The sequence below is a fragment of the Gimesia aquarii genome (assembly GCF_007748195.1).
In the GTDB taxonomy this organism is placed as follows: domain Bacteria; phylum Planctomycetota; class Planctomycetia; order Planctomycetales; family Planctomycetaceae; genus Gimesia; species Gimesia aquarii.
Map to the genome: position 1 here is coordinate 2,256,543 of NZ_CP037920.1, position 57,671 is coordinate 2,314,213.

Annotated in this window: 56 protein-coding genes and 2 tRNA genes (1 of these 58 only partly in view); 30 read left to right on the forward strand and 28 right to left on the reverse strand. The window is 46.9% G+C overall.

Going from position 1 to position 57,671, the window contains the following annotated elements:
- Positions 1–372, reverse strand: the beginning of a protein-coding gene (locus V144x_RS08990) for a dipeptidase (protein ID WP_144984472.1). Its footprint begins 1,002 nt before the window's first position; 372 of the gene's 1,374 nt are visible here — the first part of the coding sequence; the start codon lies at positions 370–372; its stop codon lies off the left edge, out of view.
- A 123-nt stretch (positions 373–495) separates the two neighbouring features.
- Here V144x_RS08990 and lhgO point away from each other — a divergent pair, with 123 nt between their 5' ends.
- A complete protein-coding gene (gene lhgO, locus V144x_RS08995; protein WP_144984475.1) occupies positions 496–1,692 on the forward strand; it encodes an L-2-hydroxyglutarate oxidase in 1,197 nt (398 codons plus the stop codon).
- A 23-nt stretch (positions 1,693–1,715) separates the two neighbouring features.
- On the forward strand, positions 1,716–2,891 hold the full coding sequence (locus tag V144x_RS09000; protein WP_144984478.1) for a glycosyltransferase: 1,176 nt from the start codon (positions 1,716–1,718) through the stop codon (positions 2,889–2,891).
- A gap of 58 nt (positions 2,892–2,949) precedes the next feature.
- On the opposite strand, the gene V144x_RS09005 is transcribed toward V144x_RS09000, so the two are convergent.
- From V144x_RS09005 to V144x_RS09025, 5 genes are all read right to left on the reverse strand, one after another.
- Positions 2,950–3,138 (reverse strand): DUF6435 family protein, encoded by a 189-nt coding sequence (locus V144x_RS09005; protein WP_144984480.1) that lies wholly within the window; start codon positions 3,136–3,138, stop codon positions 2,950–2,952.
- 123 nt (positions 3,139–3,261) lie between these two features.
- Complete coding sequence (locus V144x_RS09010; RefSeq protein ID WP_144984483.1) at positions 3,262–4,434, reverse strand: glycoside hydrolase family protein; 1,173 nt, start codon at positions 4,432–4,434, stop codon at positions 3,262–3,264.
- 259 nt (positions 4,435–4,693) lie between these two features.
- Positions 4,694–5,314: a hypothetical protein gene (locus V144x_RS09015; protein WP_144984486.1), complete on the reverse strand. Its 621-nt coding sequence runs from the start codon at positions 5,312–5,314 to the stop codon at positions 4,694–4,696.
- A gap of 166 nt (positions 5,315–5,480) precedes the next feature.
- Positions 5,481–6,092 (reverse strand): hypothetical protein, encoded by a 612-nt coding sequence (locus V144x_RS09020; protein ID WP_144984489.1) that lies wholly within the window; start codon positions 6,090–6,092, stop codon positions 5,481–5,483.
- A 455-nt stretch (positions 6,093–6,547) separates the two neighbouring features.
- The gene (locus V144x_RS09025) at positions 6,548–7,345 is read right to left on the reverse strand and encodes a 3-keto-disaccharide hydrolase (protein ID WP_144984492.1); all 798 of its coding nucleotides are present in this window, start codon (positions 7,343–7,345) and stop codon (positions 6,548–6,550) included.
- Between the two features lie 164 nt (positions 7,346–7,509).
- Between V144x_RS09025 and V144x_RS09030 the strand changes: the two genes are divergently transcribed.
- A complete protein-coding gene (locus V144x_RS09030; protein ID WP_144984495.1) occupies positions 7,510–8,037 on the forward strand; it encodes a Clp protease N-terminal domain-containing protein in 528 nt (175 codons plus the stop codon).
- A 40-nt stretch (positions 8,038–8,077) separates the two neighbouring features.
- Here V144x_RS09030 and V144x_RS09035 read toward each other — a convergent pair whose 3' ends face one another.
- Positions 8,078–8,401, reverse strand: coding sequence for a hypothetical protein (locus V144x_RS09035; protein ID WP_144984498.1), 324 nt, complete (start codon positions 8,399–8,401; stop codon positions 8,078–8,080).
- 209 nt (positions 8,402–8,610) lie between these two features.
- Between V144x_RS09035 and V144x_RS09040 the strand changes: the two genes are divergently transcribed.
- Complete coding sequence (locus V144x_RS09040) at positions 8,611–11,046, forward strand: CehA/McbA family metallohydrolase domain-containing protein (RefSeq protein WP_144984501.1); 2,436 nt, start codon at positions 8,611–8,613, stop codon at positions 11,044–11,046.
- 147 nt (positions 11,047–11,193) lie between these two features.
- Entirely contained in the window at positions 11,194–12,309 is a 1,116-nt protein-coding gene (locus V144x_RS09045; RefSeq protein ID WP_144984504.1) for a hypothetical protein, read from the forward strand.
- 4 nt (positions 12,310–12,313) lie between these two features.
- On the opposite strand, the gene V144x_RS09050 is transcribed toward V144x_RS09045, so the two are convergent.
- The 3 genes from V144x_RS09050 to V144x_RS09060 form a co-directional block, all read right to left on the reverse strand.
- Complete coding sequence (locus tag V144x_RS09050) at positions 12,314–12,838, reverse strand: hypothetical protein (protein ID WP_144984507.1); 525 nt, start codon at positions 12,836–12,838, stop codon at positions 12,314–12,316.
- A gap of 186 nt (positions 12,839–13,024) precedes the next feature.
- A complete protein-coding gene (locus tag V144x_RS09055) occupies positions 13,025–13,567 on the reverse strand; it encodes a mismatch-specific DNA-glycosylase (RefSeq protein ID WP_144984511.1) in 543 nt (180 codons plus the stop codon).
- A gap of 32 nt (positions 13,568–13,599) precedes the next feature.
- The gene (locus V144x_RS09060; RefSeq protein ID WP_144984514.1) at positions 13,600–14,967 is read right to left on the reverse strand and encodes an aspartate aminotransferase family protein; all 1,368 of its coding nucleotides are present in this window, start codon (positions 14,965–14,967) and stop codon (positions 13,600–13,602) included.
- A gap of 604 nt (positions 14,968–15,571) precedes the next feature.
- On the opposite strand from V144x_RS09060, the gene V144x_RS09065 reads away from it, so the two are divergent.
- Positions 15,572–16,720 carry an NPCBM/NEW2 domain-containing protein gene (locus V144x_RS09065; protein ID WP_144984517.1) on the forward strand — a complete coding sequence of 383 codons (1,149 nt, stop codon included), beginning with the start codon at positions 15,572–15,574 and terminating at the stop codon, positions 16,718–16,720.
- 148 nt (positions 16,721–16,868) lie between these two features.
- Here V144x_RS09065 and thrS read toward each other — a convergent pair whose 3' ends face one another.
- Positions 16,869–19,049 (reverse strand): threonine--tRNA ligase, encoded by a 2,181-nt coding sequence (gene thrS, locus V144x_RS09070; RefSeq protein ID WP_197998956.1) that lies wholly within the window; start codon positions 19,047–19,049, stop codon positions 16,869–16,871.
- 273 nt (positions 19,050–19,322) lie between these two features.
- Here thrS and V144x_RS09075 point away from each other — a divergent pair.
- The 6 genes from V144x_RS09075 to V144x_RS09100 all read left to right on the forward strand — a co-directional run bounded on the left by V144x_RS09075 (position 19,323) and on the right by V144x_RS09100 (position 27,789).
- A tRNA-Val gene (locus V144x_RS09075) sits at positions 19,323–19,396 on the forward strand.
- Between the two features lie 323 nt (positions 19,397–19,719).
- Positions 19,720–21,225 carry a TolC family protein gene (locus tag V144x_RS09080; RefSeq protein ID WP_144984523.1) on the forward strand — a complete coding sequence of 502 codons (1,506 nt, stop codon included), beginning with the start codon at positions 19,720–19,722 and terminating at the stop codon, positions 21,223–21,225.
- 80 nt (positions 21,226–21,305) lie between these two features.
- Positions 21,306–21,827 (forward strand): hypothetical protein, encoded by a 522-nt coding sequence (locus V144x_RS09085; protein WP_144984526.1) that lies wholly within the window; start codon positions 21,306–21,308, stop codon positions 21,825–21,827.
- 275 nt (positions 21,828–22,102) lie between these two features.
- Positions 22,103–24,193 (forward strand): efflux RND transporter periplasmic adaptor subunit, encoded by a 2,091-nt coding sequence (locus V144x_RS09090; protein WP_197998832.1) that lies wholly within the window; start codon positions 22,103–22,105, stop codon positions 24,191–24,193.
- 2 nt (positions 24,194–24,195) lie between these two features.
- Positions 24,196–27,669 carry an efflux RND transporter permease subunit gene (locus V144x_RS09095; RefSeq protein WP_144984532.1) on the forward strand — a complete coding sequence of 1,158 codons (3,474 nt, stop codon included), beginning with the start codon at positions 24,196–24,198 and terminating at the stop codon, positions 27,667–27,669.
- A 46-nt stretch (positions 27,670–27,715) separates the two neighbouring features.
- A tRNA-Val gene (locus V144x_RS09100) sits at positions 27,716–27,789 on the forward strand.
- 57 nt (positions 27,790–27,846) lie between these two features.
- On the opposite strand, the gene map is transcribed toward V144x_RS09100, so the two are convergent.
- On the reverse strand, positions 27,847–28,593 hold the full coding sequence (gene map / locus V144x_RS09105; protein WP_144984535.1) for a type I methionyl aminopeptidase: 747 nt from the start codon (positions 28,591–28,593) through the stop codon (positions 27,847–27,849).
- 206 nt (positions 28,594–28,799) lie between these two features.
- A complete protein-coding gene (locus V144x_RS09110; protein ID WP_144984538.1) occupies positions 28,800–29,036 on the reverse strand; it encodes a PF20097 family protein in 237 nt (78 codons plus the stop codon).
- Between the two features lie 185 nt (positions 29,037–29,221).
- On the opposite strand from V144x_RS09110, the gene V144x_RS09115 reads away from it, so the two are divergent.
- The 4 genes from V144x_RS09115 (at position 29,222) to V144x_RS09130 (ending at position 31,984) form a co-directional block, all read left to right on the forward strand.
- Positions 29,222–29,620 (forward strand): hypothetical protein, encoded by a 399-nt coding sequence (locus V144x_RS09115; protein WP_144984541.1) that lies wholly within the window; start codon positions 29,222–29,224, stop codon positions 29,618–29,620.
- 304 nt (positions 29,621–29,924) lie between these two features.
- A complete protein-coding gene (locus V144x_RS28675) occupies positions 29,925–30,221 on the forward strand; it encodes a hypothetical protein (RefSeq protein ID WP_232102770.1) in 297 nt (98 codons plus the stop codon).
- A gap of 71 nt (positions 30,222–30,292) precedes the next feature.
- Complete coding sequence (locus V144x_RS09125) at positions 30,293–31,510, forward strand: DNA polymerase Y family protein (RefSeq protein WP_197998833.1); 1,218 nt, start codon at positions 30,293–30,295, stop codon at positions 31,508–31,510.
- A gap of 3 nt (positions 31,511–31,513) precedes the next feature.
- Positions 31,514–31,984 carry a hypothetical protein gene (locus V144x_RS09130; protein ID WP_144984547.1) on the forward strand — a complete coding sequence of 157 codons (471 nt, stop codon included), beginning with the start codon at positions 31,514–31,516 and terminating at the stop codon, positions 31,982–31,984.
- Positions 31,985–31,999: 15 nt separating this feature from the next.
- Here the strand turns inward: V144x_RS09130 and V144x_RS09135 are convergent, their stop codons facing one another.
- The 7 genes from V144x_RS09135 to V144x_RS09165 form a co-directional block, all read right to left on the reverse strand.
- Positions 32,000–32,476 (reverse strand): hypothetical protein, encoded by a 477-nt coding sequence (locus V144x_RS09135; RefSeq protein ID WP_144984550.1) that lies wholly within the window; start codon positions 32,474–32,476, stop codon positions 32,000–32,002.
- A gap of 6 nt (positions 32,477–32,482) precedes the next feature.
- A complete protein-coding gene (locus tag V144x_RS09140) occupies positions 32,483–33,151 on the reverse strand; it encodes a hypothetical protein (RefSeq protein ID WP_144984553.1) in 669 nt (222 codons plus the stop codon).
- A gap of 236 nt (positions 33,152–33,387) precedes the next feature.
- Positions 33,388–33,810: a dual specificity protein phosphatase family protein gene (locus V144x_RS09145; RefSeq protein WP_144984556.1), complete on the reverse strand. Its 423-nt coding sequence runs from the start codon at positions 33,808–33,810 to the stop codon at positions 33,388–33,390.
- Positions 33,811–33,834: 24 nt separating this feature from the next.
- Complete coding sequence (locus tag V144x_RS09150) at positions 33,835–34,836, reverse strand: S1/P1 nuclease (RefSeq protein WP_197998834.1); 1,002 nt, start codon at positions 34,834–34,836, stop codon at positions 33,835–33,837.
- Between the two features lie 149 nt (positions 34,837–34,985).
- The gene (locus V144x_RS09155) at positions 34,986–35,438 is read right to left on the reverse strand and encodes a hypothetical protein (protein ID WP_144984562.1); all 453 of its coding nucleotides are present in this window, start codon (positions 35,436–35,438) and stop codon (positions 34,986–34,988) included.
- Between the two features lie 61 nt (positions 35,439–35,499).
- Positions 35,500–36,237: a hypothetical protein gene (locus V144x_RS09160; protein WP_144984565.1), complete on the reverse strand. Its 738-nt coding sequence runs from the start codon at positions 36,235–36,237 to the stop codon at positions 35,500–35,502.
- Between the two features lie 205 nt (positions 36,238–36,442).
- Positions 36,443–36,853, reverse strand: a complete 411-nt coding sequence (locus tag V144x_RS09165; RefSeq protein ID WP_144984568.1) for a hypothetical protein — start codon at positions 36,851–36,853, stop codon at positions 36,443–36,445.
- A gap of 558 nt (positions 36,854–37,411) precedes the next feature.
- On the opposite strand from V144x_RS09165, the gene V144x_RS09170 reads away from it, so the two are divergent.
- From V144x_RS09170 to V144x_RS09200, 7 genes are all read left to right on the forward strand, one after another.
- Positions 37,412–38,500: a DUF3500 domain-containing protein gene (locus V144x_RS09170; RefSeq protein ID WP_197998835.1), complete on the forward strand. Its 1,089-nt coding sequence runs from the start codon at positions 37,412–37,414 to the stop codon at positions 38,498–38,500.
- A 192-nt stretch (positions 38,501–38,692) separates the two neighbouring features.
- Positions 38,693–39,259 (forward strand): hypothetical protein, encoded by a 567-nt coding sequence (locus V144x_RS09175; protein WP_144984574.1) that lies wholly within the window; start codon positions 38,693–38,695, stop codon positions 39,257–39,259.
- A 128-nt stretch (positions 39,260–39,387) separates the two neighbouring features.
- Positions 39,388–39,834, forward strand: a complete 447-nt coding sequence (locus tag V144x_RS09180) for a GNAT family N-acetyltransferase (protein WP_144984577.1) — start codon at positions 39,388–39,390, stop codon at positions 39,832–39,834.
- A 54-nt stretch (positions 39,835–39,888) separates the two neighbouring features.
- A complete protein-coding gene (locus tag V144x_RS09185) occupies positions 39,889–40,242 on the forward strand; it encodes a VOC family protein (RefSeq protein WP_144984580.1) in 354 nt (117 codons plus the stop codon).
- Positions 40,243–40,507: 265 nt separating this feature from the next.
- Entirely contained in the window at positions 40,508–40,867 is a 360-nt protein-coding gene (locus V144x_RS09190) for a DUF805 domain-containing protein (protein WP_144984583.1), read from the forward strand.
- Between the two features lie 128 nt (positions 40,868–40,995).
- Positions 40,996–41,373: a bleomycin resistance protein gene (locus V144x_RS09195; RefSeq protein WP_144984586.1), complete on the forward strand. Its 378-nt coding sequence runs from the start codon at positions 40,996–40,998 to the stop codon at positions 41,371–41,373.
- Positions 41,374–41,909: 536 nt separating this feature from the next.
- Positions 41,910–43,424: an amidase gene (locus V144x_RS09200; protein WP_144984589.1), complete on the forward strand. Its 1,515-nt coding sequence runs from the start codon at positions 41,910–41,912 to the stop codon at positions 43,422–43,424.
- 15 nt (positions 43,425–43,439) lie between these two features.
- Here the strand turns inward: V144x_RS09200 and V144x_RS09205 are convergent, their stop codons facing one another.
- The 7 genes from V144x_RS09205 to V144x_RS09235 form a co-directional block, all read right to left on the reverse strand.
- A complete protein-coding gene (locus V144x_RS09205) occupies positions 43,440–44,009 on the reverse strand; it encodes a hypothetical protein (RefSeq protein WP_144984592.1) in 570 nt (189 codons plus the stop codon).
- Positions 44,010–44,011: 2 nt separating this feature from the next.
- Positions 44,012–44,407 carry an SRPBCC domain-containing protein gene (locus tag V144x_RS09210; RefSeq protein WP_144984595.1) on the reverse strand — a complete coding sequence of 132 codons (396 nt, stop codon included), beginning with the start codon at positions 44,405–44,407 and terminating at the stop codon, positions 44,012–44,014.
- A 74-nt stretch (positions 44,408–44,481) separates the two neighbouring features.
- The gene (locus V144x_RS09215) at positions 44,482–44,928 is read right to left on the reverse strand and encodes an SRPBCC family protein (RefSeq protein ID WP_144984598.1); all 447 of its coding nucleotides are present in this window, start codon (positions 44,926–44,928) and stop codon (positions 44,482–44,484) included.
- A gap of 77 nt (positions 44,929–45,005) precedes the next feature.
- Positions 45,006–45,497, reverse strand: coding sequence for a DinB family protein (locus tag V144x_RS09220; protein ID WP_144984601.1), 492 nt, complete (start codon positions 45,495–45,497; stop codon positions 45,006–45,008).
- Between the two features lie 48 nt (positions 45,498–45,545).
- The gene (locus V144x_RS09225) at positions 45,546–46,016 is read right to left on the reverse strand and encodes an SRPBCC family protein (RefSeq protein WP_144984604.1); all 471 of its coding nucleotides are present in this window, start codon (positions 46,014–46,016) and stop codon (positions 45,546–45,548) included.
- Positions 46,017–46,047: 31 nt separating this feature from the next.
- Positions 46,048–46,506 (reverse strand): SRPBCC family protein, encoded by a 459-nt coding sequence (locus tag V144x_RS09230; protein WP_144984607.1) that lies wholly within the window; start codon positions 46,504–46,506, stop codon positions 46,048–46,050.
- Positions 46,503–46,847 (reverse strand): ArsR/SmtB family transcription factor, encoded by a 345-nt coding sequence (locus V144x_RS09235; protein ID WP_144984610.1) that lies wholly within the window; start codon positions 46,845–46,847, stop codon positions 46,503–46,505. Before V144x_RS09235 ends, V144x_RS09230 begins: the two co-directional genes overlap by 4 nt.
- A gap of 163 nt (positions 46,848–47,010) precedes the next feature.
- On the opposite strand from V144x_RS09235, the gene V144x_RS09240 reads away from it, so the two are divergent.
- The 4 genes from V144x_RS09240 to V144x_RS09255 all read left to right on the forward strand — a co-directional run bounded on the left by V144x_RS09240 (position 47,011) and on the right by V144x_RS09255 (position 50,036).
- Positions 47,011–47,592 carry a TetR/AcrR family transcriptional regulator gene (locus V144x_RS09240; RefSeq protein ID WP_144984614.1) on the forward strand — a complete coding sequence of 194 codons (582 nt, stop codon included), beginning with the start codon at positions 47,011–47,013 and terminating at the stop codon, positions 47,590–47,592.
- A gap of 115 nt (positions 47,593–47,707) precedes the next feature.
- The gene (locus V144x_RS09245) at positions 47,708–48,295 is read left to right on the forward strand and encodes a carboxymuconolactone decarboxylase family protein (RefSeq protein ID WP_144984617.1); all 588 of its coding nucleotides are present in this window, start codon (positions 47,708–47,710) and stop codon (positions 48,293–48,295) included.
- A gap of 58 nt (positions 48,296–48,353) precedes the next feature.
- Positions 48,354–49,319, forward strand: coding sequence for an alpha/beta fold hydrolase (locus tag V144x_RS09250; protein WP_144984620.1), 966 nt, complete (start codon positions 48,354–48,356; stop codon positions 49,317–49,319).
- A 96-nt stretch (positions 49,320–49,415) separates the two neighbouring features.
- A complete protein-coding gene (locus V144x_RS09255) occupies positions 49,416–50,036 on the forward strand; it encodes a pyridoxamine 5'-phosphate oxidase family protein (RefSeq protein WP_144984623.1) in 621 nt (206 codons plus the stop codon).
- 36 nt (positions 50,037–50,072) lie between these two features.
- Here the strand turns inward: V144x_RS09255 and V144x_RS09260 are convergent, their stop codons facing one another.
- The gene (locus tag V144x_RS09260; protein ID WP_144984626.1) at positions 50,073–52,496 is read right to left on the reverse strand and encodes a right-handed parallel beta-helix repeat-containing protein; all 2,424 of its coding nucleotides are present in this window, start codon (positions 52,494–52,496) and stop codon (positions 50,073–50,075) included.
- A gap of 214 nt (positions 52,497–52,710) precedes the next feature.
- Between V144x_RS09260 and V144x_RS09265 the strand changes: the two genes are divergently transcribed.
- The 3 genes from V144x_RS09265 to nadE all read left to right on the forward strand — a co-directional run bounded on the left by V144x_RS09265 (position 52,711) and on the right by nadE (position 57,624).
- On the forward strand, positions 52,711–54,012 hold the full coding sequence (locus V144x_RS09265; RefSeq protein WP_197998836.1) for an SUMF1/EgtB/PvdO family nonheme iron enzyme: 1,302 nt from the start codon (positions 52,711–52,713) through the stop codon (positions 54,010–54,012).
- A 107-nt stretch (positions 54,013–54,119) separates the two neighbouring features.
- Complete coding sequence (locus V144x_RS09270; RefSeq protein WP_144984633.1) at positions 54,120–55,595, forward strand: nicotinate phosphoribosyltransferase; 1,476 nt, start codon at positions 54,120–54,122, stop codon at positions 55,593–55,595.
- A 46-nt stretch (positions 55,596–55,641) separates the two neighbouring features.
- Positions 55,642–57,624 carry an NAD(+) synthase gene (gene nadE, locus V144x_RS09275; protein WP_144984636.1) on the forward strand — a complete coding sequence of 661 codons (1,983 nt, stop codon included), beginning with the start codon at positions 55,642–55,644 and terminating at the stop codon, positions 57,622–57,624.
- Positions 57,625–57,671 lie beyond the last annotated feature (47 nt).

Consider the following 57,671-nt stretch of genomic DNA (forward strand, 5'->3'; position numbering starts at 1 on the left):
CATCTGCCCTTTATCATCCGTGGCACCACGGGCGTAAATGTGACCATCTCGGATGTCGGGTTCAAAGGGGGGCGTAATCCATTGATCCAATGGATCGGGTGGCTGCACATCGTAATGCCCGTAAACTAGAACGGTCGGCTTTCCCTCGGCTTTTTTCCAGGCACCGTACACAATTGGATGCCCGGCTGTTTCGATGATTTGGCTTTCAATACCCGCTTTTTCAAGTTGTTTCAGCACAAACTCGGCGCCGCGCCTTGTTTCGGAATTGAGAGTCGAATCGGCACTCACGCTGGGGATTTTTAAAAAATCTGTGAGTTCCTTCACAAAACGATCTTGATGTTGTTCTAAATAACTGCGAACTTGCTCAACCATTGTTTTCCTGCCGCCTTGATCCTGCTAAGTTATGATGTCAATGAAGGTGAGAGAGACCCAGATTGAAGTTGTTGTATTGTGGAGTATAAGAGTCTGCTTTCCATTTGAGTATAGAAGTCATCCATGAAAACAGTAGATGTAGCAATAATTGGCGGCGGCATTATCGGATTAGCCACCGGTTGGAGGATCTCACAACGCTTTCCTGACAAATCCATCCTGGTTCTCGAAAAAGAAACCCAGGTTGCCCAGCATCAGACGGGACACAATTCCGGCGTGCTGCATTCGGGCATCTATTATAAACCCGGGTCATTAAGGGCCACCAACTGTCGTGAAGGCAAAGAAGAGATGGAAGCCTTCTGCGATGCCGAAGAAATCGCCTGGGAAAAATGTGGTAAGGTGATTGTCGCCGTCGATGAAAGTGAACTCTCCTCCCTTAACAACATCTTTGACCGCGGTCAGCAAAACGGCGTGACCTGTGAAATGATCGGTGAGGAACGGCTCAAAGAACTGGAACCCCATGTCGCAGGCATCAGAGGAATCCATGTACCGGAAACCGGCATCGTCGACTATAAACAGGTCGCTGTCCGACTGGCAGAACGGATTCAGGAAAAAGACAATCAGGTAGAGACCACTGCCGAGGTGACAGGCATTCGGCATCACGCCGACTATATCACGATTCAGACCGAACTGGCAGAGTATTCTGCGAAGCACGTCATCAACTGTGGTGGCCTGTTCAGCGATCGCGTGGCCCGCATGGGTGGCGCGCGGCCTGATTCCAAAATTGTTCCTTTTCGCGGTGAGTATTATGTGCTTAAACCACAGGCGCAACACTTGTGTCGTGCTTTGATTTATCCCGTTCCGAATCCTGAATTTCCTTTCCTCGGCGTGCATTTTACAAAGATGATTCACGGCGGCGTCGAATGTGGCCCCAACGCGGTCTGGGCATTTGCCCGTGAAGGTTATTCAAATAGGCATATCAATTTCCGTGACATGTTTGAATCAGCCACCTATCCGGGTTTTCTGAAGATGGCGTTCAAATACTGGAGGACGGGCGTCAAAGAAATGTGGCGTTCGCTCAGCAAATCTGCGTTCGTTAAAGAACTACAACATCTGATCCCCGAAATCAAAGCCGAGGATCTGGAAACCGCTCCCGCAGGTGTTCGCGCACAAGCTTTGGGGCCAGATGGGAATATCATTGACGACTTTCTCATCGATGAATCCGACCGCATGATTAACGTGTTGAACGCTCCCTCACCAGCCGCTACGTCTTCATTAAGAATCGGTTCGCTGGTCACTGATCGGCTCGCAGCTCATTTTTAGCACAAAGAACAAGGCAACGCCTGATGCAAGCATCGTTCATCACATTCTGGGGCTGGGCTACCGTCGTATTCTGGTCCGTGTTACTTGTGCCATCGATTGTGATGATGGTGCGCAAGCGTTTATCTCGCTGCGTCGCTCAGACCGAAGCTCCCGAAACCTGGCCGCTGATTTCCGTGATTGTGCCCGCCAAAGACGAAGCGGAAACCATCGAAGTCACACTCAACTCGCTCTTGGCCACCGATTATCCCCGCCTCGAAATTATCGCCGTCAATGATCGTTCGACAGACGAAACCGGCGCGATTATGGAGCGTGTCGCAGCGAAAGTAGCAGCGCAGGAACAAATTTCCATGCAGGTCCTCCAGATTGAAGAGCTGCCGTCCGATTGGCTGGGAAAATCACACGCCATGCATCAGGGAGCGAAAATCGCGAAGGGGGACTTATTGCTGTTTACCGATGGCGATATCGTCTTCGATCCGCAGGCGATCACGAACGCCACGCAAATCTTTCTGCACAAGCAACTCGATCATCTCTGTTTGATTCCCCAATTAGCACGTGGAGGAATCATTGAATCCGCGTTTGTAACGTATTTTGGTTTTCTGTTAGCAGCAGGCACATATCTCTGGCTGGTCCCCTCACGATGGCAGCACGTTTATATTGGCGTGGGGGCGTTTAATCTCATCCGCACTTCGGTTTACAATCGCATTGGAGGCTTTGAAACCATTCGGCTCGATGTGATCGATGACATCAAGCTTGGAAAGCTGGTCAAACAGCATCAGTTCAAACAGGATTTCTATCTGGGCATCAAAGAGCTCAAAGTCCGCTGGCAACCCTCGGCCTGGGGAGTCATCACAGGGGTCGAAAAGAACGCGTTCGCTTCCCTCAATTATTCATTGAAACGTCTGACAGCAGTCACATCACTCTACGTCTTGTTGTTTTTCATCCCGTTTGTTATGCCCTTCCTGTTTCCGATCGCTCAGACCGCCGGCTTTGTTGTAGCTCTGTTCCTCTTACATCTCAGCTACGCCACATTGGGGAGTCTGTTTCGTTCAGGAATCCGTATCACCCCGTTCCTGCTCTACGCCTCGCTGGCACTTACATTCGCTTTCTGGCGCTCCGCCTGGATCACCCTCAAAAACGGCGGCGTCAAATGGCGCGATACGGTCTACCCGCTCGATGTCCTAAAAAAACACTTATACTAAAAGCTCAAATATTTCGTGTCGTTCGTGTTTTTCGTGGTAGTAAAGAAGCGGTAGCGAATTAATCAGAATTCTTTTCAACCGTTTCTGCAAGACGATCAATTTCCTGCAAGATCGTTTCGGCTTCTGCCATCAAAGACGCATAGCCCTGAATGTTCCCATTCCGCTGTGCATCACGCGCCTGCTCCAGCTTCGCCGCGTATTGTGATTCTAATTTCTTTTTGGGATCGCCGCGAAACCAGCCAAACATCGTTCAGGTCCTCTAAAAAACGTACAGATTATGGTGTCCTGAAGTACTATAGTCGTTCGGCTCCGGTTGGCAATTTTATTTATTGGATTCATGAGGTGAATCGAGTGTTTCTCTGCGCAAAGCTTATCGTCCAATTTTAGTGAAATCTTTCACCAGAGCACGGCCAATCACTCCGCTATTCTTCGATTTGTCTTTGCACGGATCCTTCACCTCACCGGTGCGATAATAGCCATGATAAAACATCCACACTTTGCCGTTCTCTTCTCGTAACGTCGGCGCGAACAAGCCTGTGACATGACATTTTGAACTTACCAGACCGGAGTCGTGCCATTTCACACCGTTGTTCTCAAAAATGAGTGGATGCCATTCTGAAAAGTCGCCTGACTTACTTCCATCCGGTGTGCTGGATTCCGTGATCCAGAGTCCTTGTTTGGAAAGGTCCTGCTGGTTGTAGAGGAACCCGGCAAAGTAGTAGCGTCCGTTCTTGACAAGTACATCGATCGAGAAGGGCCCCGTTTTCACAAATTGATTGGCAAACGGTACTTTATGCGTTAGTCTTTTTTTGTTTCCCCAGGTGATTCCGTCCTGACTCGTAAGATGCACAAGGGAAGCACCACCATCCTTTGGTTTGCTGACGGCCTGATACCACATGTGCCAGACGCCGTCCGCTCCACCTCTTCCTGAGCCTGCTTCGTAGTAAACCGATTGATCGCCGATGAAGCTGGAATTATTCATCCTCTCCCAAGGCTCCGTACCGGTGGCAACGGGCTTACCATGTTTCACCCAGCGTTTCTGTTTGTCGTCCCATTGTGCAAAACTGATCTGATAATGTTTCTGTCCATTTTTCTGCGTCGGCCAGCCAACATAGTACAACCGGCCCACAAACTTTTTGGCTGTGGCATCGTATCCAAAAACATATTTCGTGGTTTCAATCGTGCGATCATCCCACGAACCTTTGGGGCCTGGTGAAATCACCGGATGTGGTTGCACAGTCCATTTAGAGGGGGCGGCACTCAGCGGTTCACCGGGGGGCAGGTTCGCAGCCAGCACATGAATGGGCAGGCCCTTTTCAAAGTCGAGCTGAATCGAATTAAAAAACATCCACCAGCGATTACCAAATTTGACAAGCTCCGGATCAGAAGCCACAACCCATCCTTTGGGGAGATCCTTATTTGAAATCATGAGCGTTTCATCGACGGCCAACTCCTTCTCGAAGACCTCTGCCGAAGCCCGAGAATGATTCCACGTTAGTGTTGCCAGGAGTGCCAGAACGGCGAGATTGCGATGTCGATTCATGACAAACCCTTTCTATCGTGCATGGTCTATGGAAGATCTGGCGATAACGATTGTTCGAAATAGGCTCACTTCCCGGGTGTCATTCGATACGGGATGCTATTTCTTGGCAGAATTTTGCAGATTTGAGCTAAATTATTCGCTTGGGCCGAATTCGCTTGTACAGATTGTTGATTTAGAAACCAGGCCAAAAAGAATTCTTGAGACTCTGAGTGATAGAAATAATTGGAGTTGGTCCATCTACATCCCTATTGATGTCACTCTAATAAACATGAATATTCGCTCCCGGTAAAGATTTTTTCATAGAACTGATCGCGTCTGAAGGAAAGAATTGATTTCGGTCCAATACGAGATATTTTAAATTTGTCATATGAGCAAAGATGGAAATAGATCGATCTGTGATATTTCCCATTTTTATGGAAACGTTTTTTAATGATTTCATTTTTGATAAATGTTGGATTGTTTTATCTCCAACATTCGTATTGACCAGTGTGATTTCTTCAAGATGAGGCAACTGTTCCAGCACTGCTGCATCATGTTCATTGAAAAAAACAATTTCCAGGTATATTTTTTTTATCTGCTTTTGGGAAGCGATCCACTCAAATACATTTTTATTGATTCTTGATGTTTGATTGAGTGGGGGGCCTATTGGACTTCCATTACCTAAGATTCGTAAGGCTTCTCTGTTTTCATGTAGACCGATAATAAGACCTGAAGAGGGGAAGTTAAAAACAACCTCTTTCTCTTTTACTGTTTCTTCATGAATGATTTCTGATGGCTCATTCTTTTTCTGAGTATCTGCTCCTTGGGAATAGATCTCTGCTTTCATGGAATTCGCGATGATAAAAAAGAGAATTCCTATGGCAATCATTTTCGGTTTCATTTTCTCATCTCCGGAAGCTTGATAAAAATAGTATGAAATAAAAGATGAGCAACAGCCCACAATTTTTTTAATAGGTATTGATAATAAGTTTACGCAATTGGCTTTTTATTTAGATTGAGTTGTTGATTCATTGGCCAAGATATTCTGCGTTTTGAATGATTTCAATCTATGTTACCTCCACTTTAGCTTCAGGTAATAACTTTCTTAAAAGACGACCTACGGCCATGGGTAAAAATCGATTTCGCTCTAATGTGAGAAACTCAAGACCTGGCATTTGGGCGAAGATAAAAATAGATTGGTCTGTAATATTCCCATTTTGTATAGAAATGCGTTTTAACGATTTGATTTTTGATAAATGCTGGATTGTCCTCTCTCCGACATTCGTGTTGATGAATGTGATTTCTTCAAGATCCGGCAGTTGTTTAAGTAGAGCTGTATCATCTTCGTTCATGTAAACGATTTCGAAATGTAATTTTTGTGGTTCTTGCGTCACAATCCATTCGAAGACTTCTTTGCTAGTTCTAGAAGTTTGAATAACAGATTGGCCTCTCACTGTATCCTTGCCTGTGACTCTTAAGATTTCTCCCGTTTTATCTAAGCCGACGCGTAGTCCCAAACCTAAGAAATTTGGTTTCCCTTTTTTCTTAGAAGCTAAAGCGGCTTGCCTCTGTTTTTTCTCAATCGCTGCTGGTTGTGACTTAGATTTCACTATCACCACAATTGCGAAAACTGTGACTAATGAAAAGAAAACCCCCAAGATCATCATTTTCGGTTTCATTTTCACATCTCCTAAAAAAGTGGAATAAAAAGAGAATGAAGACCATGATTATAACACAAGAACTGACAAAATAATTTGAAAATTCAAAATGAAAGAGTGGTGCGGTGGCCGTTCATGAGAAAGCTTCTATCAGCTAGTTCGACAATAGCAGACGAGGCTTGCTTAATGACAGTCTGTCTGTCTCATTCCTGTTCTACACCTGACTGGCACTCACTTTCACCTTCTGGTGCCCCGCCTGCATGATGGCGTTCGCTGGCGCGATACCATCTATTCACTGGACGTATTAAAAAGGCACTTGTACTAAGAACGAATTTGAAAACGTAAAAAAAGGTCGTTTTCGTGCCTTTGGCGTTTTTCGTGGTAGTCAAACTAACCGGAAGCATCTTCAACCGTCTCTGCAAGACGATCAATCTCTTGTAAGATTACTTCTACCTCCGCTGTAGGAATTGCTAACGCTATTGTTTGGGTTTCCGTTTTTTTCTGCCTCCCCCTTGAGGGACGACTTTGACGGCGGTTTTAGGAATCGGTGCTTCGTCGGCTGTGATGAGGGGCAGGTCATCGGGTAGTCGTTTGAGATAAAAATCTTTGTATTGAATTGTCATCGGCGGTCCCACGTGGACCTGTACTCCCAATAGGCCGGCGAGGTCGCGTCCTTTTTCGTCCAGGTCGATCACGTCGATTGTTTGATAATCGTCGATCCAGTGTTGCAGGTGGTTGCCTTTGGCCAGAACTCGAAAATCGTGCCACTCTCCCGCAGGGAAGGTTTTGACCGGCAGCTTGCCGACCACCCAGGGCTGTCCCGCCGTGTCGATGATGACTTTCTTCCCGGTACGGGCGAGAATCCGCCGTTCTTTTTCTTCATACAGCATGCCGTTGTATTCGGGACGGTTCGAAACCACATCGCATTGATAACCGGTGAGCACGGTGTCGCCGAGATTGTGAAACTTCTTACTGCGATATTGAATGCCACTGTTACCGCCGGGAGAGACTTTGACCTTCACTCGTAATTCAAAATTGCGAACAGGCTGACCTTCATAAATGATAAAACGATTGTACTTCAAACTGCCATCCGCTTTGCCCGTGAGCGCCCCCTCTTCAACTGACCAATATTTGTCTGAACCATTCCAGTTGGTGAGGTCTTTGTCGTTAAAGATTTTTTCAAAACCAGTGGGGATTTCACCAGCTTGCAGAGGTACAATGAGTAACAGACCAAACATTTGGCTAAAGAAAATGGTTTTGGGAATGTGAAACATGGTGTCTCTCCACAGTAAGTAGATTGAAATGATTAATCAGAACCAGATTTTATCATCCCAGTTGATATTGTAGTGTCAACCAGAACGAAATAAGAATTGGTCTCAACTTTGAAAAAAACGTTCGCTGGAAATCTACGGCTATGAGCTGAATCTGTAGAGGGGTAATGATGAAAACAGACATACTTCCCACCGATCGGACATACAAGGTGCTGGCAATTGCACGGGATGTCGCAACCTTCGAAGGCTGTGAAATAATTCTGCCAATACACTTACTCCACGGGTTGTTGCTGGAACGCGATGGAATCGCCGGAACTGTTTTGGCCTCTGTTGAGATCCAGGCTGAAAATGAGTTGCGTGAAGCAATTAATTATCCTTCCAGTAAAGAATACGAAACGTGGCGAAAGTGTGGGATTCGTGAGGTTCCATTATTATCCGGCCCCGCGAAACTTGTCTATGAAAGTGCGGCTCAAGAAGGAAGAGATCTCTTTCAAAAAATGCTGCCTACTTCTTGGCCCTATAAGGATAATGCATGGCCCTATATTGGAACAGAACATCTACTCTTGGGTCTACTCAATGTTCCGGAATCTTCAGCCTATCAATATTTAGAAACAAAAATGAACGAAAAGGGTTTAAAGCCGATACATATGCGAGACGTAACCTTAAATTTGATTTTCGGACCTAGTAGAGAGTAGGCAAAATTTGCTAGAAAGAAGGGCGTGATGCTCGTTAATACTAATATATTACACTTTTCAAAATAGAGCAGACTAACAGCCCCACCAGGGTAAACACGACATAACTCAAAGCGACCGTTCTTTCGTCAAGTTGATATTTGATTACGACTTGATCCCACGTAACTAATCCCACGATAAAACCGATAAATAGACCGATTCCACCAAAGAGTGTTGTCGAGATCAAAATTGAATATTCTTCTATATGGGAAGACCTTGTCATTGGATCTGATAGAGCAAGGGATGACAACCACAGGAACCAGATACCTGTCATGGCAGTGATTGACAATGTATGTAAGAGCCGCATCCAAATCATTTGATTGATCATAAAACGATCTCCTGCGTTCAATAATATCGTATTGCAGGAATCATGTTAAACGATTCTTCAGCAGGAAAGTACAAAAGAATCGCGAAGGACCTTTACATGCTACACACAGGGTTAGACTCAATGTTATAATAGCTCTCGTTGCGTTTCTGGAATATAGTCAAAATTAGCCCCATTGAGCCTCCCCTTATTCCCACAGAGAGACCACAACCGTGATCAAGAAATTCTCCTCACTCATTCCCTTTGTCATTCTGTCTGGTCTCTTACTGTGTGACATGCAGAGCTTGCCGAGTGCAGAGCCGGTTCCTGTTGACCTTTCGCAGATCGCCGCCGATGTCATTATCAACGAAGACAGCAAAACCTACGACTCTCATCCTTCCGCGGTGATGGTGCCGGATGGCTCCACGTGGGTGGCTTGGAATGCGTTCAAGAATAGTCGCGATCAAATTCTGCTTCGTAAAATCGAAGCGAACGGAACACTAGGACCGATTCAAACTGTCAGTAAACAGGGAGCCGTGCATGGCCATCCGACTGTGGTCTCAATGGATGGCGATACCCTCTGGGTTGTCTGGTCAGCAAAGCGACCCATGGGCTGGACAATTTTGGCACGTGAGTATCAGGCGGGAATCGGGCAGAAAGTGATTATCGTTTCGGAAACTGAAGTCGATACCATTCAACCGACGGCAACCCGCATTGCCGACGATCAACTGATGATCGCCTGGAGCGGAAGGCAGAACGGACGTTTTCAGATTCAAGGTCGTGTGCTTAAAGGGAAGGACTGGCAGAAACCGTTCACGATTTCGACTGACACGGTGGATGCATTCCGTCCCGCGATTGCTGTTGACGAATCAGCCAATGTGTGGGTGGTCTGGGATCAGTATCGTTACAAGCGGTACAATGTCGTTGGGCGAAAAGTCGCCCCAGAAATCGGTCCGATGGAAACAATATCCCCAGCCGAGAGGCACGGTTTACAGCCAACGATTCTTTCCACTAAACAAGGTCTGTTCGTCGCCTGGTTACAGAAACAGGATGTGATCGGCGGCCCGGGGGTGATCAGTCAGTGGCATACACTGCATGTCGCGAAGCGTGGTCCACAGGGGTGGAAACAGATTCAAGATGCAGAGGGGAACCGTGTCGCAGCGGAACTCACACAAGGCTTGATGGCGCAGATCGAACCCAAACCGGTTGCCACCAGCGGTTATCTCGGCAGACGTACGGCTCCGATGTTACTCGCTGACGGAGACGATGTCTGGTTGTTGTGGGAACGAAAATCAGACCATCGCGGATCGACGGCCAAGCCACGGGGAGACCTGGTGGGGCGTCGCATTCAACAGAACATACTACAGCCTGCGGCTGTGTTGTATCAGGGAAAGGTTGATTATCATCTGGCACACCCCGAACAAGCGATCGATAACAAATTTGCTCTGCTGGCTTCGAATGTGTTTGGCGGGGGACGTCGTGTGTATCATCGTCTCGTCGGTGATTTGAAAAAGCAAACGAAGTTTGAACAGGAACAATGGGCAGGCTGGCAGCCAATTGAGCTTCCCATTAAGCGGGAAGTCACCACGCGAAGGACGATTCAAGCCGATGGAAAAACTTTAAAACTGTTCTGGGCAGACATGCATTGTCACAACAATCTCTCGTCTGATGCCGAGGGGGAACCCGATGAGTTGAACGTTTACGCCCGCGATCGGGCCGCGCTGGATGTGGTTGTTTTTACTAATAACGATTTCTACATTGTCCCGTTAACACAATACGAATACGAACTGGGTAACTTCTTCGCGAATGCGTTTACGCAAGAGCAGAAATTTCTTTCGCTGCCGGGCTATGAATGGACGTCTCGCATACCCGGAGTCAAAACGGCAAAAGCTGCTGATCCTGGTAACTGGACGCATCCTTATAAAAATCGTTCCTACCCTAATCACCGTAGTGTTGTTTATCCTTCGGATGGCGGACCTGTCGTGCGGTTCATTGAAGTCGAAAATGACATCAGCCAATTGAATATAGCCGTTCAAAAAACGGGTGGCATCACCTTAACACAACACCCGGCCTTCAAACCATCGGGACATCCCGTTGAAGTGGGTATGGAATTAACCTCGGGTTGGAGTAATTACATCGCCCGTGTTCCCAAGCTGTTTCACGGCGTCCTCAATCGAGGCGGAAACCTAGCGTTTGTGGCCTGTGGCGATTCCCATCGACGCGCTCCCGGATTGAGTGGTGCCTTGACGGGCATCTACGCCGAAGAGCTAACGGCGGAATCGATTCTCGACGCCTTAAAAAAACGCCGCTGCTTTGCCACAAACGGTGCTCAGTTCTTTGTCGATACGCGCGCCAATGGTGCCTTGATGGGTGAGGAAATCACAGCGCAAGATGGTACGGTTAATCTATCTCTGCAAGCAATCGGTACACGTCCCGTTGTTTCGGCCACGTTGATTCACAATGGTAAGGAGATCAAAACATTCAAAGGCACGGGAACAAAAGAATTCAGCACTGAACTTCGTTTAACTGGTTTACCTCCTGGCAGACACTGGTTCTACTGGCGAATCGTTCAATCGAAAGATGCCCCTGTTCTCCCCGGAAACCTGATGGCCGCCCACGGACATCTTGCCTGGTCAACCCCACATTTTGTGAATGTGGGACTTAAATAATGCATACAAGGGGCTTAGTTATAGCCTCTTTCCTATCCAACATCTCTAAAATTGTTCTTACTCGATCCTGCCTGAGCCAGTACAATAGAGTCTGAAAGAAAGTGCGTGCCTTTACTAAAGTCTTTTAATACTCAGGTTGAAATTCACATGAAACGATTTCCCGGAACGATCGGTGTTTGTCTGATATTAGCACTACTGCTACAGGGAAATCATTGTTTGCAGGCACAGCTCTCGATTCCGAAATCGACGAAACCTCAGGGGGCACCGATCAAAACTTCGGTTTCGGTTACCTTACTTATGGAAAATACCAGTTCGGCTTTGTTTGCTCAGGAGTGGGGGCGGATCTTTCGTGATTTGAATATTTCCATTCAGACCCGGCGTTCTTCGGGCGATGACAAGCCCGAGATTGAACAAAATGTACGGGGCACGTTTCGTGAAGTCCGCCTGATTGGCATATTAGATCGGAGGGGGGAGATTCAATTTCCGGGACATCAATTCGCACGCAAAGATGTCGGGAAACTCAAGGAGTGGCTGAACGAACTCAAAACCTATGGCGCTCAAGGTTCACCGGATAGTAAACCGCTCTGGGGTTTGTCAGCTGACCAGTTTCGAACCGTCTTTGCCGAACTCTCCGAGCCAGCTCCCGTCAATGTGCAGGGAATGTCATTGAAAGAAGCCATCGGAAAACTTGACTTTCCGAGCACTCTTCCCGTGAGAATAAACATCAATGCGGAAAAACAGGTGTCAGAAAAATACCAGGATCTCAAAGTTATTCCCGATCTCGGAAAGCTGGCGAAAGGAACCGTGCTCGCAATTTTATTGAAGCAGTACGGATTGGAATTTTATCCCTCACGAACTCCCTCGGGTTTGCTGGAACTGGTCGTGACTCCGATCGGATCGGTATCCAGAGCGTGGCCCATCGGCTGGGAGTTGAAAGAATCCCGTCAGAAAACGGCACCACGTTTCTTTCAATTGATTCCCGTGGAACTAACGAACGTTCCGCTAAGAGACGTCTTGATGGCAGCGTCTAAAGCCTCAGACATCCCGATGATTGTGGATGAGTATGCCGTGCAGCAAAAAGGAGTCGATCTGGATCAGGTCAAAGTCAACATTTCGAAAAAACGAACGACATGGGGCATTCTGATTCGTAACGCCATCGGCCGTGACGGACTCACGCGCAAGCTGGTGATCGATGAACGGGGACAACCCTTTATCTGGATCACGGTTTTTGTACCGAAGGTTTCATCTGCAATTCGCAAGTAAAAGCTTAAGACGCTGGCGGCACAGGGGGAGGCGCCGTTGTTCCGGGAGCAGGCGGCGGTTCTGGTGAAGGTGGAATGGATTGGGGATACGGTTTCTTCGGTGGCACAGGGGGGCTTACTTTTCCATGATAGGGGATGGTCATCGCGCCGTTTGGTATGACACTTGGTGTCGGTTCATTCGGCGGTGTATGCTCATTTTCTGTTGCACCAACATTCACCACAGCTTCATAAGGAGCTGCACCAGATCCCTGAAAACCGCCAACCAGATCGGGTCGCGAATATTTCACATCACGTCCCGGAGTCACTCCATATTGCCAGTGGAAATAAGAAACCTGCCTTGCCTTGTAAGGCATATGTTCTTGTTTTTGCAAAAAGATGGCAGGCGCACGCAAGGTATTATAATCGGCCCACAAGCTGGCCAGGCTATAACGTTCTCGACGGACAAAACAGCCTTGCAGACTGATCATGGCAGCACACAGCAACAGCAGTATGAATCGACGCCATTTTCGTTGCGTGAGAAAAGCTGGCATGGGAACTGGAGTGTTTCCTAAATGAGTACAAGTAGAATAGCTGGCAATGATTGCGCAGTTTCTCTGATCGGATATAGGAATTTATCGTCGAAAGAAATGGGTGGGATTAAATCAATCCACACTGAATGCAAACTAGCCTGAGAAAAGAGACTTTATTTGGTAAAACAGGGGGAATGGAGAAAGTGTTTAACGCCACATTTTGGCAAAGATCTTTCCCAGTGCAGGAAGCTGGTAGTGCGCGTTCAGTCCACTTGGATTGGGTAAAACCCAGATGGGAGATCCCCCAATCGTTCGTTCCTGTAAACCGAGCTGAGCCTTGGGTTCCTGAAACGCCTTCCGATAGGAAGTAATACCCAGGAAAGCCACCTTTTGTGGACGATACTTAATGACCTTCTCTGTGAGGATTTCCGCACCTTCGAATAGTTCCGTTTTGGAAAGTTCGTCAGCTCGTTTGGATGCTCTGCTGACAATATTCGTCAGGCCACCTCCCCGTTTGGGGAGAAGATAATCTTCAAACGGTGAATAGAGTCGCTCCGTCACACGACCTTTATACATGGCGGGCCAGAACCGGTTACCAGGGCGTGCAAAATGATGCCCCACCGCCGCCGAATATAAACCGGGGTTCGTGCCCACAAACAGTGCCTTCAACCCCTTCTCAATGATATCGGGAGTCTGTTTATGAATTGCTTGTTCCAACTCTTTCGCAGTTGGTTTCCAGATTTCATCCACGTTCAATCGACTCCGAGAGTTTTCGCATTGTCTCAATCGATGAAACCATCGGCACGAAGTGCATCAATGGCCCGTTCGAAGGCATTAATGGTGAAGCTGATATCATCATCCGTGTGGGCGGCTGTGGTCATCGCGCCCCAACCAAACCAATCGACTCCATTGAGTAACAGAGCACAGCGAAATGCGTGACCCAAGCGGGCATCATGTTTGCAGTCCAGACGATCGAAGTCATTATTGTAAGGCACAAAATTGTCATCCACGGGCCGCGGACCATCGTAGCCAGGAAGCACTTTGATAATCGAAAATTGACCATAGACGGCCCAGTTGACATTCTTGCGTGTCAGAACTTCATTCAATCCCAGACGCAGTTTTGCGCCGCTCTCGTTCGCTTTCCGACAAGGTTCTCCATCTTCGATCAACTTGAGAGCAGAGATACCTGCTGCCGCCGAAAGTGGATTCGCATTATAGGTTCCGGGGTGCTTCATCTTTTTGCCGAACCCGTTATCAAAGGCAATCGCCTGCATCAGATCGGCTCGACCAGTCAAACAACCACCGGGTAATCCGCCGGCGACGATTTTGGCGAGAGAGGTTAAGTCGGGTACAATCCCACATACTTCCTGCATACCGCCGGGCGCGACGCGAAAACCGCTGATGACTTCATCCATAATCAGCAGCACACCTTTATCAGCCGTTAGTTGTCTCAAACCTTGTAGAAAACCATCATCAAGGGGAACCACACCCCAGCGGCTGCCCGTGGCTTCCACAATAATACAGGCCGGGTCATGCTCGGCAATCGCTTGCTCGACCAGATCCAGATCATTGGGACGCAGGATGACTAATTCATCAGACACGCCGTGCGTCACTCCGGGCATCTTATAGGTCTTGTCATCATGCGGTGGTTCTGCGGCCTGGGCTAAGAGATCGTGCCAGCCATGAAAATGGCCGGCGAATTTCATGACTTTTGTTTTTCCGGTAGCGATTCGCGAGACGCGTAACGCCATCATGGTGGCTTCGGTTCCGCTACTGGTAAAACGCACCATTTCACCAGAAGGGACCAGTTTGCGGACAAGTTCGCCCCACTCCAGTTCCAACTCATGACAGGCGCCGAAATGCGTTCCTTTCGCAACCTGATCCTGAACCGCCTTGACCATCTGAGGATGACTGTGCCCCATGATCAATGCACCGTGGCCACTCCAGTAATCAATGATGTCGTTGCCGTCCACGTCATATTTATGTGAACCTGTTGCATGATCGACATAAATGGGAAACGGTTGCATATAACGACCATCGTGAGTCACCCCACTGGGAAACAAAGTACAGGCCCGCTGGTACATCTGTGAAGAGGTCGGAAACTTCGCAAAAAACTCGGTTTCAATCTGTTGTCCCACAGCTTGGCTCATAGTGTATTACTCACATAAAACAGGTATAGAATGGATCTGATGCTTTAACAGAAACGATGCTGTCCGCGCATTTCATTTTAGAATGCAAAATGAAACTGCCTACCATAATTTATATCGGAATGAGGGACAAATATCAAAGTGATCAGAACCGGAAAGCGGGGCTGAACAACTAACTTTCCGTCTGAATCAATCGACGAATCTTGTGAGTGACAGTGTGCTAGCACTCGGTAATCTGTGACGTTATATGATCTTGATCTGCATCGGGATTGCTATACACCAACTGCAGAACATAACGACGAACATGTCAAAACCGGCGGCTAGCGCCGAGCCACTCACATTAATCGTTGCTTAATCCCACATTTCCCATTTGACTTCCCACACTTTGACACGCGATTTGTGCCAGACCTTTGAATAGCAACGTAACGTTATGGTTAGGTAGAGAAAAAATTTGCCTAGAGCGGTTTTAGACTCAATGCAAATGGGAATTCCCTGTTTAATTCGTCGAGAAAACGCTTGGAACCCCAGAGTGGTTCACTTATGATAGAAACGTACTATTTGTTTATTTTACACATAGGTTTAGACCAATTCTTAATTGGACTTAAAAATGTTAACTCTAAAATACGAGGTTCTCTTTCACTTGTTTTGTTTTGGCTTGTGTTTCCTTTTCGTTCCAGGTGAAACGCAAGTTCTGGGAGCATTTCCACTTTCTGGGAAGATTGATTTTTCTGAGGAATATAAGCGGCTTTTAAAAGAATCTAAATCAGCACCTTCCAAAGGATATTTGAAAGAAGTGGCGTTTGACGCGATCAAAACAAGTCAGGCTGCGATCAAAACAGGCGATTATTCTGCAGCAACGAAGATCGCTACTCTAGCCGTTAAAATTGGGAAATCATCAGGGAACAACCACGCATATACACTGGCGAATCGTTTAAAACAACGCAGTGTTATGCTGGCTCGGGAATATCGCAAAGTAGAAAAATATCATCAAAACCTGCAAAAGGATCCGAACGACTCAAAGTCGGCTTTTTTATATGGAAAGTTTGTCGCCTTAAAGTTGAATCACTGGAAAGAAGGACTTTTTTGGCTCGCCAAAGGGGATGATGCTGAATTTCGAGCTCTGGCTAAGAAAGAACTTTCGAACTCAAAAAATTATGGCACTCTTCTGGAAGTTGCCAATGGCTGGTATCAATTAGGTGGTAAAGAGAAAGGTTTGACAAAGCGAGAATTGGAATTACACGCTTATGAATTGTATAGTCGAGCGTGGCAACACTCAATTGGAGCAGATCGAACGACGATTAATGACAAGTTAAGCGAGATGCCCCTCCGGTATCTCAATCACATGCAGGAACAGGATGTCATTCCAGGTCCGTGGCCTTTCGGAAAAAATGGCGAGAGTGGAAATGGCAAGGGAATGTTTACAGTCAATCATCTTGAGTTTCCCAATGGTCTGGGACTACATCCACCAAATAATGGTTTCGCACGCGTGCGTTACCAATTAGATGGTCAATACAAAACCTTTGTGACCGGCGTGGCCCTCTATGATCATACAACTGAAGTTCGCCGTTCAGTTACATTTTCGGTGATGGGAGATGACAGGGTTCTCTGGAAATCACCACTCATCCGATTTCGAGGGGACGTGGTATTCTGTAAAGTGTCTGTCAAGAACATTAAAAGACTGGAAATTCGAACTGAATCGCCGGGGCAAGCTTACGGAGCAAATGCTATGTGGCTTGATCCACACGTTTTGAAATAGATCTGAATTCATACATGAAATGGCCTTGTTGAGAATAGGAAACTCATACAGTTTTTTCATGGCCAATAATCCATCTAAATCATATTCGGAACGCAGCAGCAGTTTTTTACATCATAGCCCTTTATGATTTTCGAGAGATTGATCCCAGTTAATACTCGTTCGACTCCTCAGTCTGTCCCTCAATTCCGGAAAAGCTGCTTTCTACCACTTGTCGCACGAGACGGTCCTCGACTTCCTGCTTCAGTTTGGACATCGCGTCCGCTAACGGCATTGGTCCCAGGTCACCGTCGATACGATCCCGTACCGCGACCGCAGTCTGTTCTGCCTCTTTGGGACCGACGATGAACATATACGGAATCAATTCCAGTTGGGCGTCGCGAATCTTCGCGTTGACTTTGGAACTGCGTGTGTCGACAGAAATGCGGAATCCGTTCTTGCGCAGTTCGGCTGCCACTTCGTTCGCATAATCGAGTGTCTTATCGCTGACGGGCAACACACGGATTTGCTCAGGCGCCAACCAGAGTGGAAACGCGCCCGCGAAATGTTCGATCAACATACCGGTAAAGCGTTCCATCGAACCAAACGGGGCACGGTGAATCATGACCGGGCGGTGTGGCTGATTATCGGAGCCGGTATATTCAAGCTGGAAACGCTCTGGCAGATTATAGTCGAGTTGTACCGTTCCCAACTGCCATTCGCGGCCGATACAGTCCGATACCATAAAGTCGGCCTTTGGTCCGTAGAATGCGGCTTCACCTTCACATTCCGTGAACGGCATTCCCGAATCGGAGAGCACTTTTCGCAGACTGTTTTCGGCACGTTGCCAGTTCTCTTCACTGCCCACATATTTGTCACTTCCGGGCTCGCGCAGCGAAAGTTGCACACGGAAATTGTCCAGACCGACCGAAGCCAGAATGAATTTGACAAGATCCAGTGTGATGCGGAATTCGTCTTCTACTTGCTCGGGAGTGCAGAAAATGTGCGCATCATCCTGAGTCAGGCCGCGTACCCGCAACATGCCGTTCAATTCTCCCGTTTGTTCGTGACGATACACGGTTCCGAATTCCGCCAGTCGCACGGGCAGGTCCCGATAACTCCGCGGCATCGAGCGATACATCTCCGCGTGATGTGGACAGTTCATCGGTTTCAGCAGATACCGTTCGTTTTTGTGTTCCCAGTCTTTGAGTATTGCAATTTTTTCTTCGCGATTCGCACCGGGAGGAAATTCGAAATCACAGTTCATTACCCGTGAGGATTTCCAGAACGTCTCTTCATCCTCAGCCGAGAGACTGTCTTCTTCCAGTTTCCGCACCCAGAAATCAACCAGTTGCCCAGCATCGTGCCCGAACAGGGGCGCGAATTGCGAGTCGCGATAGTAGGGGAAGTGACCGCTGGTTTCATACAGCTCGACACGTCCGATATGGGGTGAGTAGACCGGCTGATAGCCGAGCCGTGTGAGTTCAACTTTGATGAAGTCTTCCAGTACCGCGCGGATCGTGGCCCCTTTGGGCAGCCAGAGGCAGAGCCCCTGTCCCACTTCCGGATTGATCTGAAACAGTCCCAGTTTTTTGCCAAGCACACGATGGTCGCGGCGTTTGGCTTCTTCGACCTGTTCCAGATACTTCTTCAAATCTTTTTTGCTGAAAAAGGCGGTACCATACAGACGCTGGAGCGGTTTATTCCCGGTGTCGCCTTTCCAGTACGAGCCTGCAACCGACAACAGTTTGAAAGCTTTGATTTTTCCCGCGTTGGGAATATGAGGACCCCGGCAGAGATCGACAAATTCGCCCTGTCGATAAAAGCTGAGTTGACCATGGTCGGCGAGACCCGTTTCAATGTGCTCCGCTTTGGAATGCTGGGACATTTCGTTCACAAACGAAACGGCTTCGCCTCGGTCGAGAGAGAACCGTTCGAACGGTTCTTCCTCTTTGATGATCTTTTTCATCTCCTCTTCGATTTTGGGAAAGTCATCTTCGCTGATGGTATGTTCGAGACCAAAATCGTAATAGAAGCCATGGGGCAGGGTCGGGCCAAAGGCCAGTTGAATGCCGGGCCAGAGACGCATCACGGCTCGCGCCATTACGTGGGCACACGAGTGCCGCATCACGCCGAGTGCTTCGGCATCGCGATCGGTCAGCAGGCGGAGTGAGATTTCGGACGAATCCGCTATCTCCCGCATGGGTCGGAACGCATCACAAACGGTTCCGTTCACCTCGGCAGCGACCACCGCGTTGGCCAGCCGTTCTCCAATTGATTGTGCGACATCGATTGCGGAGCTGTTATCTGAGAATTCCTTAACACTTCCATCGGGTAATTTGATTTGAATCATTCGTTTTTTGAACTTCATCTAAAGTCGGAACCACCACAGTCGCCGTTACAAAGGGCTCACCGCTCAGGCAGTTCGAAGGAGGTAGAGTCTTTATATTCGACAAGTAATGTCCGCGTCAATGTTCGCCCGTCCGCAGAAAAATCGTCGGAAACCGCTGAAATTGCTATGATCGGTCAGACAGGGCGCCAGACTCTTACTTTCAGCAGTTTTTTTCACAGAAACTCGTCTGGAACTTGACGATTTCTTAATCGGCGCGTACCCTTCTTAACCGCAGGACGATTAGCTCAGTTGGTTAGAGTGCCACGTTGACATCGTGGAGGTCACTGGTTCGAATCCAGTATCGTCCAATTCTAAATCCTTTCCTAGTTAAAGTTTATGGAAAGTGAAAATTGAAACCTGTTGGACATATCAAATCCGTTCAGCAGGTTTTTTGCTGCGCTCGGTTCGTGAGCCTTATATTCTTTGCCTGATTGCATCTTTCCTTACAACTGTCACAGTTTTTACGAATTTCGCCGGAAGATCGATAAATTCATCATTGTTCTCACAGACAGACGATTGATCAAGTCGATCCATTTGTTGGACTGTGCCATTTCAAATCAATTCTACTCCTGGTGATCCATTTCCTGAGCATGCGGGATCATCTTTCAGTAGCTCTCAGTAAGGTTTCAGGATGAAGGAACATCCCGCAGTCATCGTTTGTGGTTATGGTTTAGTTCTCTCGGCGGTTTTTGCTGTGGGGTGTGCGACACGTTCAGCAACCGTACAAGATACGGGCTTGGCAAAAATCGAAGCTGAACGCGTTCCAACCGAGCGCACTCAGATAGATAATATGTCTGAACCTGAAACAGACATTCTACAGACAAGTTCTGAGTTTCTGAATTCATCCATTGAAGGCAACCAGGAAGTCGAAACGGTTGTTTCTCAACCATTTCCAACTCATTCCCTGATTGAGTTGGAACAATTGGCCGTTGATGTGAACCCCAGACTGGTAAAGCTCTACCAGGAGTATAACGCAGCAACTTCGCGTGCGAGATATGTTGACGAACTTCCTGATCCAAAGGTTGGTGCAAATGTTTTTGGAGGAGCCGCCATTGAAACTGCCGCCGGTTCACAACGAGCCATCTTAAGTGTCAGCCAGATGATTCCCTGGCTTGGCAAGCTGAGTGCGGAAGAACAGCGAGCCTCCTTCGAAGCATTTGCCATTCGTGCCGATTATCTGGCAGAAAGAATTCTTGTGATTGCTGCAGTTCGAACAGGTTGGTATCGGTTGTACGTCATCGATCAACAGATTGAAACCACGAAAGCGAATCAACAACTGCTTCAATCACTAATTGATGTCGCAAATGCCCAAATCGCCACCGGAACTGCAACACAGGGGGATGTGCTGCTAGGCACGCTGGAATTGAGCAAATTAGAAGAGCGTCTACTTACGTATCGCAAATTGAGAGTTGCCGTGCAAGCGGAAGTGAATCGCTTATTGGCGCGAGACACTGATCTTCCGGTGATCACGTCTAATGAACTACACGTTGATTTACCTGAGTTATCTTTAAACACGCTGTTTCAGAATTCATTAACGTCGCAACCAGAGATTCAGGCAGCCCAGCTGCGTACACAGGCAACCCAGTGGGGAATTGAAGTTGCCCGCCTCAGCCGACGGCCAGAACTCACCATTTCGGGCAATTACTTTTTCGTGGATAATAACCGCCCCCCCTCTTCGATTGTCAATGTGGGTGAAGATCCCTGGTCACTGGGTGCTCAAGTCAGCGTACCGCTGTGGAGAGAAAAATATGACGCTCTGGAGGACGAAGCGACGTGGAAACATCTTGCTTCAAACAATTCAGAAACGGAAGTGATCGATCGATATGATGCGCTGATTACTGAATTGCTGGCAGAAGCCAGACGCGCGGATGAGACAGCAGTCCTTTACAAAAATACCATCCTTCCTCAAGCGCGTCAGACTCTCCGAGCTGATCAGGAGTCGTATTCTCGGGGAGCCGTCGAATTTGATCGTGTCATTAGAGACTATCGAAACTTGCTGACGCTTGAGCTTGGTTATCATCAGGCAATTGGCGAACTCGCAATTTCAATGGCGCAAATCTGTCGCGCAGTCGGGCAGGACATACCGATGACCAAACTGCCATCCCTACCCGTTTTGCCAGATGAGAATGAACCCTAAAAAATTTGGTCTTCTCTCTACTTAAAGGATACAGTACACTCCACTTGTCTATGTATCATCTTTCTCAGGAGGCTTAAGCAATGAAGTCGGTTTGTCGATTTTTGGTCATCTGGCTCACGACAGCAATGCTGTTCGTTCAGATGATTGGCCCGGCAAATTTGTTTGGCTGTTGTTGCTCGAATGACGCTTCTGATGAAAACCACTTGCAAAATAAAACAAATTGCTGCAATATCAAACTTCCCTCAAAAACTTTGGCTTCCGGTCAGGGGGACTGTTGCTTCAAGCGAGTAACAAGTTCGGCGGCAACCAAGAAACAAAATCTCAAAACTGTCAGTGATGAGCGACTCGTTTCTTGTTTACATAACAACCAGTACAACAATTCCAAATGCCATTGTGCTAAGAACAACTTATTTGCTGCGATACCGACTGAGCCCACTCTGACACAACGAGTGCAATTTGCGAGTGTATTTCTTGCTCTGGCGGGTGCCTCCTCGCCTTTGAATCAGGAAGATTATTGTCATCCATTTTCATGTGAAGACTCGTCTTACTTGATGTCATTTCAGAGGTTTGCACAGATTCAGCTCTGTGTTTCTTTGCTCTAAATTCTGCTTCTCTCACACAGCTTTCGACGTTTTTGACGTGGAAACTCTGTGCGCAATTTTCATTTAACAACATTGTCAGCAAGTATTGATTCTTTGCGCATGAATTCGCTCTGAATCGACATTCTTAAGCTGAGTTCGAATATAAAATTGATGAACGTTCAGATCGAAACGTTTTATATTGCAGTTGAGCGGCTGGCCATAGTTTTCCGGCACAGTCCAATGCTGGTCTAATGTCATTGGCTGGCCGCTCTCTCAAAATTTCCCGGAGGGGACATATGACATCTTCATCAAAAAATGAACCAGTGACCGATGTTAGTAACACAACACCGCATCCCGATGCGAAATCATTTCGGTGGTGGGTGATCAAACTCTTTCCCGTCGGTCTATTTTTGTGTGCTGGTCTAATCCTGATTATCTTACTCGGGTTAGCACAACGTGTGGGATGGATTCAGGCAGGAGGGACATCGGTAGCAGCCACTTCACAAGATGGTAAAAAACAGATCTTTACCTGCCCCATGCATCCTCAGATTCGGCAACCTAAACCTGGCCGGTGTCCCATTTGTGGAATGGAGCTGGTTCCCACATCGAAATCAGGTGGAAATATCGACCAGATGGCAATCACGATTGAGCCATTTCAACGACGTTTAGCCAATATTCAGACAGCGGAAGTGAAATCTGAACCCGTCAGTACCACGATCGAAACAATCGGCATGATTCAAATTGACGAAAGCCGGCAGGCTACAATTGCCGCCTACATTGACGGACGGATCGAGCGGTTATTCGCGGATTATACTGGTGTCGAAGTGGAAAAAGGAGATCATCTGGCTGTTGTGTATAGCCCCGAACTTTTTTCGGCTCAGATTGAATTACTGGAAGCGCGAAATGCATTAAAGAACATGACCTCGGCTGCTTTAGCTTCTGTGCGACAGGTGCAGGAAAAACTGGTGACCAATTCTCGCCAAAAACTGGTCGAACTGGGGATGACAGAAACGCAGATCAATCAACTGCTGTCAACGGGAAAAGCACAATCAAGGCTCACGATTTATGCGCCTATAGGTGGTACTGTTACCGAAAAACTGGCTGAAGAAGGCAAATATATCACAGCCGGAGAGCCCATCTATCGCATTGCCAACCTGTCAACAGTCTGGTTGATGATGGAACTCTATCCCGAGGATGCATCCCAAATTCGCTTTGGCCAAATCGTGGAAGCGGAATTGCAATCGTTGCCTGGAAAGAAGTTGAAGGGCAGAGTTGTATTTATCGACCCCACAGTGAATCCATCCCGACGTACGGTTGGAGTGCGTGTGGAATTTCGGAACGACGATGGTCAATTGCGGCCAGGAGATTATGCCAAAGCAGAAATCACGGTGCCTATCGGCCCCCAGGGAAAAGTGTATGATGCCGAATTAGCAGGGAAATGGATTAGCCCGATGCATCCGCAGGTCATTCGAGACAAACCGGGGGACTGCCCGATTTGCGGTATGAAACTTGTCCCCACTTCGCGCTATGGATATACCGATAAACCCGTTTCACAACCGGAGGCTTTGACGGTTCCCCGTTCCGCTGTCTTGTTAGCGGGCGACCACAGTGTTGTCTATGTGGAAACGAAACCGGGACGCTTCGAATTACGAAATGTAACGCTGGGACCCCTGTTAGGAAATCGGGCTGTGATTCTTTCGGGAGTCAAAAAAGGGGAGAAAGTCGCGACATCCGGAAACTTCCTGATCGATTCGCAGATGCAGTTATCCGGTAAACCCAGTTTGATTGATCCCACGCGGTATGTTCCTGAAGAAAAAGCAAAAAAGAAAAGCGGACCACTCAAATTTGACTCGATCAACATTCAAATCATTCCGGGGCAGGTTGGCGAACAACTCGAAAAAATGTATCGCGTCTATTTTGCTATCCAAAAGTCACTTGCTGGAGATAAAAAAATCACTGAAGAACAAGCTAGTGCGCTCATTGGTTTGTCTAAGCAGTTAGCCAATGATTCCAGATTCAGCAGCCCGGTCCGGGTTGAATTAAAGCAGATTCAGACAAAATCAGAACATCTGCATCATCTCTCAATAGAAGAGGCGCGGAAGAACTTCAAGTCGATCAGTCATGCGATTGTAAAACTGGCAACCCAAATACGCGGCAGTAATACAAAACAATCTTTCAACCATTTCTTTTGTCCCATGGTTCCTGAGGGCGGAGGAGACTGGCTTCAGTTAGATGAAAAATTGATCAATCCTTATTTCGGCAGTCAGATGCTTCACTGTGGAGAGCTGGTACGTGCTTTCAAACCTGACACTTCAAAAGCAGGCCAGACAAAAAAAAGTGATCCAGAGCCGAATCAAAAATCACCTTCAAGGCCCCAAGGAGAATAACCATGCTGCGTGCCTTGGTTGCATTTAGTATCCGCGAACCACTGATCATGTTTTGTGTGACCGCTGTGCTCATCGGTTTCGGATGGTATAGCATACGCGAGGTCCCCATCGATGCCATTCCCAACATTGGTGAAAACCAGGTCATTATCTTCACAGCCTGGCCGGGCCGGTCGCCTAAAGATGTGGAAGATCAGGTGACTTATCCACTCTCGGTTTCAATGTTGGCGGTTCCCGATGCGGAGTCAGTCCGTGGAAAAAGCTTATTCGGTTACAGTTTTGTTCAGATCACGTTCAAGGATAGTACCGATTTCTATTGGGCACGATCTCGTGTTGCCGAACAGTTGGGAACAGCAGCAGCCATGCTTCCCGATGGAGTCGTTCCCACATTGGGACCGGATGCCACCGGATTGGGACAGGTGCTCTATTACGTATTAGAGCCGCCAAAGAATATGAATCTGGCAGAATTACGCAGCCTGCAGGACTTCGTAGTGAAATATGAACTCCAGGCCGTACCCGGTGTCAGCGAAGTTGCCAGTGTGGGTGGTTACGTACGGCAATATCAGGTTGAAATTGATCCGGACAAGCTTCGTTTCTATGACATTCCTCTCGATCAGGTCATCAAAGCCGTGCGTCAGTCCAACATTGACGTGGGAGCCAAGACAGTGGAATCGGGGGGGATGGAATTCATTATTCGAGGTCGGGGGTTCATCGGGGCGGGGCAAGATACTTCAGAAGCGATTAAAGAGATTGAGCAAACGGTCATCCGTTCCAAACAAGGTGTCCCCATCCGAATTCGAGATCTTGGCTATGTTCAACTGGGGCCTGAGTTTCGCCGGGGCGCGATCGATCTCAATGGAACGGAAGCCGTAGGTGGCGTGGTTGTCATGCGATTTGGTGAGAATCCTCGAACGGTCATTGATCGAGTCAAAGCAAAAATCACACAAATTGAACCGAGCTTGAAAGGGGTAAAATTTAAGTTGATTTATGATCGTACTGGTTTGATTAACGAGACGATTGCGACTTTGACCACCGCACTCACTGAAGAAGTTATCATCACAGCGATTGTGATTCTGTTGTTTCTGCTGCATCTACGAGCCAGTATCGTGGTGGCAATCACACTTCCCATCGCAGTTTTGATGGCATTTATTGCCATGAATGTGTTTGGTGTTGATGCCAACATCATGTCACTGGCAGGAATCGCGATCGCCATCGGGACCATGGTTGATATGGGAATTGTAGTTTCCGAATCTATTTATGATCATCTTGCAGAATGGGAGGTAAAAGAGAGACCGGGAGGGAGTGAAAAGCGACTGGCGGTTATTTATGAAGCTACCGTCGAAGTGGCACCTGCTGTCGTCACTGCTGTGATGACAACTATTGTCAGTTTTTTGCCTGTGTTTATGCTAACGGGAAGAGACTACAAACTGTTCGCTCCTTTGGCCTGGACGAAGACCTTTTCTATCGCTGCCGCGTTAATCGTGGCGATCACGCTCGTACCACTGCTGAGTCGCATGTTTCTCTCCTCCAATCAGATCGCTCGGCGATACAAATTCATCTTTGCAATTGGATTCAGTCTGGTTTGTGGTTATTTGGCTTGGATCGCAGGCACAGCTTTTAGCGATCAATTAATGATTAACCTTCCGTTATTAATCATTTTATGCATGGGTATTGGTGGGTTTGCCTGTTATTGGATGTTGAGTGAACGCCTTCGTCCTATTGACCAAAATCCGATTGGGAAAACGATTCACTATTTGTATGAGCCGACACTCCGCTTTTTTCTGGCCCACAAAATGTTTTTCTTTTCACTTCCCACGATGATGGTCTTACTTGGTTTGGGGTCATGGATTGGATTACCGACAGTTATGAAACCGTTTGAGAAGTTTTCAAACGCGTTAGGCTTGGATCTCAATGAACTCCCCGGGTATGTGGAAGCCAAACATGTGTTTCCTGGTCTGAAATCGAATGACTGGATTGCCCTTGATGAAGGGAGTTGGTTTTATATGCCCACGCTCTATCCTGCCGCCAGTCTTTCTCAAGCGATGGAAGTCCTGCAAACTCAGGATGCGATGATCAGTGAAATTCCCGAAGTCGAAAATGTTTTGGGAAAAATTGGACGGATCGAATCAGCGCTTGACCCTGCCCCCGCAGCCATGATTGAAACCTACGTTATGCTCAAACCAACCGATCAATGGCGCGAGGGAGTGACGTCCAAAGATATTTGGGACCAGATCAATGCAGTGGCGACTCTCCCGGGAGTGACTCCCGCATCGCCACTGCAACCTATTGAAGGGCGTGTTGTAATGTTACAAAGCGGCATCAAGGCGCCTATGGCGATTCGTATTTTTGGCGACAGTCTCGATGGTCTGGCCAAGTCTTCGATTGCCATAGCCGATCTGCTAAAGCAGATACCGCAGGTGAATGCAGCCACAGTGAATCCTGATATTGTGTTAGGGAAACCGTATGTGGAATTCGATGTGGATAGAGAAACCGCAGCTCGCTATGGCATGTCAACTTCAATGATCAACGAGATTATAGAAACCGCGTTGGGTGGTGCAAACGTTACAACGACTGTGGAAGGACGAGAACGCTATCCCATCCGGGTGCGTTACGAACGGAATCTTCGCGAGCAGATCGATGAGCTGAACCGATTACCCGTGGTGACACAATCAGGCGAGATCATTCCTCTCTCGATGTTAGCGAAAATGAAAACCACTTGGGGACCGGGTGTCATCAGTAGTGAAGACGCCCGGCTGGTAGCCCATGTCTCATTTTCTGGGTCAGGGATGGAAGGAGCACTGGAAACAGTAAAGGCCGTCGAGTCGAGCCTGCGTACCGCCCAGCAAGATGGCTCGCTGAACTTGCCAACCGGTTATGCTTTGAAGGCGGTAGGATCTTTTCAGAATCAGATCGAAGCGAACAATCGCTTGTTGTGGGTTGTGCCCCTGGTCATCATTACAAATCTTTTCATCATTTATCTTCAGTTCCGAAATTTTCCCATTACTCTGGCTGTGTTTTCTGGAATTCCTGTTGCCTTTGCAGGGGGGATGATCTTTCTGGGGTTCAACGAAATTCAGATTAATACCGCCGTCTGGGTGGGCTTTATCGCCTTGTTTGGAATTGCAGTGGATGATGGCGTGGTGATGGCAACCTATCTCGATCAAATATTTACCCGCAAAAAGTTATCGACTACCAAGGATATTCGTGATGCGGCTGTGGAAGCAGGGTTGAAACGGATTCGTCCCTGTTTGATGACAACATTCACCACCATCATTGCACTGCTTCCCGTGATCTTTTCCACGGGACGCGGATCGGATGTCGCGAAAGCGATGGCATGGCCCGTGATCGGTGGTATGACTGTCGCCCTACTGACGTTATTCATTGTTCCCGTAGTATTTGTATCATTCAAGGAGCTGAAAATGAACCTCGGTATGGATGATCCCCATTGGGCAGGGACCGAAGAAGAGAATGAAGCTTAGTTTGAGAAAACAGCACAGAGAGCTTCTAGATTGAGTTCAGTAGACAGTGCGTCTGGCTCAGTTGGTTAGAGTGCCACGTTGACATCGTGGAGGTCACTGGTTCGAATCCAGTATCGTCCATTTTTCAAGTTAATTCGATAAACCGCAAGTCGCTATTATACAGTGGTTTGCGGTTTTTTATATCATGGTCAACAAGATTGGCCTGCCTTTCGTAATGACCAGCGTGTGCTCAAACTGGGCCGAGAGACTGTTTTTTCCACCTGCCAGTGTCCATCCGTCGTCGGTCTCTGTGACAAACCTGTTTGTCGTTGATAAGAATGGTTCAATGGTGATAACCAGTCCTGCATGTAACCTTCGTTTCTCTCCTGGTTCATAGTAACCTGGAATTGTGTCAGGTGGTTCGTGCAATCCAAGTCCGATACCGTGGCTGCATAAATTTTTGATAATTTGAAAGCCGCTCTGTTTTGCAACCTTCTCAATCGACCTTCCGATGCTATTGAGCGGTCGACCTGCTCTCGCGACGTGGCAGGCTTCGTTCAGGGCAAGTTTCGTTGAGTTGATCAGTTTGTTTTTGATCGCGTTGTCCGGAGGAACAACCAGGGTTCCACCGGTATCTGCGAAGTATCCATTCTTTTCAGCAGACACATCAATATTCACAACATCGCCGGGCTGGATCACTCTGTTTCCGGGAATTCCATGCGCGACCTCTTCATTGATACTGATGCAGGTATAGCCGGGAAAATTGTATGTCACTTTCGGAGCGGAATGGGCATCATAGCGTTCAAACATCTCTTTGCCGATGAGATCCAGCTCTCCCGTGGTCATGCCAGGTTCTGTGCGACTCATCATTTCTTTCAGCGTCGTTGCTACGATTCTGCCAATATGTCTTAATTCTCTGAGCTCCTGCTCCGTTTCGATCGTCATTTAAAACTCCTTTCAACAGATTTGTGATGCAACTGCGAACTGTCATTTTTATATAAAGCCGCAGATGCTTTATTCGAGTCATCAATGTTTTGTTTGGCCGCAGTTGGATAACACTTCCAGTCATTGGAATGTAATGATAATTCAAATATGGATTACTTCTATGGGGCTGGCGTAGAGAGGAATTGGAAATAGTGCTAGTAGACCTTTTACTCCGCATAAGACCGCAGTAGTCCACATTCAGAGCATCTGTAAGAGATCACTTTGCGAGTTTCGGTCGCTTCAATTTTGAGATAACTATTCTTAAGTTTCATCCCAAAGAATGTCTGTTTTTCTGGATCGCCCGGATGCCACAGCGGCTGGACTGCGCCATAGTGAGTGTGCTCAGGAATGAATCCTTTTTCCATTGGTTTTTCACAATCAGGGCATTGTGGAGTTTCAATCATTCAAATACACCTTCTCTCCATGCAATTCAGAACTCAATGTCTCTGATTTCCTTTCTATCCCCATGATTCTACCATCCAGTTTTCAGATTTGCCACTTTAGACTTGATTTGTACACTTTTAAGTTTGTACGTTGGATTTGATTAATTCACCGCAAAAGGCAGGCATGTTTTTAGGGGAGAATTGTGATGATCAATGACTCAACTTGCAGAAATCGCACTGTCTTTATCACGCTTTTCGCAATCTGTTTTGCAGCTTCCTGTTCGCCTTCCGTTGAACAGGAATTGAAGCCGATGCCTACAGTCTCCACGAAATCAGAAAAGGAAGAAGCCGAGCTGACACGCGAACAACTTGATGCACTTGAAAGGGAAGTTGATCAAACCGTTGCTGAAATTGTCGAAGTGAATCCTGAACGTGATGAAAAACGAATTAAGGAATGCAAAAAACGGTTACGGGACAAAGTAACGCTGGCCAAGAAATTATTCAACAGCAAGGGAAGCAAACACTACCGTGATACAAAATGGCTTAACGACACACTGACGTCAGCACGAAACGAATACGATGCGTGTATTGCTGCTGCGGGCTGATATGATGTACTTTAGAGTTAATTTATTCTATTTTATAAATAATCTGGAAGGTTGAATCAAACAGGCTGAAACACCATGAAGACCGTTTACCGCACACCACTTTTCTTGTTTGCTCTCTTTCATGGTCTATTGTAAATTTACCGAACCAAAAAATGTTTTTGCAAGCAGTAATGAGCAGATTGTAGTTAATGGGAACTTCTACCAGACCGATCGATTTTCGATTGAAATTACTGATTTCAAAACTGATAAAGTTAAGAATTCTTCAGTAGAAACTACATTTCAAGTTTTCTTAAAAATTCATAATTTGCAGGAGCAGAAAAGATTATGGTATCACTCTTTTGCTCCTGGCTGGTCTGATGTCGGTTCGACCGATTTCTTTTCCTATATCAGAGATGAGCATGGCAACACTTCCACTATTATTCCGATTCGCTTTGGTTTCGATGGCAGGACACTCAACAGAGAAATGCTTCCCTTAGAACCGACTACTGATGTATTACTCTTCGGCGATTGGACTCCAAAATCGAAGAATCTCAAAATGACCCTCGCTGGCAATCAGATGACGGACTACAAAGATCTGATTTTTAATCTTGAATTGCCATAAGTATTTCCCACCCCCATAAAAACCCGTTACTGTACAGTAGATCTCTGTAAAAATTATGCTACTATGCCCGCATGGGCACTAGTTTGATCGGTCATATTGACTCGGACTGCTTTTATGTAAGCTGCGAGAGAATAAGAAGTTACGGATTGCGAGGAGTTCCCTGCGGCGTGCTTGGCAATCAGGGTGCGTGTGTGATTGCCAAGAGTTATGAGCTCAAAGCGTACGGCGTGAAGGTCGGTCAGCCGATCTGGCAAGCCAAAAAACTTTGCCCGCATGCCGTCTATGTAAAGCGTGATTTTCGTTGGTATGAAACGATCTCGCGACAGTTGTTGAACCTTCTCAAAACGCTCAGTCCCTCAGTTGAATATTACAGCGTTGATGAAATGTTTTTCGATGCTTCCGAGCTCGAACGCTATTTTGATCTCCCTCTTTTCGATGCGGCTCAGATGCTGCAAACACTGGTCCAGGACGAAATCGGCATACCGGTTTCCATTGGTATCGCGCCGTCCCGTACGATTGCCAAGCTAGGTAGCGATTCCGCAAAGCCGTTTGGTGTGCGTGTGCTTGATAGTGATTGCGAAGTCTTTTTGCATAGTCAATCGGTTGGGGAATTGTGTGGCATCGGTAGCAAAAGTGAACGCAAACTGAAAGAGCACAATATTCGTACCTGCTGGGACTACCGCAAGGCAGATCGGCTCATGATCCGCGACTTGCTCACGATCAAAGGGGAAGCCCTGTGGTGGGAACTGCGGGGAGAAGCCGTTAATCCGATCCAGACACAACGACCACCTCACAAAGCCATTGCCCGCGGCGGTTCGTGTGGCGGGAAGACCAAAGATCAAGATCGGATTCGTGCCTGGGCGGTGCGAAACATCGAACGACTGATCGAAGCGCTCGACCATCATCAGGTCTATGCCGGTCAGATCAGTTTACAAATTGATGCCAACAAGACGGCCCTTTGGCTGGGGCGTACTCCTCTGGCAGCACCCTCTGCCTCGTTCAGAACATTTTATGATGCCGTCATGCCGATGTTGGAAGCCGCCCCGCGAACTCACCCCATCAGCCACATGCATATTATCGCGGAAGAGTTGACCTGGCGCGACAAGGTACAAAAGTCATTGTTTTTTGAAGAACCACAAAGTCCACTCGATAAACTGAAACGGGAGATTAATCAAAAGCTCGGCAGGTTTGCGGTGCGGAGTGCGGAGACTCTGCCACTGCAGGAAATTTATCACGATGCAACCCATAATTATGATATTTGTGATATATCAGGAAAGATGTGTTTTTAAAAAATGTGTACCGGAATTACGGTTGGCAGGCACGCTGTACCGGAAAAGCTCATTAAAAAGTACAATTTGGAAGAACGATTGATTCAACGCTCAGAGCAGGCAGAAAAAGAAATTCTGTTTATGCAACGGCATCGGTTTCCTTTGCTCCCCGTTTTCTATCAGGGTGAGGTTCATATCATGTCGTGGGGCAATCGCGACCGAGAGAAAAATGTTCCGGTTGCCTGGTGGGGTGAACTGTCAACACTTCAATCTGGAGCATGGTCGCACTTCTCACCCGAGCCGGCAGAGATCCTCGGCAGCTTTGGCCTGGAGCGCGGCGTCTGGTTTCAAATTCCGCAAGGCATCAAAGGCATCGTCATCCACGACCAGCGGCAACGTCCTTACATCTATATGCTGCTGCAACCAGCCTCGCACTATTACGAGGTCATGACCGGCTACCAGCGTGAGCCGGTGTTTATTGGTGAGCAGATTTAGGAACGAGAACCAGTTTTATTCAACACCACCTTTACCACGTAACGTGTCAGGCCCCGATACTTTTCCCTGTTGTGCATCGACAATTTTAGGTTTATTAGGCTCTCGGTAACCTTTCGTTTGAGAAACTTCAAACTCCCGCATCAAGGAAAAACCAAACAGCAAATTTCCAACAAGGATTAAAAGGATTCCAGGCGAAGTAGATACCAGTTTTAACTTGGTGGGACCGACCGTCGCATCAATATCGTAATCGATAGTCACTCCGATTAAGGCTAATAAGATTCCTAAAAACACCTGGAGAATACCAAACAGGATTCCCAGCGAAGCAAACGTAAGCTTTGTAATGATTACTTTATCCGAAAGGTCCGGAGTACTTAATGGGACTCTGAGCGCGATCACATACGAGATCCCTAATAACAGGAAACAGGCGGCACAGGACCAAAAGAAAAAATAAATCAGCCGCTTCGAAATTTTTTGATTCGTTCGTATATTCATTACTTATTATTCGCTTGCGGGACAAACAAAAGAACCTGATTTGGTATCGAAGAAACGAAGTAGTCCAGAATTTTTTGATTCCGGGACTGGATCGACATTCTTTGGAGCCGGCATAGAGGAACAGGCTTTGGCGGTAACAGTGGTCATCACAAAGTTTCCATTTTCATCCCGGGTTGTGGCAATCAGTTCGGGAGTGAGAATGGTTCTTTCCACCGGTTCATTGTTATCGTCCCAGACACGAAGAGAATAGCGGCGTGTGTATTTTTTGTTGACGGGAAGGTCAGCGGCCTTGTAAGGCATGAATAAACAAATATGCCGAGTGTGATTGGAATTACTGCCTTCAAATTTCACGTAGTCTCGCAAACCGGGAAAGTTGCCTGACGTGTATTCCTGTCCCAATTCGGTGTCGCCTTTGGTCGGGACAGGACTCCATTTCTTATTTTTGTCGAGATACTCCATGTGAGCCGAAACGTAAATTTTGCCCGAATTGGCAGGATGAAAGGCGGTGACGTAAATCATGTCACCTGATTGAAAATCCCCACCTCCAATACGTGTCCGGCTGAGAACACCGGTGGCAAGGACACCCATTTCTTTGAGCTGTTGTGCGGCGACAGGTGATGTTGACAGAAACGTCAAACAGAATACGGCAAGTAACCATTGTTGTTTTGAGCGCATACGGTACTCCCTTTTCATCAATAGATTATTGTGTACTGGGAAGTGCCTGCTTATGTCATCCATGGTTTATAGAAATGCGGGCCATTTCAATCGGAACAATGACATATTTATGTTATTTTTGTGTAAAACATCGATTGTAAGTTCCTATGTACACTCTGGGCAGTGAGAAAGAAATGAGGAATGAAAACGCAGCAAAGGAACGAGAAAAAACCAAGATGTGAAAAGCTTGTCCTTAGCTACTTGTTCAATTCCAGCAATGCCTGAATCTCGTTCCACAGTCCGGGTGCCACGTCGCACGGTCCGGTAGCAGCGATTTGTTTAATGGTTTGATCGAAACTTATCGCATTGATTTTGGACAGAGCGGCTGCCACGATGGCCGGCGAGCGGCTCATGCCACCGCTACAGGCGACCAGAGTTGGTTCCTCAACCTGAATGAATCGCATCAGAGTTTCAATGGCCGTTTGTAACACCGGTGGATGATTTTCTTCCCCGTCAATCAATGGCAGACGGCAATAGACGATCTCTCTGGGGAATGTGATTGGCGGTTCTTCCATCGCCAGATCGATGATGGCAGAGATCCCAAGATCCAATACGCCTTTCACATCCCTGGCATCGCGTGCATTTCCGATCCATAATGTTTGGGGAATGATTTCACGCATGAGAGGGATGATTGCTCCTGATGATTACTGCACGCTGTTAATGACCGCAGCCAATCGCCAGCCCGCCTGGGCGGCCCGCTGGGAGGCAATCGTTCCGCCATTCTGGAAATAAGACTGTGGTAACTGTGGTAATTTTTTGAGATTGGTTCCTTTTGCCTCTGCTGACTTCACGGCTGCGAGTATTTGAGGGGAGTAAACATGCTCTATGGCCAAAACATGGCTCTCGTCGCTCCACGTTTCAAATGCCATTTTCTGTGTTGCAGCTTTGCCGCGTTGTTTCAGAGCGGGATCATGTGAAATGCCGATTGCTTTACTGGCAATGTCTGAATATTTCCAACTCGTTCCCAGTAAACGATCCCATTGTGAATGCAGGTTCGAGTGTTTGAAACGAATGAGATTACCTCCCCGGTCGCCTTCTGGAAATGTCTTTTTAGCGAATAAGGCTGTTGAATGTAAAGGCTGGTGAATGTCACCACACAGGTGCATGATCCAGCATAAAGAAACGGCTTTATCAGCTGGACTGACGGCGGGATCGTTCATTTGCTTGACACAAAATTCCAGTGCTTGAAGCACATTAAACTTTAGGACCTCGGTTCCATCTTCCGAACTTGTTGAGAGGTTTACAGGAAGTTTGGCGCTCAGGGCTAGTTCTGAAGCAGGGTCGAGATAAAGCGGCTTGTTAATATAATGCCAGGTGCCGTGGTGATATTTTTCGCGGTCCGCTTTATTGAATCCTCTGGCAATATCTGGCCACGTGGCAGCATGCATGAAAATCCATCTGTTTTGAGTTGCTGCGTTACGCTCTTTAATAACATCCGGCATTTTACTTTGAAAGTCTTTTTCAAAGCGCGGATGTTGCTTCAATAACTCAACCATTGCCTGTCGGACAGAGGGCTCCAGTTGATTATAGGTAATATAAGCGATGATCCGGTGACCGGTAGAATTCCAGGCAAAGACGGAGCGTTGTTGTGTATAAAGAAATGCGGAGACTGTGAGCGCAGCAGCCAGGATTTTGAATCGATTCAAGATGATCATTCCTGATAAAGAGCAAGGTAAAGTAATCTGCTTTGACTTTAGGAAATGTCGATCAATTCAGGCTGCGGAACAAGTGGAGGAGAGTCAATTTTACACAAAATTCATGAACTCTGTTGATGGCGTGTACAAACTAGGATGCATTAATTTTGCAGTCGCTTGTTCACAAAGGAAGCCAGGTTTTCGGCGTCGTCGGTACCAACCCGCAGAACACTGTTTCGCAACTTCAGCACCACACAGTCACGTCCCCACAGGTTCCAGACCAGACCGCCCCGCGGACTCATATGAATCCCCCAGCCTTCAATGAATGTGGTTCGCCCCACCTCGACATCGGTAATGTCATCGTAACGCACGCTTTTACGAAAGAGCGGTAACGGGCCGAAGCGAATCGCAATCTGGTCGGCTTCGTCTTCTATCGTCAGTTGTTGAAATGCCGATCCCAATATCAAAATCAGGGAACCCACCAACACTAAAATGAAACTCACCGATTGCAGATCAGTAAACCACGCGCCCAGAAACATTCCGATGGCAACCGCATACACGAGCAAACCCAGCGGTGCCTTTTGTGTATGCCGATAAGTCGCGACTCCACTCATTTTATGATCTCCTGTCTCAGGTACTCCATATTTAAAATGATACCCGTTTCATTTTGAATGTCTAATTTTTGTTCTCGGTCTTAAGGTTATGAAAATTCATTTCGTGTGCTGTTTTTCTTAGTTCTTCGTCGCGCCTCTCACAATCTTTGAGTATTAACCTTGAAAAAAAACAAAAAAACAGAGATACAATCAAAAATGGGAATAAGAATTTACCAATCGAAGGACCTGCTTCTCCCATTGATTCATTGATCCTTTTTGTCCAGAGGTAAATCATCAAACTGGGAATGAGTGTTAAGATTGACGCCAGAATGGAAAATCGAGCGGTAAACTTCATCTCCGCTTTTGTTTTTTGAATTTCATCAACTTCAAGTTGATAGTAATATTGAAGGGCTTCTTCCTTCGAAGCGAGTTCTCCCTCAAATAACATTTCTTTACATTGATGGCACATGCCTGTTTTCGATATGTGAATACTTTTATTTTCCATTCCTATAAACGCATCACAAAGCGGACAGTTTAACTTCAGATTGCGTTTTAATCGATTGTCATAGAATATGACGCAGGTTATTGGCAGAATAAATGAAATTAAGAGATAGAGACCTAACCCAATTCCTATCCACAGACGATGTTCAGCGCAGTTTTGCGTTGTATCTCTTTCGTAAAGATCTTCGATGAATATCAAACCCAATAATGGGGGAAGAAGCATGAAAAACATCATGATAAAACCAGAGATCGAAGTGCTTTTATTGTATTTGCGAACAGCTGCTTCATACTCGTCTTTGACAAGTTGAGCTTCGTTCATTGATTCAATCACGGCTGACCTCAATGTGTTTTTGGGCAGACCTCTCCCGACACAAAGAGAACGTATCGTGCATAGTAAGGGATCACTCAATTTCGATTAATTCGAGAATTAATTAGAGCGCGCACGCATTTGAATCCCGGCGATTCTGCGCTGTTATTCTTGGTCCAATTGGTTATGGTGACGCTGAAATCAACCTGGAGATAGATTAATCTGATGACATCGCGGTTAAGAGATCGATATCAAACGAATCGGGGATGGTGACAACCAGGGTATTATGGCCATCGTCTTCGAACTTGATCGAATTTCGGGGCATACCGATAGCAGGTTTTTTGGCCAGGATCACATTCTTATCGCGAAGCAGGAAAAAGTGTTCATTGAGACCGTCTGGATCTGAGGTCACAAACATCAAGATTCCCTTTTTCAAGCTCACAGATTGTACGCGCGTAAACATCTTGGTTTTAGCGAGGGGATGTTGCCCATGTTGAAAGCGGGCGTTGTGCTCCCTTAAAGCGGCCGATTTTTCTTTGTTCGTTTCTGCCTCATCACTAACATAAAAGAGTGAGAAGCAAAACAGAATTATGATGATCGATGAAAATGTGGTGAGCATGTCTTTCAATTTAGCCAACTCCCACTTTCGGTGCCCGCGAAAGAGTCAATTTTTCAGGTGTCACAATTGCAAATTCCGGATAGAAAACAAATCTTTCCGAATGATTCTGGTCTTGTTAGACATTTTAAAGAGACACTCTGTTCCCTTTTTTGCTTAATTATCCTTCGTTTTTTAAGAGAAAGTTGTAACTCCTTATACAGATTTGGATATGTCCAAATCGAATCTGTTCTGTTATTCGCTCAATTTGAAAATTATTACTAACAATTCGCAAGAAAAAAGAAAGAGTAAAAAAAATTTATGGCAGGTAATTGGACCTCACTACCAGCGTGCGTCAGTAATTTCATTTAGGATTATCAGGAAAAAGCATTTGTAAATCCAGTTGCTTCTAACCCCCGAATTACTACTCGCTCTCCTTCTACTATGATAAGATAACGAAAATGCGTTTCAGAGTTCGTTATCCACTTTTGTTATACGTGTGAACGTGATTACCGGACAATTCTGTTTACTCTCTTTATCATGAGGAATTGCACCTTGAAGACTCACCATTTTTATTCAGGATTTGTCCTGATGACATGCCTTAGTTTCAGCCTGATGAGTGTCAGTCAGGCATCTTCTGCCGAGCCGAGCAACAAATGGCAAAAAGCTCAAATTTCCAAAGCCAGTGCGGAAATGGCGGCGGTTGCCAAGCGCTGGTTGGCCTCGCTTTCGAAAGAACAACGGGCACAGGCCACATTTAAATTCGACGATGAACAACGCAGCAAATGGCACTTTGTGCCTGATTTTGTCATCAAGCCAGACGGCCGCAAAGGATTGACCATCGGTCAGATGACGCCACAACAACGTATCTTTGCCCTTGCATTGCCTGCGACGGCGCTGTCGAACCGTGGCTATCTGGAAATGATGTCAATTCGTGCTTTGGAAAAAGTCCTGTATGATATTGAAGGCAAAGACTATCGCGATCCCGAACTTTATTATGTTTCCATTTTTGGAAAGCCCAATCCAAAAGGAACTTGGGGCTGGCGTTTTGAAGGTCATCACCTCTCTGTAAACGTCACGATTATTGATGGGAAGAAATTTTCTGTCACACCTTCCTTCTTCGGATCCAATCCTGGCAAAATCACCTCAGGAAATTTAGCTGGCGTCGAGGTGCTTGAGAAGGAGCAGACATTGGCTCTCAGCTTGATTCAGTCATTCGACAACGACCAGATGGCCATTGCGACGATTGATACGTCTGCCATGGATAAGAAGCTCTTGCAGAAGAGTGTCATCAAAGAAGTGCTGACCACCGATGAACCCAAAGCCGACCGGGGACTGTTTACCTTCAAGGGGATCAGCTTTGCGGACCTTGATCCATCGCAACAGAAAAAACTCTTGAATCTGGTCAATGTCTATACAACCCGCTTTCGTCCAGAGATTCTCAATGGCACGCGCTACAAAGGGAGAATCAAGGATGGCAGCGATTTGTATTTCGCCTGGAGTGGCGGAAAGAAACGCGGCGAATTCCATTATTACCGCATCCAATCCAAAACATTCCTGATCGAATTTGCAAATACGCAGAACAATGCCAACCACGTCCATGCCGTCTGGCGCGAATTTGATGGCGATTTCGGACGCGATTATCTGTCAGAACATTTTTCCAAGCACCATAAAAAATAAGTGCCTTAAGATTATGAAAACAACAGGCTTGATGCAGTCTCTGATTCTGTATCAAGCCTTTTTTAATTCCCCTGCTCATTGTAATTAAGTTGTGGACAATCTCTGATCCATCAGATAAGTTACAGATTATTGGTATAATTTGCGTGAGATCATATAGGCTATCTTTGGATTTCATTGTAGAGGTCTCGTTAAATGACCGAACACGAAAAATCTGAAAAAGCATCAAGTACTTCGGATCAAAAATATCGCAAGTGGCGCAGGAAGATATTGCTAGTAATTGCGATCCTGTTTCTGCTGCTGTTTCCGGTGATTAGTGAAACCTATTTTCGTTGCGCGATCTGTAGTATGTTCCATACCAAATGGCGAATTATGGGATTGGGCTTGCCTCTCTATAGCTGGAATCGGCCTACTACTAGCAGTGACTGGTATCAGGCAAATGTGGAAACAGAACATCAACATGTCTGGGTGCAAACGAGCTACATGGAAGGCAAAACCTTCTACGGTCTCAAAACATGGATGTTGCAAAGTTCAAGCCTATCTACTGGCCCCCTTGTCTATCTCCCACTCGGTCACACCGTTCAGAAGCGAATCTATCAAAAGAGCCCCGATCCACAACAGGCTCGCGAGATTTTTTTGCAGCTGGCCCATAATGAACCTTACGATTCAGACGCTTACAAGAAACAAAAAGAAATATGGATGCGACTTACTGAGTGGATAGAGTCCGGAATGGAAGATCCCTGGCCTTTTGAAACTCAGTAAATTTCCATCTACATATATAGATATAAACTTTTTCGATGCACGTGCATTGACAGTAGCGCATAACATGTCATAACACACATCTAATTCTTTCCGAGACTCCCTTCAGTAAACTACATAATGGAAATCAGATGGACCGCATCATTCGTGAATATCAGGCAGAGGATTTGAACGATCTTCTGTATGTCTGGGAAAGTGCATCACGCCTCGCACATCCTTTTCTGACCGACGAATTTTTGGAGCAGGAGCGTGACAACATTCCGAATCTGTATCTGCCTAATGCGGAAACCTGGGTGATAGAGCAGGGCGGGCAAGTTTTTGGTTTTATCGCGTTACTCGGTAACGAAGTCGGAGCGATTTTTGTAAAACCTGAGTTTCACGGGACGGGTGCCGGAAAAGCATTGATGGATAAGGCCCAGGAATTACGGGGTGACCTCGAAGTCGAAGTGTTTAAAGAAAACACAATCGGCCAAAAATTCTACGCCCGTTATGGCTTTCAACCCCTTAAAGAATCTATTCATGAGCCAACAGGGAATCAAATCATGAGACTCAAGTTTACGGCTAGCGAATCAAACTAACTGACAGACATTCATCATCACATTGAGGTATGATCTATTTTCAGGAATCAGATAATGCTTGAACATGAAAAAATTAATTACGTCGAATTTCCCGCAAAAGACATTCCGGCAACTAAGTCATTTTTCACAACCGTATTCGGTTGGACCTTCGAGGATTTTGGTCCTGATTATACAGCCTTTTCGAACGAAGGCATTGATGGTGGCTTTTTTCGATCCGATTTAAAGGTTTCTACAAACAACGGCAGTGCTCTGATTGTATTCTATAGTAAAGAACTCGAACAGACTCTCGCTAAGATAGAGAACGCAGGTGGTTCGATCATCAAACCGATCTTTTCGTTTCCCGGTGGTCGTCGATTTCACTTTGGTGATCCTAATGGAAATGAATACGCGGTTTGGTCAGATCAATAGGAGCGTTTTCAAAGGTCAATCATGACCGGTCGCATGCGACCTCTTCTCAACCACATGAGCGTAGAGATCTCTTATCATGTTGGTACAAATAGGGTTGGAATCCTCATTTTCTCCATTTCTTAATTGAAAATCGAAATCCCACCAGTATGATGTGAATTCATCGGGCCAATCGTAGAGAGACTTTGTTGTATTACCAGCGAGACTGCAACTTTGTACCCGCAGTCATCCAAACGAAACTTAGGAGCACTTTAAGAAAGGCGATGACATGAACTGGTACCTGGGAGTCTTAAAAAAGTATGCAGAATTTAATGGCCGTGCACGCAGAATGGAGTACTGGATGTTTACTCTATTCAACATTATTATTGCCATTGTGCTCAATGTCTTAGTTGGAGCCGTTGGTGAACCAATTCTGATGGCCCTGCCCGTCCTCTATTCTCTCTTTGTATTTATCCCCGGAATTGCTGTTACCGTGCGCAGGTTGCATGATACAGGGCGTAGCGGGTGGTGGATCTTGATCGTGTTTGTTCCCCTCATTGGTGGGCTCGTTCTGCTGGTCTTTATGATCATTGAGGGTGAAGCAGGTGACAACGCGTACGGATCCAATCCAAAGGTCGTCGTCACATAACGTTTTTCACAATAATTTTTGAGTCTCATCCAAAAAAAGAAATGTATGAGCTGGCTCTGAATTCATCTCAGAGTCAGCTCATTTTCAATTGTTGATTCTGTATTCAATCAAGTGAGGTCACCCTTGCTATGGATCAATCAAAGTCCCAATTTCGCACGGGGGTTCCTGTTTTACCATCTCCTGATGTGAAACAAGCTGTTGAATTCTATCGGGACACGCTCGGCTTTGAAATCGCGTTTCTCAGTGAAGAACCGTATGCAATTGTTAAACGGGATGATGTTTGTATCCATCTCTGGCAGTGTTCGGATCCTGAGTTACCAACTCAATGTGGCTGCCGCATCGTAGTGAAGGGAATCGACGAACTCTATCAGGAGTACGAACCACTCGGCGTAGTGCATCCGAACGCGCCGCTGGAAGAGACGTCCTGGGGCACCAAAGAATTTGCCATTGGTGATGGCGATAAAAATCTGATTACGTTTGAAGAGAATGTGAGTAAGGAAAAATAAAGCCAGAGCAGCAAAATAAGTAAACTTGTTTTTCGTTTTGTAATGTGAATTTGAAAACACATAATAGACTGAATTTACTTGATGAGCGAATTCCCCCTTATTATATGCCCTGGCTGTGATGCACACATTGATCCAAAACGTAGTGCTTGCCCTGGTTGCGGAAGATGTCCAGGATGTGGTATCAGACATGTAAAGACTGAAGTGAAGATTTGCCCTAAATGTAACCTACCCTACAGCAAATGTTTTCAATGTCCACAATGTCTTGAATTACGCTACTCTGAGATTGAACCACCTTGCGAAAATTGTAGCCATCCGAACGACAAATCTAACTTAGAAGATTTAATACGTTATCATGCCGTCGTTGGTGCTGAAAGACGACCAATCAGTCTGGGCGATCTGGGTTGCCTAATTATAATCGTCGCTTTTTTTACTCTGTTTATTTGGAGTTTGATCAGTCTGAAAGATTGGCTGAATTAGTATAATGTCAATTCTGTAGATGAGCTCATTTTCATCCACGCATTGAGAAAGAGAACTTGATGGAAGTGCCGGAATATACAATCTCAGACCTACAGACTTTGTTTGATCAAGGGCAATGGACTTCAGTCAGTCTCTGCGAAGAATTCCTGAAGCGCATTTCGGAGATTGATACCGCTGGCCCCACACTACGATCAGTAATCGAGGTTAACCCGGATGCGTTGACAATAGCCAAAGCATTAGATCGAGAGCGAGACCAAAGTGGTCCACGCGGTCCGCTGCATGGTGTACCCATACTGATTAAAGATAGTATCGACACGGCAGACAAGATGCAGACAACGGCTGGCTCACTGGCACTGGAAGGTAATATTGCGCCACAGGATGCGTTTCTCGTCGAAAAATTACGTGATGCCGGTGCTGTTTTGCTCGGAAAAACAAACATGAGCGAGTGGGGCTATATGCGTTCAACACGGGGATGCAGTGGCTGGAGCAGTCGTGGCGGGCAGGTACGCAATCCCTATGTTCTGGACCGTAGCCCGCTCGGTTCCAGTTCCGGATCGGCGGTGGCAGTAGCCGCCAATCTGTGTATCGCCGCCATTGGTGCTGAAGTCGATGGGTCCATCGTGCGCCCGTCATCGACTAACAGCATCGTGGGACTCAAACCAACGGTTGGTCTCGTGAGTCGTTCGGGGGTCATTGGTGTTTCTTCTCCCCAGGATACCGCAGGACCGATGGCGCGCTGTGTGGCAGATGTAGCTATGGTCTTAACTGCGTTGACTGGCGTTGACCCACGCGATCCGGCGACACAGTCCAGTGTCGACCAGAGCGAACAAGACTATTGCCAGTTTCTTGATACTACAATGATCAAAGGCGCCCGATTAGGCGTCGCTCGCGAATGTTTTGGTGATCATGAAGGTACCGATGCCGTCATTGAAAACGCCATTCGACAGCTCGAAGAATTGGGGGCGGTCATCGTCGACCCTGTCCAGGCAAGTACGTTGCCCATGTTTGGCGAAGTCGAACTGGAACTGTTCCTATACGAGTTTAAGGCAAGCGTGAATTGCTATCTGGCCGAGCATCCGGGGGCGAAAGTCAAGAACCTTGCAGAGTTGATTCAGTTCAATCGAGATCATGCTGAGCAGGTGATGCCTTTCTTCCAGCAGGAACTGTTAGAAATCGCACACGCGAAAGGTGACTTGAACGATGCCGCTTATTTGGAAGCAAAAGCCGAGTGCTATCGTCTCTCGCGCACCGATGGAATCGACAAAGCGATGAACGAGCACCAGCTTGATGCGATTATTGCTCCCACTGAGGGGACGCCCGCCTTTGTGATCGATCCTGTCGTGGGAGACAACATTCTCAAACTCGGTGGCAGCTCGGGCTGCTCCACACCTCCAGCACTCGCTGGCTATCCGCACATTACGGTTCCAGCAGGCTATGTACACGGACTTCCCATTGGACTCTCTTTTTTCGCGGGCGCTTATCAGGAAGGCAAGCTGATCAGCTACGCCTACGCGTTTGAGCAAGCAACACAAGTGAGACGTCCTCCCGGCTTTGTAGAGTCGGTATCAGTCTGAGCATGAGCTGTGAGATTATGTTGGCGAATCTTGTTTCATCTCCGGTTCAATAAATTTTGCCAGGATCAAACCAATGATCAGCCAGGCTGAGAATCCATAAAACGCCTGATAGAGTTCCCACGGCCAGTCGAGCTTCCACCAGACCGCATCGCCAAAGTCAGTGAAAATCGCTGAAATCAATCCTGCCAGAGCGACAAATTTGACGCGATCAAGATACTTGGGAAGTGCTGCGCAAACTTGTTTCAGTAAAATGGCGATCAGTATGATCACGACGAGGTTCAAAAAAAATCCTTTGATCATAATCGAAAAGTCGGCCATCGAACTGCCATTGATTGAGAGCATATGAACGAAGGCCACGGGGCCTGCTTCATAAAGAGTTTCAACGGTTTTCTGATCCTGGTCAAAACTGGGAACAAAGTAAGTTCCGTTTTGGGGAAAATATTCCAACAGTGCTTTCCCGGCGGCAACGTCATCTGTTGATTTTTTCCAGATCATCGTGCTGTAAGGTCCAAAGCCCCAATAGATAAAACCCCAGACATAAAGCACGATGGCAGCAATAATGATTCCCAGTACGGTTCTTTTCATGATTATTTGCTCCCGCCAAAATAGTGCTTCATGGGTTCGAAATAATGCGATAACCAGCCGGCCTGATGCCCCGTCTGATTATCTGGCACATTGCTATGCGTGAGTGTGATTTTCGTACCACCTTCGACAGGATCGAGAGTGATTTCGATTTGAGAGAGCCCGTCCGATTCGGTATAATCTGCAGCTCGCCACGATTGCACGATCCGTTTGCCCGGTTCTAATTCAAGATTTTTGCCGGTGATATGTCCTTCCCAGGCATCGAAGGACTCACCTACCTTCGCCGTTGCATGAGCGGGGCTGCCCGTCATCTTAGTATGTCCCTCGCTATCGAGCCATGTGTCGTAGACCGCTTGTGGTGAAGCCGGGATGATATCCGAAACCGTGAATTCGATTGTCATGTTTCATCTCCCTTTTCAAGTTAACGCTAAATTGAGTTCGCTTACATTGAACTAAGTGTCAATGATGAGGCTTCTCATGGAGTAAATGGCTCTCCTGTTCCCGTTTCCACATATTTTTTAAGACTGGTTAGAATAAAGTGACTCCATCCCGCATCACAAATTTCGTAGCATTCCAACTCAGGAACTAAGCCTTCATGGACGAAACTTAGCTTGCATCCGTTGTTAGTTGGTTCGATGTTCCAGTGGAGAGTGGTGCCAACCCATTCATCGTTGACAGAAAGATCATCGTTCACGTGATTCTGCACAATACACTCCCAGATCACAGTCTGTTGCGGGGTCAGTTTTTTGACACACATTGTGTTATACGTTTCACCAAATCGGAATGTCGCTTCCGTACCAACGCTTGAGGCATCATCGGCGTGAGTGGTCCACCATTGGCTCACGTCTTTGGTCAACGCTTGAAAGACTTTTTCTGGAGACGCTTGTAAGTTTGTCTCACAAGTAAAGGGTTTCGAGTTCATTACGCACTTTCCACTATAAAGTATACATCGTCAAACGCATACAAGAGGTTCGGTTCTGTTGGCCGAATATAACCGACTTAAAACAACGCTTCTTTGCCAAGTTGCCGACGCACAATCACCCATTGACCAGCGTGCATCATCCAGTGTGCTGACTGTCCGGCAATGACGGCGCCGACCGTACCACCAAACATTTTGAGATGTTCGGGAGCGGGCACCTGAAGCTCTTCATCACTCAAGCGATCCAGTAAAGCCAATGTCCCCGCCCGTTGTTCATCCATGTATTTCAGATATTCGTCCTTCGTGCAGAAATCGCCGGGATTATCGCTGGATGCGGTTTCCTTGCTATGTTTTTCTGCAAACCCTTCAGGTAAGGCAGGCATCGAATCGGGACAGACCATATTGTTGAGGTCGTGCTCGGCGACGATCAGATGGCCTAGCTGCCAGGCAATGTGATTCGCATTCTCGACAGGACGACGCATTAAATCTTGATCCGAGAGATCCTGAAGATAGCCTTGTACGACTGATGTGGGGAGTTGTAATTCGCTTTTAATGTGTGCGGCAATACTCATTCTTTTGTCCTTAGAAGTGATTTTGACGTTAGTTAATGTTTGATGTCTTCATGTATCAAATTCGGCAGGCTCTTGATCAATATAAGGTCTGCCTGTTCCGATCTCTACATATTCTTTCAAGCTCACACCAAGAAAGAAAGGCCAACGCTCGGAACAGTGTGGATAGCATTCTAATTGCTCTGTTAAGCCTTCATGCTCAAATAATAATTGGGTACCATTTTCGACAGCCGAAAGTTTGAAAGAGAGCCGGGTTCCAACCCACTCGTCAAATATGGTGAGCCCCGGCATATTGTGAAAATGCTCAACACAGTTCCAATAAACTTCTTCATAAGGTAACAGAGATTCGATTTTGTAGGTGTGAAACATCTCACCAAACCGTACATTAAGAAGATCACCAATTTGTGAGGGAACATCGCAATCGGGGGTCCACCAACCCTGGATGCCTGACTTCGTGGTCAACGCAGCATAAACGTCGGCAGGTGATTTCGCGATTTTTGTTTCATATCGAAAACTATTCATCTAACAGTCCTCTCTTCGAAGAACGGCGACATCAATCCGACTCCACAAGACGGGACAGCCCTTCAATACAACCTGTCCAGCCCTTGGTATGTTCGCTGGCTGCTTCTGCATTCGGGAACCGCTCGTGTGTTAATACAAGTTCCGTTGCTTCGCCTTGTTCCAGAAATTCTACTGTTACGAGTGTCTTGCCGATGTCCGCTGTCGACATCTCCCACGACCAGGTGTAGACCAGTTTTTCCGGAGGGACAATCTCAACGAACTCACCATAACAGGTAAAGGGGCCTTCTTTGTCCGGGTCGCGCATTCCGAGTCGATATTTTCCACCAACACGCAGATCAACCTCAGCGATTTCGGTCGACCATGCGGGGTTGGCCCGCCACCAGTTTTTCAAATGTTCAATCTGTGTCCATGCATCAAATACCAGTTGCCGCGGCGCATTGATAGTACGCCGTATGGTCAGAGAATTCTCATCCGAATATTTTTCGATCATGTTTGTTTTTCCTGCTGATTTTGTTCGAGGTATTTCACGAGTTGATCGAGTTTCCCTTCCCAGAATCGCTGGTACTTCTCAACCCATTCGGCAGCTTCTTTGAGGGGTTCCGGCATCAGATGGCACCTGCGTGCACGGCCATCGCGTTCCTGCGTTAACAACCCCGCGCGTTCCAGAACTCTCAGATGCTTCGAGATCGCCGGTGCCGAAACCGAAAATGGTTCCGAAAGTTCTGCTACGGTCGAATCACCATCGGCCAGATGGGCAATAATCGCACGCCGCGTCGGGTCCGACAGGGCAAAAAATGTCTCGTCAAGTTGTTGGGACCTTGAATTAACCATATGGTTAAATTATAAGTCTGAGGAGATAGTTGTCAAGTCACACAAGTTCCTAATCGTATGCAAGCAAACACAATGGATATTGATCAAAGGATGGCAATTCTGAATTTCAAAAAAATTGCAAATAACCACTTGACATAAACAGACAGGTCTGTATAATTAAGGCATGAGTAAAACACAACGAACATCAAATGCTCGCAAACGAATCCTGGAAACAGCTGAAAAGTTGTTTTATTCAGAAGGAATTCGATGTGTGGGAATCGACAGAGTCATTGCCGAAGCGGGCGTGGCTAAGATGACATTGTATAACCATTTTCCTTCTAAGGATGATTTGATTCTGGAAGTGTTGAAATACCGTGAGGAACAGTTTGATCAGTTTCTCAAGGAAAATATGAATCGTCACATTGAAGAAGGGATGAAACCGCTCAACGCATTTTTTATTGTATTACGAAATTGGTTTGAAAACCCAAGTTATAGAGGTTGTTCGTTTATTAATGCGACAGCAGAACTGGCAGATGCGACACACGCCGCTTCTCAGTTTAGCACAGAACATAAACGTCAATTCCATGAGATGTTAAAGCAGATTATTATTGATTCGGAAGGGAAGAAGGCCGCTGCTGCGGCACCCGCAATTGCCATTCTGGTTGAAGGGGCGATTGTGACCGCCGTCAGCGAAGGAACTCCCGAGGCAGCAGACATTGCCCGCGATGCGGCCTTTGATTTGATTGCAAAAGCGAAGCGAAGATAGTTGTGTCTCTTTTTTTGATTGTGAATATACAGACCTGTCTGTATTTTTTTGTTTGATGTTGGGTGAGTTGCCCGACAAATATTTTGAACTGTGATTGATGCGAAGGAGACGAACGATGCAACGTTTAAATTCTGTTTCACCTGAAACTGCCACTGGTAAAGCCAAAACTTTGTTGGACGGCGTCAAAGCGAAATTGGGTATCACTCCCAATATCATGAAAACGATGGCCAATTCTCCCGCGGTTCTGGATGCTTATCTCAAATTCAGTGGTTCTCTTGGTGCAGGCGCACTCTCCGCGAAAAACCGAGAGCAAATTGCTTTGAATGTGGGTGAGTTCAATCAATGTGGATACTGTCTGGCCGCCCATTCTGCGATTGGAAAAAACCTAGGTCTCACAGCCGAGGAAATCCAGTCGAGTCGATCCGGATCCGATGCGGACGAAAAGACGAATGCTTTGATGAGATTCTCGCGGAAGATCGTTGAGAAACGCGGCTTTGTTTCAGATCAGGATCTTCAGGAGTTTCGTGACGCTGGTTTTGGTGATGCAGAAATCACCGAAGTGGTTGCCAATGTCGCATTGAATATCTTTACGAACTATTTCAATCACCTGGCTCAAACAGAAGTCGACTTCCCTGAAGTCGAAGCGTTGGCAGAAGAGTCTGTGGCTGCCTGTTCTACTGATGGCGGTAGCTGCTGCCACTAATTGATTCAGAAATTTAATACTTTTTAATAACAACACGTAAATTAAAGGGAGAAATAAAATGCGATCTTGGAAACAGACAGTCCTGACTCTGGTTGTGCTCGCTTTCGTGAGCACAACCGGATACAAAGTGCAGGCGGAAGCAGTTCATGACACGCAGGTTCTACACCGAACAGTCAAAGTCAATGACCTCGACATCTTCTATCGGGAAGCAGGTCCCAAGGATGCGCCAACCGTTTTATTGTTACATGGGTTTCCTACGTCATCGCATATGTTTCGCAACCTGATTCCCGCGTTAGCAGACAAGTATCATGTGGTTGCCCCGGACTATCCCGGTTATGGGCATAGTTCTGCGCCATCCGTTGATAAATTTGAATATACCTTCGACAATCTGGCGAATGTCGTCGAAACGTTCACAGAACAGCTGGAGCTAAAAAAGTACTCACTCTATCTGATGGACTACGGGGCGCCGGTTGGCTTTCGGTTGGCCGTCAAACATCCGGAACGGGTTGATTCACTGATCATTCAGAATGGAAACGCATACGATGAAGGTCTCGATAACAAATTCTGGGTTCCGATCAAAGAATACTGGAAGCATCGAACGACGGAACAGGGAGACAAATTGCGTGGATTCCTGACACTAGACGCCACCAAGTGGCAATACACACATGGCGTGCGAAACACGGAAACCATCAGTCCCGATACGTGGGGGCACGTGCAGCCTTTATTGGATCGACCTGGAAATCAGGAAATTCAATTAGCATTGTTCTACAGTTATGGCAGTAACCCGCCACTCTATCCGAAATGGCAGAAGTATTTACGTAAATACCAACCTCCTACCTTGATTGTCTGGGGAAAGAACGATCAAATCTTCCCCGATGCAGGGGCATACCCTTACAAACGCGACTTGAAAAACCTGGAATTTCATTTATTAGATACGGGACACTTCGCGCTGGAAGAAGATGGCGATAAGATCGCTCAAACAATGCGGAGTTTCCTGCACAGAAATGTGGCCACATCAAATTAAGTACCTGGCACTGGTCCTAGCGCCGGGTCTTGCGAAGTCATTTGCAAGGCCCGGTGATTTTTGATTTCCTTTCAGCATTTTTGGGGAAGCCGAGTGATGCACGAGTACCCGAGTGATATCGCCTTTACACCGGCCGTCAAAACCATTCAAACACAAAAAGGTTCACGCTCCACTTATTCAAAAGTAGAGCGCGGGCATGGCTGGCTCACAGAAGTGACTCCGATACTCGAAGAATTCATAGGAAGCCTGGACATGTTTTATCTGGGCACAACCAATGGAGCAGGACAACCTTATATTCAATACCGTGGGGGAAGCCGCGGCTTTCTCAAAGTAATCGACCAGAAGACATTGGGCTTCGCAGACTTTGGCGGTAATCGGCAATATATTACGCTGGGGAATCTGTCTGAAAATCCCAAAGCGTTTCTGTTTCTGATGGATTATGTCAACAGCCGCCGCATTAAACTCTGGGGAACGGCTAAAGTCGTTGAGGAAGATGAGGAATTAATCAATCGCTTACACGATCCGGAGTATCCAGCCAAACCTGAACGAGCAATTCTGTTTTCGATTGAAGCCTGGGACATGAACTGCCATCAACACATTCACAGACGGTTTTCCCGAGAAGATATCTTACCGGTCATTGAAAAGCTGAAGGCTGAGAACGAGTTACTCAAAGAAAAAGTGACCAGACTCCAAAGTGCCTTAGAGTCTGGCCGTTGAAGAAAGCAGTCACCCTTATAAACTGCTTTCTGATGATCAGAAATTATTGTCGCTTGCATTTCCGGAACCGGTGTTCGTGCCCACTCCGTTTAGTGGTGTACCGGATAAGACGTTATAGCCTTTTGCTGTGTTTTGGGTCGCCGTGTTGTTTGAGAAAGTGGCTGTGTTAGCACCACTGAAAATATTCACGAAGAAACCATCGGCCGAGTTGCTCTGGGCACTGTTATTTGTAATTGTTCCGCCGACAATTGGTGCAATGAAATCGTATCCATTGAAAGTATTACTGACTGATACGTTATTACTGAATGTGCCACCAAGGAAGACATCATCAAAATCAAAACCATCTTCCAGGTTTCCTGAGGCAAAGTTATTACTGATAGTACCGCCTGCGACATCATCGAAATCAAATCCATCATCTTTGTTATCAATCGCCGAATTATTGCTGATGATCGTTCCCGTGCCGACGGTATCCCCAAATTTGATTCCGTTCGTTACATTTTCACTCGCGACGTTTCCTGTGAATGTCATGTTTGATACGTTATCAGCAAAATAGAACCCATTGAACCTGTTGTTACTTGCTGTGTTTCCAGAGAATGTGCCCCCCGTAATGTCTTGATCGAAGTAAAATCCGTCATCGTTCTTATCTGCAATGTTACTAGAGAACGTTCCACCAGAGATCGCACCGAAGAAAGCAAAACCTGCGAAATCATTGTCAATTGCTTGATTACCGCTGATAGTCCCTCCGGTCATCTGAAAAAAGTTGAATCCGAAGTTGTGATTATTATTGGCTATGTTATTTGAGAAAACTCCGTTAGACATGGTACCAAAGAAAAAGAATCCATCTTCGCCATTATCTCGTGAGGTATTATTTGAAATGGTTCCTCCGCTGATATTAGTAAAAGTAAATCCATCATAGGTATTGTTGTGGGCCGTATTATGGGCGATGGTTCCCCCGCTGATCTCATTGGAACTGTAGAAGCCGTAATCGTTGTTTCTAAACGTATTCCCTGTGATACTGCCGCCGACAAAGTTTTCTATTTCAAGACCATCGTTGTCTGTCGTCGTCCCATTTGTGCTGAATGTATTGTCAATGATCGTTCCGTTGATCGTACCGTCTAAATGCGCTCCGTCTTCCAAAGCGCCACTAATCGTGTTGCAAGCCATTGTAAAGCCGCTGATGTTGTTCCCGTAAATTCCATTCTGGCCGCCAGTAATATTCATACCCACGATGCTAGAGTTATCGGCCATGGTAAATACATCAATCGTATTGACCGTTCCATTGACCGTCGGTCGAGAACCATAATTGAAGCTGGCAACGGCACCTGAATTACAACCGACGACGTTTACGCTCTTTCCACCAGCTAGTGCGAGCTGACCATTGTTAAAGACAAACCCAGTGCTGGTGTCAATCGTACCGGCACTACCATCGAAGAGGACCACGCTGTTGGTTCCTGCACCGTTAAAGACCGCTTCGGCACCGACAGTATTGGCATCGATAACAGTAATGTTATTTAACACCTGACCGGTCTGTTGAAGCTTGGCCTGTTCCACAGGTCCCCGTGCCTGATTCAATACGATATCGATATCACGTACAATCGGGTTGACCATACGGCGTTGGAACCGAGTCAGTTTTTGACTGTCCCCATTTCCCGGTAGAGGCACACGAATTGTCAACATGCCGGTGCCTTGCGAACCGCGCAACTCATCGTATTGATATTGACCCGCCAGGACCACACGCGATCCATTCCCTAGAAACGGTAAATCAAACATCCGAAATTCGACACGCGTCCGCGGTCCCGCCATTTCCTTAAAGCCGGGGGCGGAGTTATCAAAGTAATACCCGCCGACATACCCGCGCAGTTCAGCATCCACATTCATCTCATCAAAGGTTTTCAAGAGACGACCCACTTCAAAATCGGTTCCCCAGTACGCGCGTTCTTCGCCGCCCTGCACAACAATGTTATTTCCACTCAAGTATGCGGTAGACAGCGAATCAACCCGCTTTTGTTTTAGTGTAGGGACATAACCGTTGGCCCGGAAATCCCACTCAATACTCAGCAGTTCCACACCAAAACTTCCCTGACGAAAGATATTGCCATACTCACTACGGCGGACATCGAAGAAGCCATACGCGCCAGCAATCCACTGGTCATTCATCATTTGACGATAGCCGAGTCCGAAATTTCCCTCTGCTGAGGAGTCATCGAAGATATTGCCCCGCAAATCGGCAAAGAACAGACTTTCTTCATCTTGTGACAATGGAATAAACAATAACCCCTGTCCGGTATCGTTGACTCCACCTGCCATTCCCGAAAAGTCGAAGTAGGCACGATACAGGTAATCATCCTCTTCCAGCCAGGTGGGATCCTGGCCAGAAGTCTCGGATGGGACTAGAAGGAGTAACACGAGGGACGTAAAGAGGCTCAAAACAAATTGAAAGTGAGGAAATCGCGCAAGCATGAAAATCTCGTTGGTTTCTACAATTGTTTTAAATACAATCGATGTGTTTTACATGCAGGCCCTCAAGAGCTACTTCGACAGTATGGAGGGATTTGCTTCATTTTCTCTGGAGGTATAGTATTCACGAATAAGAACAAAGTGACCGACGTGACGATTAGTTAAAATACGAAACTTAAGATAAATGAAGTCGACGTTTCACTTAGAGGAACATTTTATGACCACTAAACCACAGTTGCGACTTAGTGAGATCGAACAGAAAGTCTTAGATGTCGCGTCGGAACAGTTAGGTTTTCCGCGCGATGAGATTTCTCTCAGTGATAGACTGATTGAAGATCTTGGTTGTGATAGCTTGGATCTAATTGAGTTAATAATGGAGTTGGAAGAGGCGCTTGATACTGTGCTGCCCTCCGAATCTTCTGATCCTGTGTATAAGTCGATTTTCACTCGACAGCCCTTTCGGCTGAGTGACTTGGCAGAACTGGCTTACCTCAATCAGGGAACGGGGACACCTGGTCGAAGTCATCATTTTCGTCAACCAAAAACTGAAAAGGCACCGGCAGAATTGTTCTCATTTACCCAGTTAGATGGACGCTGGGAAAGAAGCGGTTCGACTAAATCGAACTTATTTGAATCTGTTGAGACGAAAAATTCATACCCTCAGTTTCGCAGACGCTCTGACGGTATGCTGTGCATTCAGGTTCCCACTGCTGAAGTCGAAATTGGGAGCGATCGTCCCGATGCAATTGCGGATGAAAAACCAAAGCACATCGTCAAACTGGACACTTTCCTGATTGACGCTGAACCTGTTTCGACCACCGCCTATTGCCGGTTTTTGAATTCGATTGGTGAAGTCCCTGATTCCTATTTGACAGACTGGTTTGTGCTCGACCTCGATGATGATCGAGACATTCACATGTTAATCAGAAAGGAAGGATCAGAATGGCAGCCACTACCTGGCTGTGAAAAATGGCCCATGATTCTGGTTTCCTGGTATGGAGCGAATGCCTATTCACTCTGGGCGAATGATAAGCTTTGGCTGCGCTATCAGGATGAATCTCACACAGACGCGGGCGGTTATCTGCCCACTGAAGCACAATGGGAATACGCGGCCAGAGGACAATATTCGCAGCCTTATCCGTGGGGATCTGAATCACCATCACAGGATAGAATGCGATTTGGCTTTCATCGAAAGTCTGTCAGTTATGATGTCAGCGAACTCCCATTGGCTGATGTCAATGCCAGGTTAGGGATGTCGCTCTTTGGTCTGCATCATATGGCGGGGAATGTCTGGCAGTGGTGCCGAGACTGGTACGACGCTGAATTCTATCAAAGTCCGGAAGCCATAGAGCATAATCCCCTCAACCAGACAAACACTCGTGTGCGCAGTGAACGCGGTGGAAGCTGGGTAGGACCCTCCCAATTATGCCACAGCTCCTATCGCCGCGGCCGCACACCACTGGCAAGAGGTCGCTGCCTCGGTTTTCGCTGTATCAGTTCCGTCGAAGACATTGCCTGAATTTCTAGTGATTTCCATTTTTAAGGAAAAATGAGCAACAGCAGATTGACTTCGCAATACTTAGTGTTTATAATACACTAACTTTAGTGGAAACGGAGGTCAGATCAATGTCAACACTCATGAAAATCTATGGAACGCCTTTAGCACTGCTTACTGATCTCTACCAACTCACGATGGCCCAGGGTTATTGGAAAACAGGTCGCGCAGAGCAAGAAGCCGTGTTTCATATGTTCTTCCGGAAAAATCCATTTCAAGGTGGGTTTACCATCGCTGCCGGACTGGAGTACGTTCTGAATTATTTGAACCAATTCCGATTTACGCTTGATGATATTGACTATCTTTCCGTACTGGAAGGAAACGACGGTCGTCCCCTCTTTGCAAAAGAATTTTTGGATTATCTCTCTAAGTTAGAACTGCGTTGTGACCTGGATGCTGTACCCGAGGGTACGGTTGTTTTTCCCCATGAACCACTGGTTCGAGTAAAAGGTCCCATCCTCCAGTGCCAAATTCTGGAGACAGCGCTATTAAATATTGTGAATTATCAGACTTTGATTGCGACCAAGTCAGCTCGTATCTGTGCGGCAACGGGTGGTGAGCCTGTCCTAGAGTTTGGTCTGAGACGTGCTCAGGGAATTGATGGTGCACTGGCTGCCAGCCGCGCGGCATACATTGGTGGCTGTGCGGCAACCTCAAATGTATTGGCTGGAAAACTATTTGATATTCCCGTGAAAGGAACGCACGCTCACAGCTGGGTGATGTCTTTCAACGATGAACTTTCCGCATTTGAAGAATATGCAACCGCAATGCCCAACAACTGTGTATTCCTTGTTGATACCTATGACACGTTGGATGGTGTTCGCAACGCAATCCAGGTGGGTTTACGGCTTCGAGAATCGGGTCACGAGATGGTGGGGATTCGTCTCGATTCCGGTGATTTGGCTTATTTAAGTATCGAGGCACGGCAGTTATTAGATCAGGCTGGTTTCTCCAATGCGTCGATTGTTGCCAGTAATGATCTCGATGAAGGCATTATTACCAGCCTTAAAGAGCAAGGTGCTAAGATCGCCGTCTGGGGAGTGGGAACAAAATTGGTGACTGCTTACGATCAGCCGGCATTGGGAGGTGTCTACAAACTGGGAGCGATACAGAACGAAGAGGGACGTTGGGAACCCAAAGTGAAGTTATCGGAGCAGGCCATCAAAACGTCGACTCCGGGCATTTTGCAAGTACGCCGTTTTCGTAACGGGGAAGGGGCGATTGCCGATATGATTTATAACGAATTGAATATGAACTCCTTAAACACAGTTATGGTCGACCCGTTGGATCCAACACGTCACCGCCATTTTGAAAAGGATCTGGTCGGAGATGACTTGTTGATTCCCATCGTTCGCAAGGGAGACACGGTTCATGACTGTGAGCCACTCACGGCAATCCGAGAACGGGTTCAACAGCAGCTTGGTCTATTCCATGCCGGAATTCGGCGACATGTCAAACCACATCAGTATCCGGTAGGGCTCGAAGAAGAGTTGCATCAGTTAAAAACGGAATGGATTCTCCGGGCGAGGCAGCCACAATCAAAATAATAACAGACGATGAGATAACCACAGTAGAAAATGAATTGACACGATCATGCAATTGATTCACGTCGCGGCGGTCGCCCTTAATCAGACCCCCCTGGATTGGGCAGGCAACACAACAAATATCATCAATGCCATTACAGCTGCCCGTGAGCAAGGGGCAACGCTTGTCGCTCTCCCCGAGTTGTGTCTCACTGGCTATGGTTGTGAGGATGCGTTTTTTTCCATTGATGTCCAAAAACGAGCATTGCTGGCACTCTTTGAAGTGCTACCGCATACCGAACAAGTAGTCGTCTCAATAGGACTCCCTCTGCTGCATAATGGAGCACTTTATAATTGTGTCTGCTTGATTGCTGATCAAAAGGTACTCGGATTTGTTGCCAAGAATCGTCTTGCCGGAGATGGAATCCATTATGAACCTCGCTGGTTTAAAGCCTGGGATTCGCAACAAGTCAGCGAGATTGAGATTCAGGGACGTAATTATCCAATCGGGAATCTGATTTTCAATTGTGGAGGTGTTCGGATTGGTTTTGAAATCTGTGAGGATGCCTGGGCTGCAGATCGCCCTGGTCGTGAGTTGGCAATGGCGGGTGTCGATCTCATTTTGAATCCGAGTGCTAGCCACTTTGCTTTCGGCAAGCAGGACATTCGTCGTCGACTGGTACTCGAAAGCGCTCGGGCATATGGTGTCACTTACCTCTATGCAAATTTACTCGGCAATGAAGCGGGACGTATTATCTATGATGGGGCCACATTGATTGCCAGTAGTGGAAACCTGTTAGTTGAAGGCCAACGGCTTTTGTTTTCAGATTATGTGGTCACCACGTCGGTTGTCGACGTTGATTTAACACGCATCAAACGCACACAGCTTATGAGCTTTCAACCCCATCAACAAAATAAAACACTCGCCACTGTGAAGACTGCGTTCACATTTCCGGACATCGAACCACGGTCGATCAAAAACAGAGTCGCCCCATGGGAGACCGACAAGTCTGTGAAAGAGGAAGAGTTTACCAGAGCAGTTGCCTTGGGACTGTATGACTATTTGAGAAAAAGTCGATCAAAGGGGTTCGTGGTTTCACTGAGTGGAGGGGCAGATTCTGCTGCAGTTGTTGTGCTTGTCTGGTCGTTGGTCCAATTCGGACTGGCAGAGTTAGGTCCGCAGCGATTTCAATCCAGATTGTCGCATATCAAAGAATTAGATCATCTGAACTCTGCTGAGCCGGTCGTTCAAAAATTACTCACTTGTGTTTACCAGGCCACAGAAAATAGCTCTGAGGCGACAGAGCGGGCGGCTTCCGCGCTTGCTGCATCACTGGGAGCAGAGTTTCTAAAACTCGACGTTGATCCCATCGTGCAATCGTATGTTGGCTTCGTATCGAATGCGATTGGCCGTGATTTGAACTGGGAGGACGACGATGTTGCGCTACAGAATATTCAGGCGCGTGTTCGAGCACCGGGAGTCTGGCTGCTGGCAAATCTCCGTGATGCACTTTTGCTGGCTACCAGCAATCGATCAGAGGCTGCTGTGGGATATACGACGATGGACGGTGATACGTGTGGTGGACTTTCGCCTATTGCAGGGATCGACAAAGCATTTTTACGGAAATGGTTGGACTGGATGTGCCATGCAGGACCGATGGGAGTTGGTAGCCTGTCCACTTTAGAACTGGTGAATCGTCAGGAACCGACGGCGGAACTACGGCCTCAACAAGCCGGACAGACAGATGAAAGCGACTTGATGCCTTATGAATTGCTCGACTGGATCGAGCGGGCAGCCATCCGTGATAAGAAGGGACCGGTTGATTTATTTCGGATGGCTCGCGCAGAATTTCCCGACTACCAGCCCGCAGAACTTGCGGACTGGGTCGCGCGTTTCTTTCGACTCTGGTCGCGAAATCAATGGAAGCGTGAACGTTATGCGCCGTCATTTCATCTGGATGATGAGAATCTGGATCCGAAAACCTGGTGCCGCTTTCCCATCCTGTCGGGGGGCTTCGAACAAGAGCTGTTGGAGATGAATGATTTATTGTAATACCAGATTAATATGACTGGTTTTTAAGTATCGTGCGAACCTCAGAA

Bases quoted from the DNA above. Each gene is read 5' to 3' on its own strand.
- nadE (WP_144984636.1), top strand. From the start codon at position 55,642: ATGCAATTGATTCACGTCGCGGCGGTCGCCCTTAATCAGACCCCCCTG.
- V144x_RS09010 (WP_144984483.1), bottom strand. From the start codon at position 4,434: ATGAATCGACATCGCAATCTCGCCGTTCTGGCACTCCTGGCAACACTA.
- V144x_RS09155 (WP_144984562.1), bottom strand. From the start codon at position 35,438: ATGAGTGGAGTCGCGACTTATCGGCATACACAAAAGGCACCGCTGGGT.
- V144x_RS09140 (WP_144984553.1), bottom strand. From the start codon at position 33,151: ATGCGCTCAAAACAACAATGGTTACTTGCCGTATTCTGTTTGACGTTT.
- V144x_RS09235 (WP_144984610.1), bottom strand. From the start codon at position 46,847: ATGGTTAATTCAAGGTCCCAACAACTTGACGAGACATTTTTTGCCCTG.
- V144x_RS09250 (WP_144984620.1), top strand. From the start codon at position 48,354: ATGCGATCTTGGAAACAGACAGTCCTGACTCTGGTTGTGCTCGCTTTC.
- V144x_RS09030 (WP_144984495.1), top strand. From the start codon at position 7,510: ATGATGAAAACAGACATACTTCCCACCGATCGGACATACAAGGTGCTG.
- V144x_RS09045 (WP_144984504.1), top strand. From the start codon at position 11,194: ATGAAACGATTTCCCGGAACGATCGGTGTTTGTCTGATATTAGCACTA.
- V144x_RS09175 (WP_144984574.1), top strand. From the start codon at position 38,693: ATGACCGAACACGAAAAATCTGAAAAAGCATCAAGTACTTCGGATCAA.
- V144x_RS09115 (WP_144984541.1), top strand. From the start codon at position 29,222: ATGATCAATGACTCAACTTGCAGAAATCGCACTGTCTTTATCACGCTT.
- map (WP_144984535.1), bottom strand. From the start codon at position 28,593: ATGACGATCGAAACGGAGCAGGAGCTCAGAGAATTAAGACATATTGGC.
- V144x_RS09065 (WP_144984517.1), top strand. From the start codon at position 15,572: ATGTTAACTCTAAAATACGAGGTTCTCTTTCACTTGTTTTGTTTTGGC.
- V144x_RS09240 (WP_144984614.1), top strand. From the start codon at position 47,011: ATGAGTAAAACACAACGAACATCAAATGCTCGCAAACGAATCCTGGAA.
- V144x_RS09185 (WP_144984580.1), top strand. From the start codon at position 39,889: ATGCTTGAACATGAAAAAATTAATTACGTCGAATTTCCCGCAAAAGAC.
- V144x_RS09210 (WP_144984595.1), bottom strand. From the start codon at position 44,407: ATGACAATCGAATTCACGGTTTCGGATATCATCCCGGCTTCACCACAA.
- V144x_RS09190 (WP_144984583.1), top strand. From the start codon at position 40,508: ATGAACTGGTACCTGGGAGTCTTAAAAAAGTATGCAGAATTTAATGGC.
- V144x_RS09265 (WP_197998836.1), top strand. From the start codon at position 52,711: ATGACCACTAAACCACAGTTGCGACTTAGTGAGATCGAACAGAAAGTC.
- V144x_RS09245 (WP_144984617.1), top strand. From the start codon at position 47,708: ATGCAACGTTTAAATTCTGTTTCACCTGAAACTGCCACTGGTAAAGCC.
- V144x_RS09020 (WP_144984489.1), bottom strand. From the start codon at position 6,092: ATGAAACCGAAAATGATGATCTTGGGGGTTTTCTTTTCATTAGTCACA.
- lhgO (WP_144984475.1), top strand. From the start codon at position 496: ATGAAAACAGTAGATGTAGCAATAATTGGCGGCGGCATTATCGGATTA.
- V144x_RS09050 (WP_144984507.1), bottom strand. From the start codon at position 12,838: ATGCCAGCTTTTCTCACGCAACGAAAATGGCGTCGATTCATACTGCTG.
- V144x_RS09255 (WP_144984623.1), top strand. From the start codon at position 49,416: ATGCACGAGTACCCGAGTGATATCGCCTTTACACCGGCCGTCAAAACC.
- V144x_RS09230 (WP_144984607.1), bottom strand. From the start codon at position 46,506: ATGATCGAAAAATATTCGGATGAGAATTCTCTGACCATACGGCGTACT.
- V144x_RS09130 (WP_144984547.1), top strand. From the start codon at position 31,514: ATGTGTACCGGAATTACGGTTGGCAGGCACGCTGTACCGGAAAAGCTC.
- V144x_RS09025 (WP_144984492.1), bottom strand. From the start codon at position 7,345: ATGTTTCACATTCCCAAAACCATTTTCTTTAGCCAAATGTTTGGTCTG.
- V144x_RS09135 (WP_144984550.1), bottom strand. From the start codon at position 32,476: ATGAATATACGAACGAATCAAAAAATTTCGAAGCGGCTGATTTATTTT.
- V144x_RS09015 (WP_144984486.1), bottom strand. From the start codon at position 5,314: ATGAAACCGAAAATGATTGCCATAGGAATTCTCTTTTTTATCATCGCG.
- V144x_RS09215 (WP_144984598.1), bottom strand. From the start codon at position 44,928: ATGAACTCGAAACCCTTTACTTGTGAGACAAACTTACAAGCGTCTCCA.
- V144x_RS09085 (WP_144984526.1), top strand. From the start codon at position 21,306: ATGAAGTCGGTTTGTCGATTTTTGGTCATCTGGCTCACGACAGCAATG.
- V144x_RS09205 (WP_144984592.1), bottom strand. From the start codon at position 44,009: ATGAAAAGAACCGTACTGGGAATCATTATTGCTGCCATCGTGCTTTAT.
- V144x_RS09160 (WP_144984565.1), bottom strand. From the start codon at position 36,237: ATGAACGAAGCTCAACTTGTCAAAGACGAGTATGAAGCAGCTGTTCGC.
- V144x_RS09095 (WP_144984532.1), top strand. From the start codon at position 24,196: ATGCTGCGTGCCTTGGTTGCATTTAGTATCCGCGAACCACTGATCATG.
- V144x_RS09200 (WP_144984589.1), top strand. From the start codon at position 41,910: ATGGAAGTGCCGGAATATACAATCTCAGACCTACAGACTTTGTTTGAT.
- V144x_RS09005 (WP_144984480.1), bottom strand. From the start codon at position 3,138: ATGTTTGGCTGGTTTCGCGGCGATCCCAAAAAGAAATTAGAATCACAA.
- V144x_RS09060 (WP_144984514.1), bottom strand. From the start codon at position 14,967: ATGAGCCAAGCTGTGGGACAACAGATTGAAACCGAGTTTTTTGCGAAG.
- thrS (WP_197998956.1), bottom strand. From the start codon at position 19,049: ATGATTCAAATCAAATTACCCGATGGAAGTGTTAAGGAATTCTCAGAT.
- V144x_RS09225 (WP_144984604.1), bottom strand. From the start codon at position 46,016: ATGAATAGTTTTCGATATGAAACAAAAATCGCGAAATCACCTGCCGAC.
- V144x_RS09000 (WP_144984478.1), top strand. From the start codon at position 1,716: ATGCAAGCATCGTTCATCACATTCTGGGGCTGGGCTACCGTCGTATTC.
- V144x_RS09145 (WP_144984556.1), bottom strand. From the start codon at position 33,810: ATGCGTGAAATCATTCCCCAAACATTATGGATCGGAAATGCACGCGAT.
- V144x_RS09110 (WP_144984538.1), bottom strand. From the start codon at position 29,036: ATGATTGAAACTCCACAATGCCCTGATTGTGAAAAACCAATGGAAAAA.
- V144x_RS09195 (WP_144984586.1), top strand. From the start codon at position 40,996: ATGGATCAATCAAAGTCCCAATTTCGCACGGGGGTTCCTGTTTTACCA.
- V144x_RS09035 (WP_144984498.1), bottom strand. From the start codon at position 8,401: ATGATCAATCAAATGATTTGGATGCGGCTCTTACATACATTGTCAATC.
- V144x_RS09270 (WP_144984633.1), top strand. From the start codon at position 54,120: ATGTCAACACTCATGAAAATCTATGGAACGCCTTTAGCACTGCTTACT.
- V144x_RS09090 (WP_197998832.1), top strand. From the start codon at position 22,103: ATGACATCTTCATCAAAAAATGAACCAGTGACCGATGTTAGTAACACA.
- V144x_RS09260 (WP_144984626.1), bottom strand. From the start codon at position 52,496: ATGCTTGCGCGATTTCCTCACTTTCAATTTGTTTTGAGCCTCTTTACG.
- V144x_RS09080 (WP_144984523.1), top strand. From the start codon at position 19,720: ATGAAGGAACATCCCGCAGTCATCGTTTGTGGTTATGGTTTAGTTCTC.
- V144x_RS09125 (WP_197998833.1), top strand. From the start codon at position 30,293: ATGGGCACTAGTTTGATCGGTCATATTGACTCGGACTGCTTTTATGTA.
- V144x_RS09220 (WP_144984601.1), bottom strand. From the start codon at position 45,497: ATGAGTATTGCCGCACACATTAAAAGCGAATTACAACTCCCCACATCA.
- V144x_RS09170 (WP_197998835.1), top strand. From the start codon at position 37,412: ATGACATGCCTTAGTTTCAGCCTGATGAGTGTCAGTCAGGCATCTTCT.
- V144x_RS09180 (WP_144984577.1), top strand. From the start codon at position 39,388: ATGGACCGCATCATTCGTGAATATCAGGCAGAGGATTTGAACGATCTT.